The organism is Prochlorococcus marinus, from assembly GCF_001180245.1.
Lineage (GTDB): Bacteria > Cyanobacteriota > Cyanobacteriia > PCC-6307 > Cyanobiaceae > Prochlorococcus_A > Prochlorococcus_A marinus_F.
This window is the reverse complement of the sequence record NZ_CVSV01000075.1, coordinates 1-54,395: the sequence shown is the minus strand read 5'-3', so window position 1 is coordinate 54,395 and position 54,395 is coordinate 1. Positions and strand designations below refer to the sequence as shown.

The window sequence follows — 54,395 nt, the reverse complement described above, 5'->3', positions numbered from 1 at the left end:
AGAGCAAAGGAAATTAAGACCACTATATTCGATATCAATTTTTTTACAAGTATCTTTCCATTCAGGAAAACAATTTGTTGTTGGATATGAAATAATTAAAAAACCTCCAGGTTGTAATTTGCTAAACCAATTTTTTATTATCTCTTCTGGATTGTTTAACCAATGTATGCAAAAGTTAGATGTTAATAAAGAACAGTTATTTATTTCAGAAGGTAAATCATTATTCAAATCCCATAAAATTTTTTTTCTAGATAATTTATTCTCAAAAAGCATTTTCTTGCTGAAATCAATTCTGGATACTTCTTGAGAAGAAATTTTTTCTATTTCATCTGCTAATAGTCCTGGTCCTGATCCTAGATCTATCCATTCACCTTTTTTTTGCGGATTTAATTCTTTGATAAGATGAGCAATCTTTTTTGCAAAAAATTTCTGAATATTTGAATGCTCTAAATACCGATATGCAGCATCATTGAAATTGTTTTGTATTTTCTCATTCCACTTTTTACTATCCATTTCAATCGTTAAGTGTATTAAGTAAGATCTCGTATAAATTTAAATTATTCAAGCAATGACCTTGTTGAGCTAATTTAATTAAAATTGGCTTCCTTTCAAGTGTTTTATTTAAGGAATCTAAAAAGTTATTATTTGATTCGTTGTCAAGAATCAAATCATTTTCTGATTTTATAAAAATAATTTTGCAATCTTTTCTTAAAAATACTGGAAAATCTCTATTGATGTAAAGTTCTTTTAAATCACTTAAAAGAAGAGTTTTATTTAAACTCTCTAGACTTTTATAAAAGATATTTTTAAAACTATTATTTATATGATTTGGCATAAATGATCTGTATATAAATTCTTTCAACATATCCTTAGGTTCATCTTTTATGATTTTTGTTTCCATTCTTTTTAGAGACCTCAAAATAAAGTTTCTCTTATTACTTAAAGGAAGAAAATTATTAAAAGAATTTATAAGAACAATATGAGTTGCTTTTTTTAAAATTTTTTTTGGCATTAAATGAAAACCAAATGAATGGCATAAAGTCATTCTGATTTCTTTTTTAGATTCGCTTTTAATCCATTTAGCTTGATAATTATTTGCCGAAAAATAGCCCCTTTCATTATCTTGCCAATGCCAATTATTATTTAAAAAATCAACTTTATAATCATCCCAGAAATATTTATTTAGTCCCCACCCATGTTGAGTAATAATTTGTTTCATTTAAACTCTTTTAATACTGCGATGAAATTATTTAGCAGATTAAAATCTAAGTTTCTTCGTATTGTTATTCTGATTCTTGATTGCCCCACTGGAACAGTTGGAGGTCTTATCGCGATTGCTAAAAACCCATTTTCTTCGAGATATTTTTGTAGATAAATTGCTTTCTCTTCTTGGCCAACAATAATTGATAAAATGTGAGAATCTCCCTGAACTGGAAAACTAAAATTTCTAATAATTTCATCTTTCCATACATTCGCAGAAGATAACAAATCATTACCCCATTCTTTATTTTCTAAAATTTTTTTTAAACCTTCTAGTGCCCCAGCAGCCAAAGATGGCGCAAGTGCGGTTGTATACCTAAATGCACCACTTGTTTGGATAAGATATTCTCCAATTTCTGAATTGGAAGCTATGAAAGCTCCACCGCTTCCAAATGCTTTTCCAAAAGTTCCAGTAATCATAGTTATATCTGAACGACAATTAAAACTCAAACCCCTGCCTTCAGGACCCAAGATCCCAATTGCATGAGCTTCGTCCACTAATAATTGAACACTATTTTTTTTGCAAATTTCCGTTATTTCTCTGAGCGGAGCAATTGATCCCTCCATGCTATAAAGAGATTCAACAACAACTAAAATGGAATTTTTTGTGGGGTTAGATTTAATAATTTTATCTTCTAAATCTTCTAAATTATTGTGTGAGAATCGAACTAGTTTTGCTTGAGCAGCTTTGACTCCAACCAATAAAGAGTTATGGATCAATTTATCTGCTATTACGATACTATTTCTGTTTGCTAAAGCCTGGATAGCGGCTATATTTGCTTGAAATCCGCTTGGGAAAAGTAATACTTTCTCTTGATCAAGCCACTTGGCAAGTTCTGTTTCTAATAATTTATGTATTGGTCTTGAACCTGTAATAAACCTAGAGCTTCCTGAACCAATGCCTTCTAACAAGCTTATTTCGTAAGAAGCTTTTATTAAATCCTTGTCCCTGCTTAATCCAAAATAATCATTACTGCATAAGTCTATAAGTTTTTTATTTTGCGAATTTACACTTAGAAGTTCGAAGGATTTTTTACCTAAAGAAAATGTTTTTAATTTACGGATTCTATTTTTTGGAATTTTTGATTTTTTCATTTTGGCAAAATAAAATATATTGGATTTAATTAAAAAGATTTAGATTTACTATTAAAGTTTGCAAGGTATTTTTTGTTTATTAATATCTATATAGATCATATATTAAGAAGTTAACTCATCCTCTCTTCAATCACAATTATTGCTTAATTTAGAGGAATATTTCCCCTTTCCGCTAGATGATTTCCAATTAGAAGCAATACGAGCTATTAATAGCGGAAATTCTGTTGTTTTAACAGCACCAACAGGTTCGGGTAAAACATTGATAGGTGAATTTGCTATCTATAGAGGCTTATCTCATGACAGCAGAGTTTTTTATACAACACCTTTAAAGGCCCTATCAAACCAAAAGTTTAGAGATTTTGCTAATCAATATGGTGAGAATAAAGTTGGTCTTTTAACTGGAGATATAAGCATAAATAGAGAAGCAGAAATCTTAGTAATGACGACTGAGATTTTTAGGAACATGCTTTATGGCGAATTTGATGAATTTGATGATCCCTTAGAAAATTTAGAATCTGTAATTCTTGATGAATGTCATTATATGAATGACCCCCAAAGAGGTACAGTTTGGGAAGAAACTATAATCCATTGCCCTACTAGAACTCAAATAATAGCTTTATCAGCAACAATAGCTAATGCAGATCAATTGCAAAATTGGATAGAAAAAGTTCATGGGCCCACAGTACTAATTAATAGTGATAAGAGACCAGTCCCACTTGAATTTATTTTTTGTAGTTTTAAAGGCCTCCATCCACTTTTAAATAATAAGGGTAATGGAATTCATCCAAACTGTAAGATTTGGAGAGCTCCTAAAGGGCAGAAAATAAGAGGAAAAGTGGGCAGGATAATGCAACCAAAGTCTCCCTCAATTGGCTTTGTGATTTCGAAACTAGCTGAACGAAATATGTTGCCAGCTATTTATTTTATTTTTAGTAGAAGAGGATGTGACAAGGCTATTGAGAATATAAAAGATTTAACTTTAGTAAGTTATTCAGAAGCAAGTATGATATCCCAAAAATTAGATGTTTATCTTAAAAATAATCAGGCAGCAATTCAAGATAAATCTCAATGTGAGGCATTAAAACGTGGTATTGCATCTCATCATGCTGGATTATTGCCTGCATGGAAAGAATTGGTTGAGGAATTATTTCAGCAAGGTTTAATAAAAGTTGTTTTTGCAACTGAAACTCTTGCTGCAGGAATAAATATGCCCGCAAGAACAACTGTTATTTCTTCTTTATCAAAAAGGACAGAAGATGGTCATAGATTATTATTTAGCAGTGAATTTTTGCAAATGTCAGGAAGAGCTGGAAGAAGAGGAAAAGATACCCAGGGATATGTTGTTACATTACAAACAAGATTCGAAGGTGCCAAAGAAGCAAGTGCACTGGCTATAAGCAAACCAAATGCTTTAGAAAGTCAATTCACTCCAAGCTATGGAATGGTACTTAATCTTTTACAAAGTTATACTTTAGAGAAGTCTAAAGAATTAATTAAAAGAAGTTTTGGTAGTTTTTTATATTTAGGTGAATCATCAGGTGAGAATATAATTCTTGAAAATTTAGATAAGGATTTAATTGAGTTAAAAAAAATTACATCTAACGTTTCATGGAAAGATTTTGATGCATACGAAAAGTTAAAAAATCGTCTTAAAGAAGAGAGAAGACTCTTAAAAATTTTAGAAAAACAATCAGCAGAAAAATTATCAGAAGAGATAACCAAGGCACTTCCATATATTAAAGATGGAAGCTTAATTTCAATCAAAGCTCCCCAAATTAAAAGAAAAATTGTTCCAGGATTAATTTGCAAGAAAATATATGAATCCAAAAGAATTAAGAGTTTATTGTGTTTGACAATTGATAATTTATTTATTCTTATAAAACCCTCACACATAGTAAGTATCTTTAATGATTTGGATGCAATTGATGTCTTAGGAATTGAAGTGCCAAAGATGTATTTTTCTGGAGAGGTATTTAGGGGAGATGATATGTCGCAGTGTTATGCGGATCGAATTTTAGAAGTTTCTAAAAAAAATGATTTACAAACTCCACAATATGATTTGACAACGGAGGTTTTGTCACAAAAGCAACAAATTAATAATTTAGAAGAAACAGTGACTGATCATCCTGCACACAGATTTGGAGACTCCAAGAAATTAAAGAAATATAGAAAAAGAATTATTGATGTTGAACAAGAAATAAATATTAGAAAAAAACTTCTTGAGGATAAAGAAAATCATAACTGGAGAACTTTTACTGATTTGATTAAAATTTTGAATCATTTTGGTTGTTTAAATGATTTGGAATTGACAGAAGTTGGACAAACAGTTGGTGCAATAAGAAGTGAAAATGAATTATGGATTGGTCTTGTTTTAATTAGTGGTTATTTAGACGATTTAGATCCTCCTGAGTTAGCTGCAATTATTCAAGCTATATGTGTTGAGATAAAGAGGCCTAATCTTTGGTGTAATTTCAAGCCATCTTTAAAGGTAATAGATGTTTTTAATGAATTAGATGGTTTAAGAAAATTAGTCTCTTTTCAACAAAATAAGTTTCATATTGAAACTCCTATCTATTTAGAAACAGAGTTGACTGGAATTATTTCTGAATGGGCAAAAGGAAAAAAATGGAAAGATTTGGTTTTTAATACTTCATTAGACGAAGGTGATGTAGTGAGGATTATTAGAAGATCAATTGATGTCCTTTCTCAAGTGCAATACTGTATTGGTGTTAGTAATAAATTAAAAAGCAAAGCTAAGCTAGCATTAAAAGCTATTAATCGTTTTCCTGTTTCTGAATCTAATGATCTTATAAAAGTCTTTGAAGATATTAATCCTGCAACAAAAAGAATCGACAATAATTTTTAAATTTTTTTAATCAAATCATTGAATTGATATGCATTGCTTCATCAAATTCATCTTCGTTTAAATAACCTAATTTAACTGTTGCCTCTTTTAAATTTAATGATTCTTTGAAGGCAAGATTTGCAATTTCAGCTGCTTTTTCATAGCCAACTTTTGGCACTATGGCTGTAACCAACATTAGTGAATTTTCTAAATTTAACTTCATTCTCTTTTGATTAGGTTCCATCCCATCAACTAATTTTATTCTGAAGTTTTTTATTACATTTTTAAGTAATTTTAAACTTGTGAGAATATTAAATCCAATAAGAGGCTTATATTCATTCATCTGTAAAGTGCCGCTAGAATTTGCCATTGAGACTGCATATTCAAGACCCATTATCTGAGTACAAACCATTGATAAGGCTTCGCATTGAGTTGGATTAACTTTACCCGGCATAATAGAACTGCCAGGTTCATTTTGAGGAATAATTAGTTCATATATTCCTGATCTTGGACCAGAAGATAGAATTTTTATATCATTTGAAATTTTAAATAATGCACCTGCTAATATTTTTATCTGACTCATTACTTGAGCAAGACGATCATGCGAGGCCATGATAGAAAAATTATTTTTTGATTTATAGAAAATTAGATTAGTATCATCGGAAATTAATTTTATAGACTCTTCACAAAATCCTTTTGGACAATTAATCCCAGTACCAACCGCAGTTCCTCCCAGAGGTAAGAAATACAATTCATTCAGACTCATAATAATTGCATTCTCAGCATCTTTAAGTTGCTCTGACCATCCTGATATTTCTTGCCCAAAGGTAAGGGGAACTGCATCTTGAAAATGGGTTCTTCCAATCTTTATAAGGTCTTTCCATTCTTCACTTTTTTTATCAAGGACCCTAGTAAGTTCTCTGATCGTTGGAACTAAATTTTTGATAATTTCATTAACAACAGATATTTGGATAGCAGCAGGAAAAGTGTCATTAGTTGACTGAGATTTATTTACATCATCATTCGGATGAATAGGTTGATGACTACCAAGCTCTGAATTAGTTTTTAAAGCTGCAATATTTGAAATTACCTCATTAACATTCATATTTGTTTGCGTGCCACTACCTGTTTGCCAAACCTTTAAGGGAAACTGTGAATCGTGAAGCCCATCAAGTATTTCCTTACATGCCTCTACAATCAAATCTTTTTTCCTTTTATTTATTAAACCTAAATTGTAATTCGCAATTGAAGCAGCTTTTTTTATGAGGGTTAGTGAATAAATTAACTCAATTGGAATTAATTCTTCTCCAATAGAAAAATTTATTATCGATCTTTGTGTTTGAGCACCCCACAAAGCTTCCATGGGAACCTCTATTGTTCCCATACTATCTTTTTCAATCCTAAAGTTTTTGGTCATTATTCCTCTGAAAACACTGGTTTAACTTAGATAAGGTTTTCAGTAATCTTAGATACCTAACTTCTCCCATATTACACTTAAATTATCAAGATGAATTGAAGGATTAAAACATTCTTCTAAGTCACTTTGATCAATAAAATCCATAATTTCATTATCTCTCTCTATATTTTGTTTGAAATTCCCATTCTGAGTATTCCAGGCCTGATGCGCATTTTTTTGTACTAAGCTATAAGCTTTTTCTCTAGACAAGCCCTTCTTTACAAGCAAAAGTAAAACTTTCTGACTAAAGATTACACCACCATATATATTTAAATTTTTGAGCATATTTTCTGGATAAACTTCTAAATTGCTTACTATATCTTGCATTTCCCTGAGCATAAAATGCAAGCAGATTGATACGTCAGGTAGCATGATACGTTCATTTGAACTATGGCTTATATCTCTTTCATGCCAAAGTGGAACATTTTCAAGTGCTGTTAAGACGTAACTCCTCAAAATTCTTGCTAAACCACTTACTCTTTCACTTCGAATAGGATTTCTTTTATGAGGCATGGCAGAACTTCCTTTTTGCCCTTTTGTAAAGCCCTCTTCAACTTCTAAAACATCAGTTCTTTGTAAATTTCTTATTTCAGTTGCGAATCTATCTAAAGAAGCGCCAACTAGTGCAATAGTTTGCACATATTCTGCATGTCTGTCTCTCGATATAACCTGCGTACTTGCTGTATCAGGTTTTAAGCCGAGCAAATTACAAGTTATTTGTTCTACTTTAGGATTCGTATTAGCGTAAGTTCCCATTGCACCACTTATTTGTCCAATCGCTACAGAATCTTTCAGAGTTAACAATCTTTTTTTGTTCCTTATTATTTCTGCTAACCATCCAGCAAGTTTAAAACCGAAGGAAATTGGCTCCCCATGAATTGCATGAGATCTGCCAATCATTAATGTATTTTTATGCTTCCTTGCTAATAATCTGATCTCATTTTCTAGGTTCTCTATTTCTTCTAATAACAATTCGCAAGAATCTACTAACTGAAGAGATAAGCCAGTATCAAGTACATCACTACTGGTCATACCAACATGTATGTATCTTCCTGAATCTCCTACAAATTCATTAACGCTTGTAAGAAATGCTATGACATCATGTTTAACTTCTTTCTCAATTTCTGTAATTCTAGATTCATCAAACTTTGCATTTGAACGTATCTCTTTCATGGCATTCTCAGGGATTTTTCCGAGGGAAAAATTTGCTTCACATGCAGCTATTTCAACCTTAAGCCAACTCTGGAATTTTGAGCTTTCAGTCCAGATTTTCCCCATTTCGGGTAATGTGTAACGCTCGATCACAATTTTTATTTATTATCAATTTAAACTTTATAACAAAATCGAATTATTGCCCTATACCTTTAAAGATGTACTTGCCATTGAACATATTTGACTGATTATTATTTTCCTATGTAACATTTTCTGGCTAAAAAAGAAAGCTTAAATATAAAAAATGTTTGCATATATTCATTCGTTAATCATGGGTATTTTTTTAGTTCTTACTTAAAATTGAAAGGTATTAAAGAATTTGGATCTTAATCTCATAGAAGTTCATTATTCAGTTTTTTTATTATTTAATATATGGTTAAAAAAAGTAGATTAGATCTTTATCTTCTAAATAAAGGTTTATGTGAAACTCGTCAAAAAGCCCAAGGTTTAATTCTTGCGGGCAAGGTTAGAGATATCAATGGGAAAGTATTGGATAAACCTGGACAACAAGTATTAATTGGATCTGAGTTTTTTATTGATTCCGCGCCTATGTTTGTATCAAGGGGCGGCGAAAAATTATTGGAGGCATTTAAAAAACTTGAAATTAAAGTAAAAGACAAAATATGTATTGACGCAGGAATCTCTACTGGGGGATTTACTGATTGTTTATTGCAACAAGGCGCAAAGTTAGTTTATGGGATAGATGTTGGTTATGGACAAACTGCATGGAAGATTAGAAATAACCCAAAAGTTATACTTTTTGAACGAACTAATATTCGAAATTTAAAACCTGATGATCTTTTATCTAGAAGTAATGAATTACCAAATTTTGTTGTTGCTGATTTATCTTTTATTTCATTAAAGTTAATTTTTAAATCTATTGGTAATTTATTAGAAGGTGATTGTATTGAGGGAATATTTTTAATTAAACCCCAATTTGAGGTAGGTAAAGATAAAGTCAGTAAAGGAGGTGTTGTTCGCAATCCTAAATTCCATACTGAGGCTATAGAGTCTGTTATCTATGCTGCTAGGAATTTCCAATGGAATATAAAGAATTTGATAGCTTCTCCTCTTGTAGGTCCTGCTGGGAATCATGAATATCTGGCTTGGATGACCTTAGGAAGTCAACCAAATAAAAGTATTAATAGTGAATATATACAAAATTTAGTAAAAGAAACTCTTTGAATTAACTTTGAATTAAAGAGCTTCTTCGTCTTTGTCGCCAGTTCTAATTCTTACAACTGAATCAATTGATGTGATGAATATTTTTCCGTCACCTATCTCTCCAGTTTTTGCTGCTTCAGCAATCGCATCTATGACTGAATTAACCTTTTCATCATCTACGACAACTTCTACTTTAAGTTTTTGAAGGAATTCAACAGTAAATTCGGAACCTCTATATCTTTCAACTTGTCCTTTTTGCCTTCCAAAACCTCTAACTTCACTAACTGTCATTCCAACAATGCCGGAATTCACTAATGCAATTTTTACATCCTCCAGCTTAAATGGACGTATGATTGCTTCAATTTTCTTCATGATTAAAGATTGAACATTCCTATTTTAATTGTTTTTTGGGAAAACATCCAACATTGAAATATCAGACAAACATTCAACATTAAGGCCGGCATTCTTGGCGTCTTCAATTAATAGTTGGGAATTTTCTTCGGAAATTATTACTGTACTATTTGACAACGCTTCCCACTGATCATTCTCAAAGTGTGTTTGAAGCCATAACATTCCAATTGCAGTTTTTGGTTGAAGGGATTTATTTAAATTGTTATCGATAGTTATCAAACAAATGTCCATTAATTTTTCATTGAACTAAACACATATAAACCTTTCGGTGGACATTATGAATGTTACAGTTGATACAAAAATAAGATTTAACATCTTTTGGCTTATTCAATTGTAATACTTAGATTTGTTGATACTTTTGCGCATTTTTATCTTTATATATAGTTTTTATATAGGTTTAGTAAAAAAATTCTACTAAAAATGAATACAGCTAAATTAGAAGATTCGACTCAAAGACCTCTATATGGTGAAAGAATTATTGAAGAATCAAAAATAATTTGTTTCGATAATCCAAATAAGAAAAGAATTTATGAAATTTCTATTCAGTTGCCTGAATTTACATGTAAGTGCCCCTTTTCTGGTTATCCAGATTTTGCAAAGCTAAATATTATTTATCAACCTAATTTGAAAGTCTATGAGTTGAAGTCTTTAAAACTTTATATTAATAATTTTAGGGATATAAAAATATCACATGAGGAAGTTGTTAATAGAATTATGGATGATTTAGTGAATGAAGGTTCACCTCACTGGATACATTTAAATGCTGCATTTAACCCCAGAGGTAATGTTTCTATGCAGTTAGATATTTTTAGTGGTCAGAAAAGAAATTAAAAATTTTTTATTTCGTCTGATAATTTAGAAAATTCTTTTTTAAAACCAACTAGATTTTTATTACTAAGGCCTCCAATAGATAACTTTTGTGATTCTTTATTTACCAGAATCCATAATTGGTTAGTTGGTATAAGACTTATTATTGTTCCAAAAATTATTAAGATAAAAGAAAAGTAAATAAATGGTATAGACGGATCATTTTTAATTATTAATCCACTACTGGGGATTATTTTTTTCAGAGATACTTTTGAAGAGTTAACTTCTAAAGGGTTGTCATTGATATAGAGATTATTCCCGGAAAAATTTTCTATATTCGAAATTTTAAGTGGACCATTTTCATTATCTATTGTTAAAAGGAAATTTTTTTTAGTCTCCGATCCTAATTCAACTAAAACTCCCCAAACTTGATTACCGATTTCTGGAATCTCCTTTAATTGTAATTGATAAAGGAGATTATCTATTTCTAAAACAACATTTGATATTGCCCAATCTGCTTGATAAATAGTTAATCCTTTAAACCTGATTGGGTGATTAACTTTGGTTGTTTTTATTTCATTTAAATTTAGGTCTTCAGAAGAAAAATTTAATTTTGAAATAAACTGTTTGGGCACACCATCACTTTCACGTTCTATAGAAAAGTCGATTAATTTTACATTGGCTTTTGAGTTTGTGCTCTCATTAACAAGATCTAAAGTTTCACCAGGCAGTAAATATTGTTCTTTTGATTGACTTGTAAAACTTCCATATGCTGAACCTATAAGTAAGACTATTAATCCGATATGTACAACTAAAGGACCGATTTTTCCAATTAACCCCTTTCTTGCAGAAATATGACTATTAAATTTGTATGTTTTCCATCCTTTTTTTTTAAGTAATAAATCTACTTTTGATATATGTTCTCCATTTTGATTGATTGGATGACTTGTAGTAAGTTGCAGTTTGCTAAATTTTTTTTCGCTCTTATATTCAATCCATTTTAATGAAGCTTTTAATGAAGGAATTTGCCTCCTGAAACTACAAGCTGCCAGAGAAATGCAAAGAAGAATTAATGTAAATAAAAACCAAAAGCTTGTATATATATGATCCAATTGAAGTTTTAAGACTTTTTCTCCATCTAAAAATCCAAAAATGGGAGCTCTATTGAAATTATCAATATAGAATTTATTATTACTACCTTGAGGTATAAAAGTACCTATTCCACTGGTAATAGCAATGAAGATTATCAGCGATATAGCGAATCTTAAACTTGATATTTTTAAAATTAGATTCTTAAAAATAATCATTTAAATCCAATTTGAAAATAAATTTAATAACCCTAGGGAAACTAAAAATATCCCACTTAAAGTTGGAATTATTTGACTAAATTTTCTGAGAGCTAAAAATTGCTTTAAGTTTTCTGCAGTAGCTCCTGCAATGATTAATGGGGTTACTTGGCCTATCCCAAAGAAAAATAAAAAAATAGTAGATATTATCGGGTTTTTAGCTTGCGATACCCAAGCTAAAAGAGTTGCTAAAACTGGAGTAATGCAAGGTGAAGAAGCTAGTCCAAAAGTAGTACCTATGGCAAAAGGCGCTATAAATGGTGGTATTTTATTTTCAACTATTTTTATATCAGGTCCATTAGGAAATTGAAACTTTAGAATTCCTAATAAATTTAAACCCATTATTATTGCTATTAGGGCAACAAATGAAGTGTAATAAGATGGAATTTGCCCATATATTTTACCTAAGAATCCACTTGCAGCCCCCAGTGCAACAAGCGAAAAAACTACACCTCCTGAAAAACTAATAAGTTTAAATTTATTTTTTTCTGTTCCGCCTATATAAGCAATTGTCACTGGAAGTAATGATAATGAACATGGCCCAAGACTTGTTAGAAGTCCTGCGCTGAATACCAAAAATATAGTAAATGGACCAGGACTAATAAGACCATTCTGCATAAGCAGATTACCCTTTTGAGATAATTCTGAAATAACTAAATTAAATGATTCGATAGCTTGAATTTAATCCTTTAAATTCTAACTAATTAAAAGTCTTTCGTGTACTAATCATACCAATGAATCCTGTTGACTCTAATGAACATCTAACTAACATCCCTGCAATAAAAAAAGACGCTATTAATGAATTGCCACCATAACTAATGAAAGGTAGTGGTAACCCTGTAGTAGGCATTGAACCTGTTGCTACAGAAATATGCATTATTGATTGACCTGTCAACAACACACTACATCCGATAGCAACTAATTTTGTATAGTTGTTCCTACACTTAAGACTAATTCTTAGGCTTATATAAGAAAATACTGCTAAAAATCCTAAGAATAAAGTACACCCTAATAAACCAAATTCTTCCGCAAAAATTGCAAAAATAAAATCTGTATACGTGAACGGAAGATACTGTAATTTTTGTATCGACAGTCCAAAACCTTGTCCAAAAAGACCACCTGAACCTATAGCTAATAAACTTTGAACCAATTGAAATCCATTTTCTTGTTGATCTTTCCAAGGATTTATAAATGAAGTAACTCTCAGTTTTTGATATTCGTTATTAAGAATGCTGATACATCCAGTAATTAATCCTATTGAAGCAAATGAGCATAGAGAGCTAAGTTTTACTCCTCCACATAAACCCATTACCCAAAGAAGAATTCCAGTTAATGATGCAGTACTTAAATTAGGCTGTTTAAGTATTAATAAAATTAATAAACCAAAGGTAATAATTGAAATTAATTTTTTATCATTCTTTACTAGATTCCAATGTGCGAAAAGATTAGAAGCTTCTAGAATTAGAAAAGGTTTAATTAATTCAGATGGCTGCAGACGTAAATTGCCAAGCACTAGCCATCTTGAAGATCCATTAACTGTAATTCCATTAAGATTGGTAAGGAAAATCAAAAAAAATAAAATATAAAAAATAATTCTTGAAAACTTTAAAAGATTTTTAATTTTTGTATTAAGTACGAAATAAAATAAACCAATTCCTGGAATTGTCCAAATGATCTGTTTTTTTAAGAAGTAAGCCCAATTTCCCATTTCCCTACTAGCCACATACCAACTTGATGATCCTAGTATGCATATTCCTAATATTGACCAAATTCCAATGATGACAATGAGGATTTTTGCTTCATAAGGCCATATCGCCCAAGGTAAGGGAAATATAGACTCTGTTAAATTGCTGGAATTTTTTTTGTAATTAGAACTAAAGGTTTTTTTTCTTTTAGAAATTCTTTTATATTTTCTTTTTTCTTGACTTATCTCCAATTTTTTAGATGTATATTTACTATTGATACGTTTAATTGAGATTTTGCCAAGTCTTTTATTAAAGTTTTAAAGTGTTAACGCATTTAAAAAGATTACTTTTCATAATTTTTATTTTTGAATAATAAAGAAAAAAATGCCCTACAGATTCATCAAAAATCTTAAGAATTAATTTTTTATAAAAAAAAACTAGCTAAAAGGGACCTCTCCGTGATAGATTCCGTGAGTTTATATACTTACTTAAAACCATTCAGAGGGGTTTCTAAACTATGTTCACATCAGTGGACTCAAATAGAAAAAAACTTGAGCATCCTTCTAATGAGAATGTTCAATTTCCTCAATCCCTGAATAATTCGATCATCAAAGAAAGTAAATCTGGCTTTGCCAATCAAATAGATCATTTGCTTTCCCAAAATGATGAATACACAAAATTGCAATTAACAATTTTTGGAATTACTTTTATTGTTTCTACATTATTAGCATCAATAACTGGAATTTTTCTTGGCTTTACTTTTGGTTTTAGTATTTTTATAGGTGCAATTGCAGGCATTTTTTACCTACGTTTGCTTGCCAAAAGTATAGGAAAACTTGGTAAAGAATCATCAGGTGTATCAAAATTGCAACTATTAGTTCCAGTTTGCCTCTTTATTTTTGCGAGCAAGCTAGGATCTTTGGATATTTTTCCTGCGATGATAGGTTTTTTCATTTATAAGCCTTCACTCATTCTTTATTTTTCACGTTCTTAAGTAAATTTTTTTATTCAAAACAAATGTTTTTTAATTCCTTGCTAACAAATTTTGCAGCATTAGAAGTTGGTCAACATCTTTATTGGCAAATTGGAAATATCAGACTTCATGGGCAGGTATTTTTAACATCTTGGATTTTATTAGGAGCGTTATTAGTTTTTATTTCTTTAGGAACTAAAAAAATGGAAAATGATCCTAAAGGCCTTCAAAACCTGCTTGAGTTCCTCTGGGATTACATAAGAGATCTTGCTAGGACGCAAATAGGTGAAAAAGTATATAGGGATTGGATGCCATTTATAGGTACTTTATTTTTATTCGTCTTTGTTAGTAATTGGGGAGGAGCTTTAATTCCTTGGAGATTGATTAAGTTACCAAGTGGAGAATTAGGAGCACCTACTGCAGATATTAATACAACTATTGCTTTGGCTTTATTGGTTTCACTTTCTTATTTCTATGCAGGTTTAAGCAATAAGGGTTGGAGATACTTCGAATATTATGTGCACCCAACTCCGATTATGCTTCCTTTCAAAATTCTAGAGGACTTTACGAAACCTTTATCACTTTCTTTCAGGCTATTTGGAAATATTTTGGCTGATGAACTTGTTGTTGGTGTTCTAGTCTTTTTAGTTCCGCTAATACTCCCAATACCTGTTATGTTCCTAGGATTATTTACTAGTGCAATTCAGGCATTGATTTTTGCAACTCTAGCGGCCTACTACATTGGAGAAGCTGTTGAAGAACACCATTAGCTGTCTTCCAATACATTCAGACGCTTTTACAAAGGGTCTGTAATCTGGCAAAATATCTAATCGCGTAGGTCTGAAAATATCAGACCCATTCTTAAAACAAAGGATGTCCAAGCGTGTATGACAACAAAGATTATCACAAGTATTAAGCTCTTTATTTCAAAATTATGGATTCGATTACTTCCGCTGCATCAGTTGTAGCTGCTGGTTTAGCAGTTGGTCTAGGTGCTATTGGCCCAGGTCTTGGGCAAGGTAACGCAGCTCAAGGTGCTGTAGAGGGTATTGCCCGTCAGCCAGAAGCTGAAGGTAAAATTAGAGGTACTCTTCTTTTATCTTTCGCTTTCATGGAGTCATTAACAATCTATGGATTAGTTGTGGCTTTGGTACTACTTTTTGCGAATCCTTTTTCCTAAAAGTTAATATTGCTTCTTATCCTTATTAGCAATATTTAAATTTAATTTTTTAACTTCAACTAAAACATATGTTGGCCTTTAATTTTTTTGGTGCTACAGAAGGTGGTTTATTTGATATAAATGCCACTTTGCCACTAATGGCGATACAAGTAGTTGCACTTACTTACATATTAAATTCTCTCTTTTTTAAGCCTGTTGGCAATGTTGTAGAAAAAAGAGAAAAGTTTGTAAGTACTAATATTATTGAGGCCAAAAATAAACTTTCTGAGGTTAAAAAATTAGAAGCTGAATTATTAACTCAGCTTCAAAGTGCTCGTGCAGAAGCCCAAAGAATTGTGAGCGAAGCTGAAAATGAGTCTGACAAGCTTTATAAAGAAGCACTAGAACTTGCTAACAATGAAGCAAATGCTTCAAAAGAAAAAGCAAGACTAGAAATTGAAAGTCAGACGTCTGCTGCTCGTGATCAACTTTCTAAACAGGCTGATGATCTAAGCGAACTTATTGTTAATAGATTGATTCTAGAAAAATGAATTTAACTCTTTTAGCTACAGAAGGTTTTGGATTGAACTTCAATTTATTCGAAACTAATATCCTTAATTGGGCTGTAGTAGTTTTTGGTCTTTATAAATTTTTGCCTGGTTTCTTAGGTAAAATGCTTCAAAAAAGGAGAGAAGGAATCCTTCTTGAATTAAAAGATGCTGAAGATCGACTATTAAATGCAACTCAAGCTTTAGAAAAAGCGAAGAAAGATTTATCTTCAGCAGAAGAAAAAGCTTCTCAAATAAAAGCAGATTCCCTGAAAAGATCTGAATCAATCAGAATGGAAAGTGAGAAAAAAGCTATAGAGGAGATGGCACGAATTAAACAGAGTGCAATCTCTGATGAGAGCTCTGAAGCATCCAGAGCAATTTCTCAACTTCGAAAAGAAGCTGTTGAACTGGCAATTAAGAAAGCCTTAGATTCTCTCCCAAATCGACTTGATAAAACAACACAAGAAAATTTGGTAACGCAATCAATTAATAATATTGAGGTGAACTAATGCCACTTTTAAATTCAGTTACTACACCATACGCAGAGGCATTACTTCAAGTTGTGAATGAAAATTCGCAAACTGAAGAGATGGTTTCTGAGGTCAAACAACTCTTGGAATTAATAAATGATTCCCCTGAATTGGAGAAGGCACTATCCTCTCCCATTTTAGAGACAGATGCTAAGAAGAAAATCATTATTGAAATTTTTTCAAATAAGGTTAATTCTTCCTTACTGAATTTCTTAAAATTATTGGCCGATAGGCAAAGAATTGGAATCCTTACTTCAATTCTTGATAGGTTTTTAGAGATTTACCGAGAAAATAGTAATATTGCTTTGGCAACTGTTACTTCTGCAGTCGAGCTTACTGATGAACAGAAAGGTTTAATTACCAAAAAGATCATCAATATTGCTGGTACAGAAAAATTAGAACTTGTAACTAAAATCGACCCATCTCTTATTGGTGGTTTCGTTGCCAGTGTAGGATCAAAAGTAATTGATGCTTCTCTTGCTTCACAAATAAGAAAACTTGGCTTATCTCTTTCCAAGTAACTTTTAAATCAACCTTAAATTCTTAAATCCATGGTATCTATACGCCCTGATGAAATCAGTTCAATCTTAAAACAACAAATAACTGATTACGACCAATCTGTAAGTGTTAGCAATGTAGGAACTGTTCTGCAAATCGGTGATGGCATTGCAAGAATATATGGCTTAGATCAGGTCATGGCTGGTGAGTTATTAGAATTCGAGGATGGTACCGAAGGTATAGCTTTAAATCTTGAAGATGATAATGTTGGAGCTGTTTTAATGGGAGAGGCACTTGGTGTCCAAGAAGGAAGTAACGTTAAGTCCACAGGTAAAATCGCATCTGTTCCAGTTGGTGAAGCAATGCAGGGGAGAGTTGTTAATCCTCTCGGACAACCAATAGATGGGAAAGGAGAAATTCCAACAAGTGATACTAGATTGATTGAAGAAATGGCTCCTGGAATTATCAAGAGAAGATCAGTGCATGAACCAATGCAAACAGGTATCACATCTATTGATGCAATGATTCCTGTTGGAAGAGGTCAAAGAGAATTAATTATTGGTGATAGACAAACTGGAAAATCTGCGATTGCTATTGACACAATAATCAACCAAAAAGGTCAAGACGTAGTTTGTGTTTACGTAGCTATTGGTCAGAAGTCAGCATCAGTAGCAAACATCGTAGAGGTTTTAAGAGAGAGAGGAGCCCTAGACTATACAGTCGTAGTAAGTGCAGGAGCTTCAGAACCAGCTGCTTTACAGTACTTAGCACCTTATACCGGTGCAGCGATTGCTGAACATTTTATGTATCAGGGTAAAGCAACACTTGTTATTTATGATGATCTAACGAAACAAGCTCAGGCTTATAGACAAATGTCTCTTCTTCTAAAAAGACCACCAGGAAGAGAGGCTTATCCAGGAGATGTTTTCTACTTACACAGTAGATTGTTAGAAAGAGCAGCAAAACTTTCTGATGCTATGGGAGGGGGCTCTATGACAGCTCTTCCAATTATTGAAACTCAGGCAGGGGACGTTTCTGCTTATATCCCAACTAATGTTATTTCAATTACAGATGGACAAATATTCTTGAGTGCAGATTTATTTAACTCAGGATTAAGACCAGCTATTAATGTTGGTATTTCTGTTAGCCGTGTTGGAGGAGCCGCTCAGACAAAAGCAATTAAAAAAATTGCAGGAACTTTAAAATTAGAACTCGCACAGTTTGATGAGCTAGCTGCTTTTTCTCAATTTGCATCTGATCTTGATGAAGCAACACAGCAACAACTTGAACGAGGCAAAAGACTAAGAGAGTTATTAAAGCAACCTCAATTCTCTCCACTTAACCTTGCAGAACAAGTTGCAGTTGTTTATGCAGGAGTTAAAGGTCTTATAGATGAGGTTCCCGTTGAAGATGTTACTAAATTTGCAACTGAACTTAGGGAATACCTAAAGTTAAATAAAGGGGAATTTATAGAAGAGATTCTTAAAGAAAAGAAATTAAATGATGGATTAGAAGCGACGCTAAAAGAGGTGATAAATGAAGTTAAATCATCAATGCTTGCCACAGTTTAAATTTATTTAGGAGATACAATGGCAAATCTTAAAGAGATTAGAGATCGAATCGTTTCCGTTAAAAATACGAGAAAAATAACGGAGGCCATGAGACTTGTTGCAGCTGCAAAAGTTAGGAGAGCTCAAGATCAAGTTCTTAAGAGTAGACCTTTTGCAGATAAACTTGCGCGAGTCTTAGAAAATATTCAATCTAGAGTACAATTTGAGGCTGTCGACTCTCCTTTATTATCCAAGAGAGAAGTAAAGAGTATCTCCTTGGTATGTATAACTGCGGATAGAGGTTTATGCGGTGGTTACAATACAAATATTATAAAAAAGGTAGAAATAAGATACGCAGAATTAGTCAAACAAGGGTATCAGCCAAATTTAATTTTGGTAGGGAAGAAAGCTATTGGATATTTTCAAAATAGAAAGGATAGATATGTAATTAAAAGTACTTTCAAAGAACTAGAACAGGTACCCACAGTCAAGGATTCTGAAGGAGTTACAAATGAGATTTTAGCCGAATTTCTTTCAGAAAATTCTGATAGGGTGGAAATTATATATACGAAATTCATCACTTTAGTTAGCTGTGCCCCTGTCGTTCAAACACTATTGCCACTTGACCCTCAAGGAATCGCTGAGGAAAACGATGAAATTTTTAGATTGACTACAAAAGATAGTAAGTTACTTGTTGAAAAATCAAATATTGAAAAAAGTGATTCAGAGAAGTTGCCATCAGATATTGTTTTTGAACAAAGTCCTGATCAACTATTAGATTCCTTGTTACCTTTATATTTACAGAATCAGGTACTAAGAGCTCTTCAAGAGTCGGCAGCTTCTGAATTAGCTTGTAGGATGACTGCTATGAATAATGCAAGTGATAATGCTAAAGAATTAGCAAGTACTTTGAATCTAACCTATAACAAAGCCAGACAAGCAGCGATTACACAAGAAATATTAGAAGTTGTAGGAGGTTCAGCAGTTTAGCAATAAGATTTAGGATATGCCTGAATACAATATCAAAGTTCAATTTGACCAAAAGACTTTTAGCTTTTTATGTTCTGAGGATCAAGATATTATTTCAGCGGCAAAAATGAATGGAATAGATTTACCAAGTAGTTGTTGTTCAGGAGTTTGTACAGATTGTGCATCCATGATATTGGAGGGATCCGTAGATCAGGAAGATGCTATGGGATTAAATGATGATTTACGGGAAAAGGGCTTTGCACTTTTGTGTGTAGCATACCCCAAGTCAGATTTGAATATTGTTATTGGTAAAGAAGTTGAAGATGATTTGTATAATGATCAATTTGGTAAATATCAAAAATGAAATTAAGTTCAGTTGATTGTTATTTAGATTGGCCAGTTTCAATAAAATTAAAAAATTTAAGGGAATTCATCATTACAAATTTAGAAAAAAAAGGAGATTTAATTCGATGGTCAATTGTTGATATTCAAAATTCTATTGACTCTTTTGGAACAAAAAAACTTAAAATTAAAGCTGTCATAGCTAATTAAAAAATATAAATTGAAATATTTTTAATAATGGAAAATTCACCAACAATATTCATTGTTCCAACTGGTATTGGTTGTGAAGTAGGAGGTTTTGCTGGGGATGCACTTCCTACCGCTAAATTATTAGCATCCGCAAGTGGATGTTTAATTACTCATCCAAATGTTATGAATGGCGGTACTCTTTCTGAAAAAGATAAAAATATTTTTTATGTTGAGGGTTATAGTTTAGACCGACTTGCTAAAGGAGAAATCGCTTTAAAGAGGGTAAAGCAACAGAAAATTGGGATAATTTTTGATTTAGCCATTGAAAAAGAAATATTAGTAAGACATTTACAAGTTGCTGATGCATGCGTTTCTACTTTAGGGATTAATGTTCATTCTTATGTGATTACAAAAAAGCCATTAAACATAGTTATTGATTCTGATTCTTCAAAAATCAGTGGTGGCAAAATTGAAAATCCTGATACTCTAATTGATGCTGGAAAATGTTTAATAGAAAAAGGAGTTACAGCAATAGCAATTGTGGCAAAATTTCCAGATGATCCAGATTCTTTAGAAACAAATATCTATCGAGAGGGTAAAGGGGTTGATCCTATTGCTGGAGTCGAAGCAGTTATAAGTCATTTAATAAGCAAATTTTTAAAAGTTCCCTGTGCTCACGCACCTGCTTTAAATCCAATTGAATTGAATGAAAATTTAGATCCTCGTGCAGCTGCAGAAGAAATAGGATACACTTTTTTACCATCTGTACTGATTGGTTTAAGCAATGCACCTGACATTGTAGAATTACCCGCTAAAAATGAATCAATCTCACTACACCCTGATCAGATTGAATCTATTGTTGTTCCTAATGGAGCACTAGGTGGAGAAGCAGTACTAGCAGGGATTGAAAAAGGTTTAAATATTATCTCTGTAAAAAATCAAAATACATTAAAAGTGACAAATAAGTTTTATGATTATCCCAATCTTTTTGAAGTGGATAATTATTTAGAAGCTGCAGGCATAATTCTTGCTATCAAAAAAGGTATCAATCTTGATTCAGTTAAACGGCCTTTAAAAAAAATCCAACAGTGTTTTTATGGTGATTAATAAGATATTGCTATGGGAACTCTCCAGTCACTTCCTAATGATTGGCTACTCAGTTTTAGGATTGGAGGAGCCTGCTTTCTTTTGAATTCCGCTTTTTTTATGAGTGAGATAATTTTTAAAATTAAATCTTTTTTATAACCATCTTCTTCTAGCTGTAGTAAATCTTTTTTCTCTTCAATAATTCCTTTAAGAATATTATCTAAAATAGAATAAGGCGGGAGAGAATCAGTATCTAATTGATCAGGACCTAATTCGGCACTTGGAGCTTTAGTGCGGATATTTTTTCCAATTATATTTTCATTAGTATCTAACATATATGACTTTCTATGATTTATTGATTCTTCACTATCAAGCCAATTACATAATTTAAAAACATTAGTTTTATATAAATCCCCAATTACCGATAATCCCCCATTCATATCACCATAAAGTGTGCAATATCCTACAGCCAGCTCTGATTTATTTCCTGTTGAAAGTAATAAATGCTTTTCTTGATTTGCTAAAGCCATCAGAAGAGTTCCTCTGATCCTTGATTGAATATTTTGATTTGTTATTTCGGCCATCTCGAAAGATATGGTTTTTATAAAAGATTCTTCAAAAGAATTCATTAGGTTTTCAATTGGGATGCTATTGAAATTTATTTTTAATCTCCTTGCTAAATCTTTTGCATCACTTTTTGAATGGGATGAACTCCATTTGGAGGGCATTGAGACGCAATAAATATTATTGCTGCCAAGAGCAGCTGTCGCAATTGCTGAAACTAGTGCTGAATCAATGCCACCACTTAGTCCGATTAAAGCTGTTTTAAAACCGCATTTTTGAGCATAATCCCTAACCCCAAGGACTAATGCATCAAAAATTGATGATATTTCAGATTGTTCAAATTCCTTTTTCTCGGGGATTGTTTGCTTAATATGCCAACTAGAGAGGTCTTCTGAAAAAGATTTCAATTGCTTAATTTTAGATCCATTCTTATCAAGAATAAAACTATTCCCATCAAAAATTAAATTATCATTTGCACCAATCTGGTTTACATATATAAGCGGTACTTGAAGATATTTAGCAGCAAAACTGGAAACTTTGGATCTTAGCTCTAACTTTTTGAAGGTATATGGGGAGGCCGATAGATTAACTAAGATATCAACTTTTTTTTTCTTTAAATCAGAAATAGGATTTTCTTTATGAATTCCTCTACCTTCTATATTTTTGTTGACCCATAAATCCTCACATATAGTAAAGCCAATTCGCCAAGTTTTATTATGTATTTCTTTTGTTAATATAGAAACTTTTTCCTCTGATCTAAAGTATCTTTTTTCATCAAATACTTCATATGTGGGAAGAATAATTTTTCGAGCAATTATTTTCCACTCACCGCGCTCAAGCAATGCAATAGAATTATAAAGATTTGGGAAAAAAGAATCATTTATTATCTCAGCTATCCCGACTGTGATGCTCAAGTTTCCATATTTTTTATTAATAACTAAAGCTAATTGGTCAAGAATTTGATATTGATTTCTGATTAAATTATTTTTTAGGAGTAAGTCATTTGCTGGATATCCCCATAATGATAATTCTGGAGTAAGAACTAAATCAGCAGAATTTGAGCTAGCTTTCGAAGCAGCATTAAGAATTTTTTTTGCATTACCCTCTAAATCTCCAACAACCGGATTAATTTGAGCAAGTAAAAACTTCATTCAACTAATTTGTGGATTCATATAAATTATTCTTTTTAACAAAATCTATTAAAGACGGCGGTAAATTAGAATAATTAAAATTTAATCTGAACTTAGAACTTGAAATGTTTGGGATTTTTATGGATGAAATCTTAAATTTCACATTATAAGTTTCTAACATCTTAAGAGTATTTGATTCAACAGGATAACCCTCTCTTGAAATTATAAAAAAACTTACCTCTGTAATAATTTTTTCAAAATCTTTCCAGCAGAAAATTTCTTGAATTAAATCACTCCCAATAACGAAATCTAAATTATCAATTTTATAAACTTTTTTACATTTTTTAATCGACTCTACTGCCCATTTGCTAGTGATACTTTGATTAAATAATATTTTATAATCATCTAAATCTTCAATAAGAGTTTTTAATAATTGGCTACGGATTGCGATATCCTCTTTATGCTTTTTTTTCGGATTGTTACTTACATAACAAATGGTATGAGCATATATTTTGGATAATTCTTCTAATATTTTCTCATGTCCAATGGTAGGTGGATCTGCACTTGTACCAAATAATGCAATTCTTTTTTCCATTTAAGTTTCAAGGCAGAATGCTAACAAAATTATTATTAAAATTTCTATTTGAAAAATAAATATTTATATGGTTAAAAATCTCTGAGTCATTAAAATTCATATTTTTGATCATAATAGCAGGCTCTATAAAAGAAGCTTTGCTTCTTATAAATATCTCTTTTGCTGCTAATTTCCCAAGTATTTTTGTTGAATACACAGCGATTGCTGCTTGAATAATTGCTATGGGTCCATAGGGTAATAATGAAAGCCCGTTAGTAAAAGGTGCTGTTAATAGAATTACTTTCTTAATTAGGTTGAAAGAGGTATTGACGCCGACTTGAGTGACTCCCAAACATAAATTATTAATGGATATATTTTTAAATATTTTTCTTGTAGATTCACCTTTCAACTTTAAGCCATAAATCTTACTTAATTCGTTAATCAATGCAGTATCTAGTGCGAAACTACTAGCAACATCAAAAAAAATAAAAGGATTAAGAGCTACTGCGGATGCCTTTATAGTCGAAAATTTACCGATAGTTGATTGAGCCAATTTCTGCCTTCTTTTCAATCTTTGTTCTTTTAATCGCAGAAAAAATTTGTCAGCTAATTGAATAGAATTTAGTGTTAATAGTATCTCACCATATTGATTGATTAATTTTGCTATGTAATTTTTAAGATTGTTTCCATTATTAATAATTATTGGAATATTTAAATCTTTTGGAAGCTTAAACTTTATATTTTCAATTATTTCTCTTAATTCATTTTTATTAAATAGATCGATCTTGTTTAAAATTAAAATAATTTTTTTCCCATCTTTTATAAAAGAGTTGATTTCGTTTAACTCATTTCTATTTAAATCTCCCGAAACTATAAAAAGAATAAGATCTGAATGATTTATGTAAGAGTAAACTTTATCTGTAGATTTATTATTGCAGAAATCAAATCCTGGAGAATCTAGCAACTCTAAACTATTCAGTGTTTGATCTTTTAGATTACAAATTTCCGATTGTATTTCTTTTGTGGTCCCATTAATAATATCTGTTTTGAATATGTCTTTTTTTAATAAAGAATTCAAAACAGAGGATTTTCCTACACCTGATTTACCATATGCGCCAATTCTTATTTTTTTTTCTTTGAGCCTTAAAAGTTGTTGATTAAAAGAAATTATTTCTCTATTAAAAACACTTTTTTCATAATTGGTAAGATCAATAGTCTCCCACCATTTTTTTAAAAGTAAATAATTTTCTTTAATTTTAAATTGTTTCATAATTTATTCTTCCACCAACCAGCTAATACAGATAACACAGCTTCTGCACCAATAATTCCCACGAATCCCCCGAATTCATCTACTACTACTTTCACTCCTTTATGATCCTTGTCAAATTTAGTTAATAATTGATCTGCTTTAATCATTTCGGGAATGTAGTCCACAGGTTCGCAAATTTCTGATAATAATTTTTTATTTTGCCCATTAATTAACTCTTCCAACATTTTTTCACGCTTAACTACCCCTTGTATTTTGTCAACTTTATCTCCCAAAATAACCCACCATGGAGAGCTGTCAGACATTATGAGTTTTGAAATTTCATCAATATTTGAAGACCCATCAAGACAAGGTGCCGATACCCTCGGGGTCATTAAGTCTTTTGCTTTTAAGTCATTTAATTGAAAAACCTTAAATATCATTGCTGCCTCATCAGCCTCTATAAAACCTTTTTGACTTCCAATTTTTGCCATTTGTCTAATTTCTTCTTCATCAGTTGAAATCTCGTTTTCTGTTGTAATAACCGGAAATATCTGTTCAATTAATATTAAGAATGGCCTCATTAAAGTATTTAATATTCGCAAAATAGGGACAGATAATAGTGCTATTTGAATTGAAAATCTTGTGCCAAGAGCTTTTGGTAGTACTTCTCCTACTAAAACAACTAGTATGTAAAAAAATATTGAAAAAAGGGTTAAACCAAAACTGCTATTAATTACCAATGCACCGTATACTCCTAAAATAAGACTGCCAATTATATTAAACCCATTATTTGTAATAGTAATTACTGTTAGCGTCCTTCCAAGATGTTTCCTGAGTTTTAGAAGTTGATTCGCAGAACTTTTTGGTTTTTGTCTAGAGGCAATTTCTAAAATTCTAATTGAATTTACGGCTAAAAAAGCTGCTTCTACTCCCGAACAACATGCTGATCCAATTAAAATAATTATTATTAGTAAAAATAAACCGTAAACACTTGGTTCCATTAAAGTAGATTAGGTACTAAATCTGTTTTAATTCATTCTTCCATTTTTTTTTTAAACACGCCAATACACAATTTATGTTTGAACCTGATCATAAAGTTTTTGAAGAAAGAAGAGAAATATTCCTAAATAAATTAGGTGGGAAAGCTGCTATTATCCCTGGGGCTAATCTTGTAAAGCATCATGCTGATTGTGAATATCCTTTTAGGCAAGATAGTAATTTTTGGTATTTAACAGGTTTCGATGAGCCAGATGCAATCGCTCTTTTCTTATCGCATAAGCCAAAGGGAGAGAGATTTATTATGTTTGTCGCTCCTAAAGATGTTATAAGCGAAGTCTGGCATGGCTTTAGATGGGGTTTAGAAGGCGCTGAAAAAGAGTTTAAGGCTGATAAGGCTCACTCAATAAACGAATTAAGAGATTTACTCCCAAATTACATAAATGGTTCTGATGAACTTGTTTTTTCAATTGGAAAGCATCCAAAAATAGAGAAAATTGTACTAGAGATATTTTCACAACAACTTGAAAATCGCTCAAGATCAGGGATTGGAGCAAATTCTATAAAATCTCCAGAAATTTATTTAAATGAGATGAGATTAATTAAAAGTGAATTTGAGATTAAGAGAATGAGAGAGGCAATACAAATTTCAGCCGAAGCTCATGAACTAGTTAGAGAATCTATCTCATCAAAGAAAAATGAAAGACAAATTCAGGGTCTTCTTGAGGGATTCTTTTTGGAAAAAGGGGCTAGAGGACCAGCTTATAACTCAATTGTTGCATCAGGAGATAATGCCTGTATTTTGCATTACACCTCAAATAACTCACCATTAAAGAAGGAAGATTTATTGTTGGTGGATGCTGGGTGTTCACTAATTGATTATTACAATGGAGATATAACAAGAACTATTCCAATAGGTGGTAAATTTTCTAATGAGCAAAAAGTTATCTATGAAATTGTATTGAGTGCGCAGAAAAATGCAATTAAAAGTGCTGTAAAAGGATCGAATTCTAATGCTGTTCATAATGTTGCGTTAACAATTCTTATAGAAGGATTAAAGGAAATTGGATTATTGTCGGGCAGTACTGAGGAGATAATTGAGAATCAATCTTATAAACATCTTTACATGCATAGAACTGGACATTGGCTTGGCTTAGATGTTCATGATGTTGGAGCATACAGAATGGGTGACTATGAAGTGCCATTACAGAATGGAATGATTCTTACGGTAGAACCTGGGATCTATATAAGTGATAGGATCCCAGTCCCTGAGGGACAACCCCCTATAGATGAGAGATGGAAAGGCATAGGGATAAGAATTGAAGATGATGTCCTGGTCAAAGATACAAACCCAGATGTTTTAAGTATTGCTGCACTTAAAGAAATTTCTGATTTAGAGTTTTGAAATTTGACTTATCTAGTTAATAGATTTATTTTTTATTAAGTTTAAAACTCAAAAATGAACAAGTCTGATTCATATGATTCGAAACTTTCTCAAGCAAGAGGCTTAGCTAGTCAGCTTGGCATGTTCGCAGAAGAAAACGATATCCCCAAAGATCTTTGGGATTCATTGGAAGCCACTATTTATGATTTTTATGAAGTAACTCATGATAGATAAAATCCTGTTTAGAAGTCATCAATTACTAAAATCAAGAAATTTTGAATAAATCAATCAAAATGTGACCATAAACTGATAAATTATTTATTAAACACAAATAAGTGAATGACCTCATCAGATAAGTTAAATCAAAATTCAACAGAAAAAAAGGAAAAAAACAGTGATGCACCAAACGCTAAAAATTCTTCTCCTAATTCAGGAATGATGGGTGCCACAGCTGTATTGGCAGCTGCCACAATTGATGAAGATGGGGTGCCTACTGGTTATACTCCTAAACCCGATGAAGGAAGGTTCATAATTAAAGTATTGTGGTTACCTGATAATGTGGCTCTAGCAGTGGATCAAATAGTAGGTGGAGGCCCAAGCCCTCTTACTGCTTATTATTTTTGGCCAAGAGATGATGCTTGGGAAAAATTAAAAAGTGAACTTGAGAATAAAGGTTGGATTACAGATAACGAGAGAGTAGAGATATTGAATAAGGCTACTGAAGTTATAAATTATTGGCAAGAAGAAGGTAAAACAAAAAAGTTAGAAGAAGCCAAATTAAAGTTCCCCGAAGTAACTTTTTGTGGAACCGCCTAAATATTAGTTCTTTGCAGCTTGAATCTTAGCCTCAGCCTTTGAAACCTCTTTCAAGGCTTTAATTTTCTCTGGATTTTTTTCATTTTCAGAAAATTTGCTAATTACTAATTTTGCTTCTTTAAGATCTTGTTCAGCATTTTGAACATTAATTTCAGAACCAATTTCAGCATTATTTACTAGAACTATAACTTCATCTGATTCAATTTCAGCGAAGCCTCCCATAAGAGCGATTGATTTCCACTGGGAATTCATTCTTAGCCTTAAAACGCCAATATCTATAGCAGTAACTAAAGAGATATGTCCTGGTAGTACACCAATTTGACCAGTAGTACTAGGAAGGATTACTTCTTCAGCTTCGCCTTGATAAACATTTTTATTAGGAGCTAAAACTTTTAGAGAAATTGCCATGAATTTAAAATTATTGAAGGTTAAATATATATATATTTAAATATTTATTTTTCTGATTTTATTTTTTCAGCCTTTGCTTTAACTTCATCAATGTTACCCACTAGGTAAAATGCCTGCTCTGGTAAATCATCCAATTCACCTGACAAAATCATATTGAAACCAGCAATGGTATCTTCTAATTTTACATATTTACCAGACATTCCTGTAAATATTTCTGCTACGAAGAAAGGTTGTGAGAGAAATTTTTCAATTTTTCTAGCCCTGTCTACTGTTAATCTATCTTCTTCAGAAAGCTCATCTAAACCAAGAATTGCAATGATATCTTGAAGTTCTTTGTATCTTTGTAAAGTTGATTGAACAGCTCTGGCTGTTTTGTAATGCTCATCGCCAACAACTGATGGTTGTAGCATAGTGCTCGTTGAGTCTAATGGATCAACTGCTGGATAAATTCCCTTAGCTGCAAGCGCTCTAGCAAGTACGGTAGTTGCATCTAAATGGGCAAAAGTTGTAGCTGGAGCAGGGTCTGTTAGGTCATCAGCAGGCACGTAAACAGCTTGAATAGATGTTATTGACCCTTCTAATGTAGATGTAATTCTTTCTTGTAATTCACCAACATCAGTACCCAGAGTAGGTTGGTATCCAACAGCTGAGGGCATTCTTCCAAGTAATGCAGATACTTCAGAACCAGCTTGAACGAATCTAAAAATGTTATCAACAAAGAGTAGGACGTCTTGCTTATTCACATCTCTAAAATGTTCGGCCATTGTAAGTGCTGATAAGCCTACTCTCATTCTTGCACCAGGTGGCTCATTCATCTGCCCAAAACATAAGGCAACTTTTGATTGAGTTAGGTCATCTGCATTGATAACTCCAGATTCTTTAAATTCTTCATATAAGTCGTTCCCTTCTCTAGTTCTTTCTCCTACACCACCAAAAACGGAAACTCCACCATGCTCCTTTGCGATGTTATTAATTAATTCTTGAATAAGAACTGTTTTCCCAACACCAGCACCTCCAAATAATCCAACTTTTCCTCCTTGTCTGTAAGGAGCCAAAAGGTCGATAACTTTAATACCAGTTTCAAAAACTTTTGGCTTAGTTTCTAGGTCAGTTAACTTTGGCGCAGCTCTATGAATTGGAGCAGTATCTTTAGTATTTACTGGACCTTGTTCATCTACTGGTTCTCCTAAAACATTAAATATTCTTCCTAAAGTTGCTTCTCCTACAGGTACAGATATTGGTGCTCCTGTGTCGGTTGCCTCCATACCTCTTACAAGGCCGTCTGTGCCACTCATTGCCACCGCTCTAACTCTATGGTCACCTAGGAGCTGTTGGACTTCTGCAGTGAGCGCTATGTCTTGTCCAGCTGGATTTTTAGCTTCAATTCTTAAAGCATTTAATATCTTGGGCAATTTGCCGGCTGGGAATTCCACATCTAGAACTGGACCAATTACCTGACGTACTACGCCTTTTGTTTGTGAAGAAGTTGATGGAGTTGCTACCATTTTTTATTGATTGGTGATGAATAGCTGATTTAAACAGCTCATAATCCGAAAATACTACCACCTCATGGGTAGATTCGTTAAATGGGTTCGGCCACCCGCACAGTTTAAGTATGGTTTAATTGCCGCTTTGCAGATTATGTTGTTGATGATACGGATGGAGAATTTCTCTTTCCATTTTTATGACGCAAAGCGTCTCAATCATGATCCTCCATTAATCTATGGCAGCTGTTTCACTTACAGTCTCTACAGTAAAACCACTGGGAGATAGAATATTTATTAAAGTTTCCGCATCTGAGGAAAAAACTGCTGGGGGCATTCTTTTGCCTGATTCAGCTAAAGAAAAACCACAGGTTGGAGAAGTTGCTCAGGTAGGCCCTGGCAAACTTAATGACGATGGTTCTCGACAAACTCCAGAAGTGAGTATTGGCGATAAAGTTTTGTACAGCAAATATGCTGGCACAGACATTAAATTGGGAGGAGATGAGTATGTCTTGCTCTCAGAAAAGGATATTTTAGCTGTAGTAAGCTAAAATATTTGTTTCAAAAATTATTAAAACTTATTACTAAATCACTGCCTAAACATGGCTAAAAGAATTATTTACAATGAGCAAGCTCGTAGAGCGCTCGAGAGAGGAATTGATATCCTTGCTGAGTCTGTAGCTGTAACGCTTGGACCAAAAGGAAGAAATGTTGTACTAGAGAAAAAATTTGGTGCTCCACAAATCATTAATGATGGTGTCACAATCGCTAAAGAGATCGAATTAGAGGACCACATCGAAAATACAGGGGTTGCTTTAATCAGACAAGCTGCATCAAAAACTAATGATGCAGCTGGGGATGGTACTACAACAGCCACTGTTTTAGCTCATGCAATGGTTAAAGCAGGGTTGAGAAACGTTGCTGCAGGAGCTAATGCAATTACCTTGAAAAAAGGAATTGATAAAGCGACTGATTTTCTAGTTGGTAAAATTCAAGAGAATTCCAAGCCTATTAGCGATAGCAATGCCATAGCCCAATGTGGAACTATTGCTGCTGGAAACGACGAAGAAGTTGGTCAAATGATTGCCAATGCTATGGATAAAGTTGGTAAAGAAGGTGTTATCTCCTTAGAAGAAGGAAAATCAATGACTACTGAATTAGAAGTTACTGAGGGTATGCGCTTTGATAAAGGCTATATTTCACCTTACTTCGCGACAGACACAGAGAGAATGGAGGCTGTTTTAGATGAACCTTATATCCTTCTGACTGATAAAAAAATTGCTTTAGTGCAGGATTTAGTCCCCGTTTTGGAACAAATAGCTAAAACTGGTAAACCACTAGTCATTATTGCAGAAGATATTGAAAAAGAGGCCTTAGCGACTCTCGTCGTTAATCGATTACGAGGCGTGTTAAACGTTGCTGCAGTAAAAGCTCCTGGATTTGGCGATAGAAGAAAAGCAATGCTTGAAGATATGGCCGTTTTAACTAATGGACAACTTATTACTGAAGATGCAGGCTTGAAATTAGAGAGTGCTACCATAGATATGCTCGGTACTGGTAGAAGAATAACTATCAATAAAGAGACTACAACTATTGTGGCTGAAGGTAATGAGCAAGCAGTTAAAGCTAGATGTGATCAAATTAAGAAGCAAATGGATGAAACAGATTCTTCATATGATAAAGAAAAGCTTCAAGAACGTCTGGCTAAACTAGCTGGAGGTGTAGCAGTGATTAAGGTTGGAGCTGCTACTGAAACTGAGATGAAGGATAAAAAGCTTCGTCTTGAGGATGCTATTAATGCAACAAAAGCAGCTGTTGAAGAAGGAATTGTACCTGGAGGAGGAACAACTCTCGCTCATTTATCTCCTATTCTAAAAGAATGGGCTGATAAAAATTTAGAAGGAGAGGAATTAATTGGAGCTAATATTGTTGAAGCTTCACTTACTGCTCCTCTTATGAGAATTGCTGAGAATGCAGGTTCTAATGGAGCTGTGATTGCTGAAAATGTAAAAACCAAACCATTTAATGATGGATTTAATGCTGCTACTGGAGAATATGTAGATATGTCCTCTGCTGGCATAGTTGACCCTGCAAAAGTTACACGTTCAGGTTTACAAAATGCAGCTTCAATAGCAGGAATGGTTCTAACCACCGAATGCATAGTTGCAGATCTACCTGAGAAAAAAGATTCAGCTGCTCCAGCAGGCGCTCCCGGAATGGGCGGTGACTTCGATTACTAACTAACAATAGTTTTTAGTAAATTTTTAAAAGGGATCATTAAAAATGGTCCCTTTTTTTATTGAACTTTTACGAAATCCAACCAGCGCTAAGAATAATTGCTAGAGACAAAAATATCACTAAAAAAGTCCAAGTTATTTTGTTTAGAGAGGCTTCTGCACTACTTGCGCTGTTGAACATAGAGCTTCCACTGGCGGCTATTCCTCCCATTCCATCACCTTTAGGACTATGAAGTAAAACTAAGAGAATGAGAAGAACTCCAGAAAATACCCAAATCCAACTAATAATTTGAATCATTGCTTAAAAAACTTTTATTGACTTTAAACGTGTTGAACCACCTTATTATAACCCTTCAATTCAATTTCTTGAATAAGCGATTTACCTGTCATTTCTCTTGGTATTGGTAGATTTAATAATTGCAATAAAGTGGGAGCAATATCTGCTAAGCCCGCGTTTTCTCTTAAATTAATTTCATTTCCCATATTTGGTATTTTTCTTTTTTCACCTTCAATCAAAATTAATGGAACTTTATTTATTGTGTGTGCTGTCCATGGTTCTCCTTCAGATCCTTTCATTACCTCTGCGTTACCATGATCGGCTGTAATAACTATGCTCCCGCCCATTTCTCCAGTAGCATTAACTATTTGACCTACACATTTATCTACTTTTTCTATAGCTTTAATTGTTGCATCCATATTGCCTGTATGACCAACCATATCAGGATTGGCAAAATTGATCACAACAAAAGCATAATTCCCGCTTTTAATTGCTTTAGAGCAACTAATAGTTAATTCTTCCGCAGACATTTCGGGTTCCATATCATAAGTTGCGACTCTTGGAGATGGAATCAGATGTCTCTCTTCTCCAGGTAAAGGTATTTCAACTCCTCCATTGAAAAAATATGTTACGTGAGGATATTTTTCAGTTTCCGCCGTTCTGTATTGTTTAAGTCCGTTTTCGGAAACTATTTGGCCTATAAAATTGTTGAGTGATTCAGGAGGAAATGCAACTTTAACGGGAAAGTTCGGATCATATTGAGTAAAAGTAACAAAATCTAGATTTGGATATTTTTTCCTTTCAAAGTCTGTGAATTCACTGACAGAAAGGGATTTGACTATTTGTCTTGCTCTATCTGGACGAAAGTTAAAGCAAATCAAACTATCCCCATCTTTAAGATAGTTTTCAGACATTCGTATGGGCTCTATAAATTCATCGGTTATTTTTTTTGCATAACTTTTTTCTATGTAATCATTAGGAGAAATATTTGTTATTTGAATATCAGGATCAGTCAAATTAGAATATGCTTTTTCTGTTCTCTCCCATAAAAGATTTCTATCCATCATCCAGTATCTTCCGCATATGGAAGCTATTTCGCCTACGTTGAATTTTTTTATACATGATTCTATTTGATTTAGATATTTCAAGGCACTTTTTGCAGGTGTGTCTCTTCCATCAGTAATAATATGGATTGCAACTTTTTTAAGTTTATTATCAGATGCCCATTTTATTAAACCTAATAAGTGATCGATATGACTATGAACTCCTCCATCAGAACATAATCCCATGATATGCAAAGTAGAATTATTTTTCTTTAATGAATCAGCCATCTCTTTTAACTCATTTACCAAGCCTAATTGATTATTTTTTACAATATTTGAAATCCTTACAAGTTCTTGTTGTATTATTCTTCCCGAACCAATGGTAAGGTGCCCTACTTCTGAATTGCCCATTTGACCATCTGGGAGGCCTACATCAGATCCACTAGCACTTATAAGGGTATGGGGGTAAGCATGCCATAATGAATCCATGATTGGCGTACTGGCATTTTTTATAGCATTATCTGATATTTCTTTTCGATATCCCCATCCATCTAGTATTGCAAGAACTACAGGGCTCTGAGGAACACTTAATCTTTTTATATTTTTGCTGCTAATCTTTGACATATTTAGATCAAATTCATAGTTAACTGATCTAACATTAAATTTAGCTGCAAACGTTACCCTTTAACAATTTATATTTAATATAGTTAGCTTTTGCTAATTTATGAAAATATTAGATTAATTTTATTTCTTGATAAATCATGTCCAAGAAGACAAAAAAGATCGTAATACTTACTGAAGTTGAGCTTAGAAAAACTATTTCGCGTTTAGCTTGCGAAATTATCGAAAAAGTAAAAAAACTAGATAACCTTCTATTGGTTGGCATCCCGACTAGAGGAATAGAGCTGACCGAAGTGCTAGAAAAGGAATTATTCTCTAAAACAGGTTTAAGAGTTAGAAAAGGAACAATTGATCCAACTTTTTATAGAGATGACCAAAATAGAGTTGGAACTCGCCTAATACAAGCAGCAGATATTCCAACTCCTATTGAGAAACAAGAAATTCTTTTAATAGATGATGTAATTTACACAGGTAGAACAATTAGAGCTGCAATGGATGCTTTGTACTCATGGGGCAGACCTCAAAGAGTGATGTTATTAGTAATGGTAGATAGAGGTCATAGAGAATTACCTATTCAACCAGATTTTTGTGGTAAAAAGGTGCCAACCAGTAAAATTGAAAGTATTAGTTTACGTTTAAATAATGTTGATAATGAAGAAGGAGTTTTTCTTGAATAGCTATTTTTCAGAAGATATTCCCTAAATTATATTCTCCAAAAAATTCATCATTAACATCGAAACACTTTACTGATAAATCAGCATTTTTCGTAATTTTAAAAAAAAGTTTTAAGGTGTCTTCTCCAAGATTAGATTTATTTTTTAAAACTATCTCAAGTGGTTTTTTGTCCCATTTTATAATTTCTTCTTCATCTTGAATCTCTGATAACTTTGGCAATCCATTTTCATAAATAACATCATATGCTCTTTCTTTTTGTGTCTCTCCAATTATTATTTCGAATATTTTTTGATTCTTTTTACTAGCTTGTAGGATCAGTTTAAAGGGTGTTTCAGTTGGCCAGGTTTGACCTTTGCAAAAAATAGGATGCCAAAAGTGTTTTTGCTCTCTTTTATTAAATAATCTTATAGATAATCCTTTGTTTAATATGTCTTTAATTTTTACCCCTGGGGTCATTGCTAAAGCTCCCAAAGCTATTGATTCAATAGGTGGTGGCGACTTTATTTGAATTTTTGGAATTTTTTTTGTTATCCATTCCTTAATCAATGGTATTTGAGTTCCTCCACCAACCAAAACAATTGCATTTAAGTCTTCAACTGTGCAAAATTTACCTCTTGCTTGATTTAATAAATCTTTTAGTAAAGAGTTAAGGTGTTTAAGAAGATTATTGGAAATGAGTATTTTCTCAAATATCTCTTTACTTAGGTAAAAGTCATTTTCTTTATTTTGTTCAGTAAATAATTTAATTGGATATTTATTTTCATATTTGATTACAGATGAGCTTAATTTACATTTTATTTTTTCTGCCTTTGAAAGATTATTAATATTATTATTACCTGGAATAAAGTAATCAACTATCCATTGATCAATATCTTTCCCACCAATTTTTGAGCCTGTTTTCCCAATTATCTCAGCACATCTTATTTTTTGTTTTGAAATTGAGCTTACATCATTACCTTTAAATTTTAATAGTTCAGCTATTGGACCAGATTTTCCTTCTCCCCCTTCTATTTTGACTATATTCATATCGACTGTACTTCCTCCAATATCTAATGTCATAATTTTTGAGCCAAATGGTACATTTATTCCTAAACTTGCCGCAGTAGGCTCATCAACAAGAGCTATTTCATCTACAGATATATCCTCGCAAAGGTTAACTAACCATTCTCTGTACCCCTTGTATGTATCTATTGGAGCAGTTAAAACAAGTCTTTTGATCTCATACTTGTGCGGAATGTTTGCCCACAAAATTTGAAAAAATTTTTCGCCACATTCATTAGGGTTTAAGATATTTTTTTGGTTATTTTTTTCAATAGAATTTCCAATTAATCTTTTAAAGTTCGAATGAAAAAATAAATCAGAATTTGAGTTATCCCTCATCTCAAGAGCACTAATGCCAATTTTTGCAATCTTTGAAGGTTCCTCGAACCAAACTACTGAAGGAATAACTCCTGGAGAAGATGTAATATTAGGTATTTCAACTAAAACAGAATTTATATCTTTTTGATCTTGAAAAGCTACAACAGTATTAGTGTTCCCTAAATCAATAGCAAGTGTTCCAGATAAACTTTCTTCCATATGAAATTATTTAAATCAATTAAGTTCTTTTTGTAATTTATGGTTTGAAACGGTCGAATAAACTGTAAAATACATTTTATAGTAAAAATTTTTTTTAATGAACATATCTAATAACCCAGGAATAGATTCTAATGATCTTGCAAAGAGAGGTGAGAGCTTGATAAGAAAATCAACTAATAGATATTTAACTACAGTGAAAATTGCTTTCAGAGCTAAACAGAGACGTTTTGATGATTTTGATGGCTTATTAGAGGAGTCAAGTATTAAACCCGTCCAAAGGTCAATTATTGAACTAAGCGATGAACAAGATCAACCAGATTTACTTCCAGGCTAATTTTGGTAAAAGACCAAAAAGGATGGAGATTACTTAAAGATTTTAAAAAAGGCAAATATTGCTTTTTAATTGGTGTTGACAATTGGTCAATCGAGTTACAAAAAAATGAATTCTATTCACTCTACCTTCTACTCTTAAGAATTAATGAACAATTATTAGTTATCAATGATCAACTAATGGATGAAGAATCAATTACTTTAGAATTAGAAAAACTTCCTTGGTATATTCAGTTAGAGGGGAAAAGGAATGAATGGAGTTTAAGGTTCGTTTTTGAAAGCCAAGATCAAACTAGATCCTTCGAAATGTATTGGCCGATACCAATAGCACAAAATTTATTTTATGAAATAAAAAACATGTGGGAATCAATGGATTAAAAGATAAATAAAATTGGAAATTTTAGAAAATATTTCCCCCTCCTAAAAAAAATTATTCACAACTTTTCCACAGTATTTTTTTAAAAAATATCTGATGATCTAAAGCATGTGGAAAACTCCTGATTTTATATAAATCTTTATATTCAAGTAAGATTTTATTTTCCAAAATTAATTTCCATGACTTCCTTGATCATGACTAAATTCTCATTATTCTATAACCTGAGACTATCTCTTAATAATGCTTGTTGACGATTTATTAATTTTGGAGAAAACTACATCTTGTAGATTCAAATTTCAAAAAAGTTTTTTCAATATGCAAAAGTTAAATTACGACGAAAATTCAAAAGTATTAAATCATAAAGATGAAGTAATAAGTTTTAAATGTGAACTTCAAGAAAATCTTCAAAAGGCTATGAAAGAATTCGTTGAGGAGCATCCTAACTGGGATCAATACAGAATACTACAAGCTGCTATTGCAGGATTTTTGATGCAAAAAGGATTTCAAAATAGGGATTTAACGAGACTCTATATTGGCAATATGTTTTCAATGAATTTTGAGGATTAAAAATTTTTATATTTTTTCTAGTAGTATTTTTGCAATGTCATTTCTGACAGGTAATATAGATAATCTATTTCCTTTTTTTACGACTAATAACTCATCCTCATTAAATAAAATCTTTAATTCAGGTAAACTTAAAATCTTATTTGATTTAGAAATGTATTTAACTTTTACACAATCCCATCTCGGATTACCAGGTTTCGATTTTGGATCAAAATATTTTGAATCTTGATCAAATTGAGTTGGATCAACAATATTTAGATCTATTATCTCCATAAGCCCGACAATACCTGGGGGTTTACAATTCGAATGATAGAAAAAAACTTTATCTCCTTTATTCATTTTTCTCATAAAATTTCGAGCCTGATAATTTCTTATTCCATCCCATAAAGTTACACCGTCATTTTTTAAAGTATCTATGCTGTAAGCTTCAGGCTCACTTTTCATTAGCCAGTAATTAATTTCAGTCATAGTCTATAATTTGCGGGAAATAGTGCTGCTGGTATGGTGCTGGTATGGCATTTTGTTAACTTTTTCGAAAGTAAGCTAAATCCAAAGCGTTTTGTTTAGTTTATCGAACAATATTAGTCGAAGAAAGTTTGGGAAAAATATAGAAACAGATCGCTCAAAGTAAACTTTTTTTTGTAATTAATAAACCTACTATTTGTAATGCTTTTTGGGAAATGAGAGAGTCTTCTATACCAGCAGATTTGCAAGTCTATACCAGTTCAGTATGTAAAACCCAGTCATAGACTAAGTTGAATGCTCTCTCTGTAGAACTACGTACTTAATGCTTAAGCTGCTTCTGGAGCCAAAAATTTTCTTCAGACATAAGAAGGGATCTCGGCGATTTTTAAGGTTTGAAGGACGTGTTATACAAACTTTTTAAGTATAAATTTATTATCCATAAAGTCTCTATTTAGGGAAATGGTGGGTGGTATAGGGGACATACGATCGTTCTAAAGCTTTAAATATGAACTAATAAATTTCTGCTGAAATTTTATGGATATAACTTTTCAATAGCTTCTTTCTGCTCTTGTTTTTTTATCTCATCTGAATCTAAAACAGGGCAGGTATTTTGATTTAGTGAAGAAAGGAAAGTCCTCGTTCTGAATAGTTTGAACAGTGGCGGGATTAGTAAGCGTTTCATATCATCCAACAAGTTCAATTGAATAGACAGTATCATTACAATTATTTTTTTTATCCCATTCCTTTGCAAAAGGCGATTCCATTTCTGCTCCTAATTTTTCTAAGTCAGTACAGTTCATTAATAAATGAGATTTGTGGTCATTGACTTTTACGAACTCATAGTCAGTCACAAAATCTTTGCACATTTCTTCAAGAAATAATGTTGTTACATCATTTTTAAATTCTTCAAATGTGCAGCTAAAAGTAGAAATGATAAGTGTGTTCATAAAAAAAACACTAATTGCCTTTTATTTTAGATCGACTGTCAATCAATTAATAATTAACTAATTTTCTCTTTCCATCTCTAGTTTCTACTCTATTTATTCTTAACCCAATAAAAAGAGCCCATATAAGTGCAAAGATAATTGGTAAGAAAATGATCGCAAGTTTCATCATTTTTTTAATCCTGTTATTTGCAAAAATAATAACTTTTAAATCAATAAAAAAATATAGGTACTTTATCTAAAAAAGTAGGGTTAGATAGAGTGTCAATCAAGATTAATGATGTAAATAAATTAGCTTTTAAAATATTTCCAAAGATATTTAATATTAAACTTCATTGAGTAATTAATTAATTTTGAAACACTTTATTTCTTTTATCCCTTTTCTTTTTATGTCAATTCTTTCATTAGGTTGTTCTAATAAACCTATTGAAAAAGAAATGAAAATGCAAACGCTATTTGACACAAAGAAACAGGCTGAAAAAGAAGCTTATAAGTTTGGGTGTGAAGGAGCTCATCAAATGGGAGATAAATGGATGCCGTGCAGTATGCATAAACATAACCATTAGAAAGGAGCGAATTGCTCCCTAATTTAGATTTACTGTTAATAAGGTTGATTTATTCTTCAGGATTCAAAGTAGGTACACCTTCTGCGGAAGCTACAGCAACCCACATTATGGCTGAAGAATCCCCACTATTAGCCATTGTATGAGCAGGAGTATTTGCTGAGAGAACAAATGAATCCCCTTCCTTAAATGTTTTACTAATACCTGTCTTTTCAGCAAGCGTTAATTCACCACTTTCAATATGGCCCAGTAAAGGTACAGGATGAGAGTGCATTGGTATCGTTGCTCCATTTTCAACTTCAACTCTAATCAAACGCATTTCAGCTTTTCCTTTTGGATATTTAAAGTTATCTCCATCAATGTTTTCTGAAGAGGTGAAGATTTCTTGTACATCAACAGGAGATTCTGCAGCCATAGAAATGCTTGGATTAATAAGCATTAATGCAAAAGCTAATGCGATGAAAAAATTCTTGATCATGAATTTGAATTTCTATAAAATTATTTAGACTTATAGTATTTATTTTTTAAATATCTGTCAGTACTTGATTTAACTTTTTATGTTTTTGTATAAATCGTTTATACGGAGCTTGCGCCCCTTATCTTAAATAGAATGTTAGTGTAAATTTTTTCTTATTTTTTATATAAATTAAATCTTAAATTATGCAGAGAAACTTATATTGAACTCGTTTTTATATAAGTTATGTAAATCAAAAAAAGTAGTCTTTTTTACCAATTAAATATATCTGTTGTTGAATAAATATATTTGTCCTTGAAAAGCCACTAAAAAATACTTTTTCTTGAAATAAAGATTGACAAGACATTCATAAAAAAAAACTTTTATAAAACATTAACTCTTTTTATGAATATGTTCTTAACCAACAAGACTCGTTTAAAAATCAAGGATATTGTAAAAAGGATTTCACTAGATGAACCTGTTGCATTGGAAGAAAGAATTTATGTAGAAAAGTTTGCAAAACATAATTCAACTATTTGGACATGGCTTAAGAAAGCTAATAGCTTGAGGAGATATGGCAAGCAAAAATCAGATGGAATAAATGGACTTATCCAGAGTCTTGGCCTTGATGGTTTAGAAACTGAAAATCATTTCGATCCCAAAAATGATGACCTTGCTGATTGGTTTAGTGGATCTCCTGATTGGGTGAGGAGGAGCTAATTGCTCTTCGTTTAAAATAAATTCAAATTAATAATGAAAAAAGGGAACTTCCTCAACTTGCCTTGGAGCATAATCACAAATTCCGAATTGCATACATTCCATTTGAGCATCAGTTAGTTTTCTCTCAATTGATAACGTATCTAACAAGCCACCAAATGCATATTGAATTTTATTTTTAATTAGATTTCCGTAAGTCATAATTAACCCCCTCTTTTAGAAGTTATTTAGTATTAGTTATATAAAGGAATCAAGAGTTTTAATACCTAAAATATAAACTATAAATTAATCTTTTTTTAAATATTTCACTAAATTCATAATCAGTATTTTTGCTCTAGGAAATTTGAATCATCACCTTTAAATTAGATCCACTGATTGGAGGTTTCACTTCATGAGTACTTACAAAACGAAATACTTTAAAAACACAAAAAAGATCAATAACACTCTTTGGTTGGATAAATTAATTAATCAACTTGAAAAAAAATCAAAGGGAGTTTGATCATGAATACATTTAGAAATAAACAATTCAAAAATGAATTAGATCCCAAGTATGCCTTCTATGATTGTCTTCGTAGTTGCGAAATTAAGAGTAATTCTGAAAAGTCTCTAGAAGAATGCGTCGAAAATTGTGAACCTAGACTCTACACAGAGAATCTCGATGGCTAAAAATAAGAATTTAAACTCTATTCAATACCTATTCTGGCGTTATAGAATTTTGATACAAATTTAAGGAGGTTATCTTATGACCAACCTCGCAATTGAGCTACTAATAATAATTATAGTTTTAGTTAATTTTGAGCGATTCTTACTGGTAAAATTTATTCACAATCAGTAAAAGAAATTCAACGTAAGAGATTATTTTGTAGTGAATCTATAAGTAACCCATATTGTGTTTTTTGATAAATGACTTCCAAACGAATAGATCTCAAACTAGAGATCTATTATTAAAATTTAAAGTCCACCAAAACTAAAAATAAGGTGTATATGGTACTTCTGTTTTTAATGAATCTCCGTAGTAACTTTCAGCTGACTTTACCAAGATCCAATAAATGAAATTTAGAAATGATTTTTCCATAGGAACATCTATATCCTTTCCTAATTAAAATCAGAATTTCAAATAAAAACATCGTAGGAAATACTTAACTGAAGAGATTTAGATTTTCTTAGTTAATTTGTGTTGGTTAGGTTTGTATGAAATGCTACTAAAGCCTGTCTTATCAGTCGATTTGGTAATAATGCTTATTGATTCCTGTAATTTCTGAAGATATATTAAATAAGCTATAAAAATAAGAAATTTATGAGTACTCAAAAAAGTCAAAGCCATAAAAGACAAGAGCAAAATAATACAGAATGGTTAGATGAATTAATCAATAAAATTGAAAATATGAAAAATAAAATATCTAATACTTTTTAACTTATTACTTCTTCTATTATTTATTCCGTTATTAAATATTTTAAATACTTTTGTAATTAAGCGAGCTGGCTTATTAATAGAGTTATGTATTTTATTTTTTTAAATAGTTATTTAACAATGTTTAAATGAGAATCTTTTAAAGCAAGTTTATGGTTCATTTTTGTTTTTATTGACAATATTGAAATAAGTGTAAAAAGAATTTTAAATTTGTGACTACCGAATCATCTAAAAATCAAGACTTTATAAGGAAGCATCCCAGCGAAGGAATGGATGCTTTAGAAAAAGAATCAAAATTACCTCTTAAAGGATGGGAAAAGGAGGTTGCCCGAGCAAAGGAATATGGTTTAGAAGGAGCAAAAAGTATTGTCGATAGAAATATATCTACATTTTCAAGAGGAGAATTACCCCATTTTGCAGGTATCAATACTTTCATGAAAGCTACATATGTTGAAAATGTAAAAGAAGTGGGAAATTATGATGTTGCGATAGTTGGTGTTCCTCATGATTCTGGAACTACTTATAGACCTGGGACAAGATTCGGACCTCAAGGAATAAGAAAAATTTCTGCTCTCTATACTCCTTACAATTACGAAATGGGAGTTGATCTGAGAGAGCAGATATCTATTTGTGATGTAGGAGATATTTTTACAATTCCAGCTAATAATGAAAAAAGTTTTGATCAAATTTCAAAGGGTGTTGCTCATATTTTTGCTAGTGGAGCATTTCCAATTATTTTAGGTGGAGATCATTCAATAGGTTTTCCCACAGTTAGAGGAGTTTGTCGCCACTTAGGAGATAAAAAAGTAGGGATCATTCACTTTGATAGACATGTAGATACTCAAGAGACAGATTTAGATGAAAGAATGCATACCTGTCCATGGTTTCATGCAACAAATATGAAAAATGCACCTGCAAAAAATCTTGTTCAATTAGGAATTGGAGGTTGGCAAGTACCAAGAGAAGGCGTAAAAATTTGCAGGGAACGAAGTACAAATGTTTTAACAGTTACTGATATCTGCGAAATGGGATTAAAAGAGGCCGCTGATTTTGCGATTGAAAAAGCTACGGATGGAACTGACTGTGTTTATATTTCTTTTGATATTGATTGTATTGATGCTGGATTTGTCCCTGGAACTGGTTGGCCTGAACCTGGGGGGTTATTACCTCGAGAGGCATTAAAACTTTTGGAGTACATTATCAGAAAAGTTAATGTATGTGGAATTGAGCTTGTTGAGGTTTCGCCTCCATATGATGTAAGCGATATGACAGCTCTTTTAGCTACTAGAGTTATTTGTGATTCAATTGCACACCTTGTAGTAAGTGGTCAGCTCCCAAGAAAATCTAAACCAGAATGGATTTCAGATAAATGCAATATGTCAGTTGATCAAAAATGGAGATAGATTTTCGTGCATGAAGTAGATATGACAAAATGCCTTATTCTTTCCATGGAAGAGTGGGCAGAGAAAAAAAATAAAAAAAAAATAGTTGTTGAAAAGATTAATCTTAAGATTGGCGAATTTACTTGCGTAGAACCAATCTCATTAATTAATACTTTTAATGCTGCAGTCTTGGGTTCTTGGTTAGATTCCTCTGAGATTACAATTGAGACAATACCTTTTGAAGGGAAATGCTCTAAATGCAATAGATTATTTTTTCCAAAGAAAGAGAATGGATATAAATCTCCATGTTGCAATTTTAATTTAGAGGAAATTATTAGTGGGAGGGAATTAAAAATCGCATCTATTGATTTTAAAGAAAAGTAGAAATTTAGTATCTAGAATAAAAACGTATTTTTAAAAATAAATGCATTTACCAATTTCAGACAAAATTGAATTAAATATTCTTCATCAAAATAGTCATCAAGCTGAGAAAAATAAAGTTAAGTTTAATAATTATAATTTGCTTTGCTTGAACATAATGAGTAGTCCTGGTGCAGGAAAAACTAAATTACTTGAAATAACTTTAGAAGATCTTTCAAAAAAATTTCAGAGTGCTGTTTTAGAGGGTGATATGACCACTAATCTTGATGCGGCAAGATTAGAAAAATTAAATATTCCAGTAGTACCAATTACAACTGGAAGAGCATGCCATCTCGATGCAAATATGGTTAGTGGAGGTTTGAAATTACTAGAAAAAAAAATAAATCCTGATTTACTAGATATTTTGTTAGTGGAAAATGTAGGAAATTTAGTTTGTCCTGCAGAATTTGAGATTGGAGAACATTTTAAAGTTGCACTCTTAAGTATTACCGAAGGTGAGGATAAACCTTTAAAATATCCAATAATGTTTAGAGAAGCAGATTTAATTTTGATAACTAAAGTTGATTTGTTACCCCATTTGAATTTTGATATTAAAGAATTAAAATCGAACATAGCCTCAACTAATCCTAAGGCGGATGTGATAGAAATTTCTTCGATAACTAAGTCTGGATTCGATTTATGGCAAGATTGGATTAGTAAAAAGATACTGAAATTTAAAAATAATTTTATTGATTAAGTAAGATTAATCTCTTAAAAGTATCAGTCATTACAACTTTAGATTTACTTTTTCTTAAGTATTGATAGTACGTAATATTTTTTTTTAAATGTTTAAAAAATTGAGAGTCTTTTTTACCTCTTTGCTGGCTCTAATATTAGCGATTTCATTAAGTACACTTTCAAGTCCTGCAGCTCCAAAAGGTGAACCAATCACTTTGGGATACAGTAACTGGGCAGGATGGTGGCCCTGGGCGATAGCTGTTGATCAAAAAATGTTTGAAAAAAATGGAGTTAATGTTCAGATGAAATGGTTTGATGGATATGTTCAATCCATGGAAACTTTTGCTGCTGGTAAAATTGATGGAAATTCGCAAACTCTTAATGATACTATTTCTTTCTTGCCAGGAGAGAATGGAGGGGAAGTAGTTGTTTTAGTTAATGATAATTCTGCAGGGAATGATCAAATAATTGCAGATAAATCAATTAAAAGTGTTGCTGATTTAAAAGGTAAAACAGTAGCAGTAGAAGAAGGTGTTGTGGATGATTTTTTACTTGTTTTAGCTCTGAATGATGTTGGATTAACCCGAGATGATGTAATTATTAAAGGTCTTCCAACTGATCAGGCTGCAACTGCATTTGCAGCAGGAAAAGTTGATGCAGTTGGTGCATTCCCTCCATTTACAGGAACTGCAATGAAGAGGCCTGGAGCAAGAGTTATTGCTAGTTCAAAAGATTATCCCGGTGCAATCCCTGATTTATTAGCTGTAAGCGGAGATTTGATTTCTGAAAGACCAGATGATGTTCAAAAAATTGTTAAAACATGGTGGGATGTAAGAGAATTCATGGAAAAAAATCCAAGAAAATCTGAAAAGATCATGGCAAAGCGAGCTGGGATTCCAACACGCGAATACAAACAATATAAAGGTGGAACTAGGTTCTTTTCTTTGGAAGAAAATTTAGAAGCTTTTAGTGATGGGTTCGGTATGAAATATATGCCTTATGCAGCGAAACAAATGGCAGACTTTATGGTCAAGGTAGGATTTATTCCTGAGAAACCAGATATGAGTAAATTATTTGACTCTTCGTTCGTTAAAAACATAAGTTAATTAATACAAAATTAAAATGGTTAGTTCGAAATTAATCAAGAGGGATAAACATTTTTTATCCCTCTTTTCATTTGGTAGTGAACCGAAAAAATTAAATAAAATATTTCTTCAAATAGCCTCACTTTTGCTTCCCCTTTTAATTTGGACATTAGTTTGTCAATTAAAACTTGTAAGTGAAATGTTTTTACCATCTCCGTTAGCGGTCTTTTATTCTCTTTTGGATATGGCTGAAAGTGGAATTTTATTTGAAGATATTTTTGCAAGTACTGGTAGGGTATTCGCTGGTTTTATAATCGCAACAATTTTTTCAATTCCTTTAGGAATTTTAATGGGTTCATTCCCTTCTTTTTGTGCTTTATGTGAACCATTAATTGCAATGCTTAGGTATATGCCTGCCGCCGCTTTTTCTCCTTTGCTTATTATTTATTTAGGAATTGAAGAGGCTCCAAAAATCGCATTAATTTTCATTGGTACCGTTTACTTTAATGTTTTGATGGTTATGGATTCAGTAAAATTTGTACCTAAAGAACTCATTGAAACAACGCTTACTTTAGGTGGTAATACAAAAGATTTATTGATCAGAGTAATAGCCAGATATTCATTGCCAAGTATTATTGATACTTTAAGAATTAATATTGCGACTTCATGGAATTTAGTAATTGTAGCAGAGTTAATTGCAGCAGAAGTTGGATTAGGTAAAAGGATTCAACTGGCTCAAAGATTTTTTCGCACAGATCAAATATTTGCAGAATTAATAGTTCTTGGATTAATAGGATTTGCTTTGGATATGAGTTTTAGATTGCTACTTAGACGTACATGTAAATGGGCTGTTTAAATGAAATTAGATGTTAATAATATTTCAAAATATTTTGGGGAAGGTTCTAATAGAAAAAAGGCAATTGAGGATATAAGTTTTTCAATAAGTTCTGGCGAATTTAAAACTCTTGTTGGAAGCTCTGGATCAGGTAAAAGTACTATATTGAGGATTATTGCTGGGCTTGAGAGTACATCTAAAGGGAACGTAAAAGTAGATGGAAAAATAGTTAGTGGACCGGGATTGGATAGAGGGATGGTTTTTCAGAAATATAGTCTTTTCCCTTGGCTCACTGCGTCTGAGAATATTGCATTTGGAATGAATTTAAATTCTTACAAGTTTAAAGAAATAAAATATAGGACATCTCATTTATTAGAAGTAGTAGGTCTTCAGGATTCTGGAAATAAGTATCCAAAAGAATTATCTGGAGGAATGCAACAAAGGATTGCAATTGCGAGAGCTCTAGCGACTAACCCTAAAATTCTACTTTTAGATGAACCTTTTGGAGCATTGGACTTACAGATAAGAGAATCTATGCAAAAATTTCTCTATGAATTATGGAAAAAAACTTCATTGACAGTTTTACTTATAACCCATGATATTGAAGAAGCATTAGCTCTCTCTCAGCAAATATGTATTTTGGCACCTAATCCTGGAAGAATCATAAAAGAAGTTAAGGTAGATCTTCAAAAAGGAGATTTAGATAAATTGAAACTTGATTCGGATTTTTCAAAATTACGATATGAATTATCTGATTTTTTAAGAAGCCTCCAAAAAATTTAAATAATGTCAACTAGTTTTTTGCCTACTTGGCTTTATAACGATCAAAAAATATTTGATCTTGAATTAGATAAATATTCAAAAAATTATTGGCACCCATTGATTTTTATGGGAGAAATTAAACCTGGCGAAATATTAGAAAAAAAATTTTTTAATCAATCATTATTGATCTCTTGTTCAGAAAAAAATTTAATAACTGTTTTTAAAAATAGATGCCCTCACCGCGGGTCAAGATTATGTTTGCCAAAAACAAAATTAAATCCTTCTAAAAGTATTTTTTGTCCTTACCATGGTTGGACTTTTGATAGCTTTGGAAAACTTAAAACCTTGCCTTTAAAGTATGATTTTGATACGAAAAGAGAAACAGGTAATTATTTTTTAGAAAAAGTTAACTCTTTAATAAATGGACCTTTAATTTGGATTAATTTCAGCAAAAAACCAATATCTATATATGATCAAATAGAGCTTGTTGGGAGAAAATGTAATGATGAATGGGTTATGAATTACAGTATTTTTTCTGAATTTTCTGATACCTTAAATTGCAATTGGAAAATTGCCCATGACAATACACTGGATGATTATCATGTGGCAATAGCTCATAAAGATACCTTACATAAAGAACAAGGTCCAATTAAAAACTACAGGTATTTCTTCAGTGAATTTTGTAATGTACTTGTTACCCCTCTAAGTAGTAAAGGAAATCTATATACCTTTGGATTACTCCCATGGACCCATCTAATAATCTGGCCTGGTAAGGGGATCATTTTAATAAATTATCTTCCTAAAAATATTAATCAGTGTATTCTTGAAATTAAATTAGCTTCTGCTTCTTTATGTGAAAATGATTTAGAAAATTGGAAAAAAAGTATATTGGAATTTCTTGGGGAAGATAAAGTTATTGTCGAATCAGTTCATAAGTCTTATCTGGAAAACTTTAAACTTGGTCCGCCTAATAGACTTGAAAAAAGAATTATACACTGGCAAAAAATTTATAAAGAGTTTCTATATACATCGGGTATTTCTTTCTAAGATAATTTCTATTTATTGCACTGATATTATTAATTTAATTAAATTTTTAATTTGGTAGGTATTTAACTTTATGTTTAATAGGCCTTATTGATAATGTAGTTGATTAAAACAGTTGATTATGAAAAATTTTATTCTAATAATTGTCTCTTTATCTTTCATATCTTCTTGCAGTAATGACAAAGAGTTTTTTCTCACTGAGGAGAACGCTTTATTAAGTTGCGGAGGTAAATCTCGTATCATCGAAAATGATAAAGAAGAGATAATAAAAACTGAAGTGAAGGATTTAAGAGATGGAATTGGTAAATACGTTAAATTTACAGTTGTTGAGACTGATAAAAAAGGAGGAAAATATAGGATTATTAATTGTTTCCCAAGTGAAGAGCCACAAGATTCAATAATAAAAGTTGTTAAAACAAATTATAAATTAAGTAACTAACTTTTTTTTAAAATAACTAGTTTGCTTTTAATCTGAGATTTTTGATGATTTGATAATTTCCCATGCTTCTGATGCAGTGTCTGCATATTTGAAAAGATTTAAATGTTTATCTTCAATCAATCCAAGATCAGCTAGATAATCAAAGTTAATTACCTTATTCCAATACTGCTTACCAAAAAGTATGATTGGGATTTTAGTTTTCATTCCTGTTTGACAAAGTGTCAATAGTTCAAATAATTCATCTAGTGTTCCAAAACCTCCAGGAAAAAATACGGCAGCTACTGATCGCATAACAAAATGGATCTTTCTTAATGCAAAATAATTAAATTTAAAGCAAAGACCGGGAGTTATAAAAGCATTTGGTATTTGTTCATTAGGGAGACTGATATTTAACCCTATAGACTTACAATTTGCTTCAAATGCACCTCTATTAGCAGCTTCCATAATTCCAGGCCCACCACCTGTAACAATCACATGAGAATTACAGTTTTTATTTTGATTATTAATTGAAGCAAGTTTTGAAAACTCCCTTGCAGATTGATAGTAATTACTCATTAGAAGCAAATTTTTTAATCTATTTAAATTTCGTTTTAGAAGTATCGATTTATGATTTTTTTTAATTAATTCTTTTATATTTTCAATTCTCTTTTTTGTATTTGATTCTTCTGTAATGCTTGCGCCTCCAAAAATAATTATGGTTGAAAGAATTTTATTTTCTTCAAGTATTAAATCTGGTTTAGTAATTTCAAGAAGCATTCTAACTCCACGCATTTCATTTCGGCTTAGTAGGCCAATATCTTCGTGAGCCAATTTATAAGTATCAGAATTAATAATTAAATTCAGGTTTTTTAAATTATTACTAGGGGATATATGTTTTTTCATTTTAAACAAGAGTTTTAATTTTTCTTTCTAGAGGATTAAAATTGACTCTTATGAGTTTGTTATTTTCGTAAATCCAATAAACAGGTGGACTATTTCTTGCCTTAATTAAATTAATTTTGTCTAATTTTTGAGGGATAAATTCTTTAGAAGGATTAAAAAATTTATCTCTCTTGGGTTGGTTTAAAACAATACTACCTTCTTTCCCTGAGATAGATCTATGATAAGTTCCGATAGGAATTTCTAATGCTCCCATAGATCTATTTAAATAAATCACGTGATGTGGTTCATCCCACAAAGGATTTATTAAAACAAATTTCCTTTCTCCGGTGATAACTAAGTTGTAGTCAGTTTGATGATAGTGAACGTAATATTGCTCATCTTCTAAATCATCTGGAGGAGATATAGCTTCCCCAGAATGTATCACAACATCAGAACCATTAGAAGTATCTATGCCTGCATCGAAGAATATTACTTTTGGGGTTTCTCTAAAAACATTTATTGGGAAGAATCTTAATTCCATAGTGCTAACTCCCTTTTAGAAAATTTATAAATACTAATAAAAATTTTATTTTCTTTTGAAAAACAGCTATTTTATTATTTTTAATTGCAACAAACCAAGCAATCTTCTTGATTTGGATAATCTATACATTCTTTATTCAAAGTTTCTTTTAAGAAAACTACTTTCTTAACATAATCAAGATCTTTTAATTCTTTGTTTGGAACCGTGAACTGAGTTTGTAGTTTCATTTTCTATTCTCCAAATTAATACTGTTTTTTGAATCCATTCCAAGTTTGAGAAAACCTTAATCCCAAATAAGAAATTAAAATTGCCCAAAATAAAATTTCTATACCTAAATTAGTCATTTGCTTGGCCTCCTTTCTAACTGATTATTCTTTAGTATGGGTATTAAGTAAAAATCAAGCGTAAGAATACCTAAAAGTTAAAGTTTCAATCACAAAAAATCTTGCAATGGTTGTTACTCGGATGTTCTGCACATTCGATATTCCAATAAGCTTCCATTTCTTTTAGCTTATTGTCATATGAAAGATTTTTTTTATCCAAATTAATTTCTTGGATAGTAAATGTGTCATTTAGTGCCATAAGACTTAACCTTTACTACAACTATGTCTTAATTCATTTGAATAGTAAATTTCAAGTTTTATATGTGCGGTAAGAGGAACAAAATTGTACGGATTAAGGATCAAAAAAAATTCTCAAATTATAAATGATTGCAAGGAAAATATCTTCAAAGAATTTATTCTAACTTAAAAAAAATTGGTTTAAATTTTCCTAGAGATTATATTCTCTTAATATTTTCTCATGTCTGCCAGTATCTATCATTCATCTAATCTATCTGCATATTCTCTTAAAATCTCAGCCATCTTTTGAGGTGGAATTTCTTGTTGATATTCTCTACATAAATCAAAAAATTTATCTAAGAAATCTTTCATTGAAGATGACATAAAAATTAGCGTTTAATTTTAAAAGTAAAGTATGCAAATCCACCAAGCAATAAAAGACTCACAACCCCATAAGTAATCGCTATACCGTACAAGTAAGTCATTTATTTATAAAGACATAAGCAGAATATAAATAAACTAAGAAAAATCCAATAGCTATTGAACTTCCATAAATAAGAAAGTTCCAAAATCTATATAATTTAGGTTTTTTAAATTTATTTTCTTCTTTAGTAATCATCTATTTTCTTTTTCTTTTTCTTTTTCTTTTTTGGCAGCATTACCTTTTGCTCTTAATACCAAAGTTATCGTAAGGGCAGCGCTTAATATCACAGCATCAATTAATAGGTGCGGGGAAATATTCATCAGCTAAAAAAAGAGATAAGAAGAGTCATTATCTTTTCATAAATAAATCTATTAATCATTAAAAAAGAGGGGTTTGTCCCTCTAAGTTTAGATCGACTGTCAATCACAGTCTATTTTAGCTTTTTAGCTTCTCTAAAAAGCAGTATTTATTTAGCCAGAGCAAGAGAAGGCACCTGCAAGAATATTTTTAAAAATTGGTGCTTGACCCAAGGCATATAAAAAGAAAGTTGATGACGCGAGAGTAATAGCTATTTTAGCAGCCCTGTTAACTTTCAAATTTGAGACTTTTGCAAATGCAGAGTTCATTTGTTCCTTAATTTTTTGCCTTTATAATAGCTGAAAAAATTTAATGTTTAGCATCAATATTTACCAAAGAATAATTTTATTGCTCCTTTTTCTTAGATTGCATTTTTATTAGCTCAAATTCTTTTTTAGAAACTATTCTGATTTTGTATGCTGGATATCTTGTCTTCCACCATTTATTGATCAAAATAGCTACTCCTTCTAAATTTTGGGTAATAATATTGACCCATAGAGTTTTAGTTTCAACTTCTTTGTAGAATTCCCAACTTGTAGGTGAAGCCATTAAAAATCGCAAATGAAAAAATTCAATAAATTATGGGAAATGGTCCATAAGCTAAAACTTTTGTTTTTTGAATAAGAGGATTTAGTTAAGGATATAAAGTTTTCATTAAGTGGTAATAAAAAACTTTTAACAAAAGATTTGCATTATTTTACCCTTCTAGGAAATTATTACTTTAATTTTATAACGAGTTTCAATTACAAAATATCTCCGCAAAGAAGGGGCCAAAAATCGACCCCTCTTGGTGAAACTCTTCCAAAGAAACACCATTAAAATCTTACTCTGAAAGTTGCAAAGTTAAACAAATTAATAAAATCAAGATTAACAATTTATGCGGCCTTTTTAAAAGGGTTCATATTCCTTAGAAAGTTATTACTTTTGCTGGTACTTATTTTTCTAAATCTTTGATTTATATCCAGGATATACTTTCTAGCTTTCTTATCACTTTCAATTTTCTTTTTTCGAAGACGTAAAGCCTTTAAATCTTCTATGGACATGAGGCCATCATCTTCATTGAAATTTGAATAATCAAATTGCATCAGTTTAAGAAATTAAGTTTCTTCTTTAAGTGCAAGATTAACAACCTTATTTTTATTTGCAATAGAGATAATTAACCAACTTAATTCAAATTAGTTTTTCAATTTTCAAAAAGCTATGAATTTAAGAATTAAAAACTTTTTAAAGTCAAGAAAAACTTTTGATTGAATTAGAAGGAACTTCTAGAGATACAAATGATTCTCCATAATGAGATTCGGCTGATCTTATCAGTAACCAGTAAAAGAAATTTAATAAAGCTTTCTCCACGAGGATTTAGTAACTAATTTAAATAAACTAATCATTTTTGTAATAGCAATATACAAAATAAATTTATTGCGCAATCAAGATATTTACCTTATAAAACATAGTTGTATATTAATTAAGATAAATTCGCACTCTCAGGATTTAGGTGGCGGACTAAATCTTCGTGGAGTATTGGACTTTAGCCCGCTCTGTTTTTGCTCTGTTTTTTTAGCAAAAGAAAAATAGCACTGCAAGGTAACTAGATCTCCCATTATTATATTTAATTTTGAATAAGCCTTTATTGGTTAATTGATCAAGAGTATCTGAGCAAATGTCAGTGTTGTTTATTGTATAATAATGTTACAAACATTAGTTATATCAATGGATTCAGTATTTTTGCTCATTGATATATTTATTCTAAGAATAATATTATTATTGATGCCAAAGAAGGTTTAATTGTGAAAAAAATAACTAAATTTTTTAAACTACTTAAGAGAAGAATTGATATTTATAAAGCAGAGGCTGAATTAAAATTTATATTGGAAAATAAATAATGGGATTCCCACACTGCCCTATTTGCGTAGTTTTAGCATTTGTTTCAGTTTTGATGGGAGTTACTCGTAGTTATATGTTCTATATTCTTTTTAGACTGTTTGTGAGAGCAGAATCTAACTTTAAATTGAAGTTTAGTTTCTATTAATTGTTGACATCTAAGTATAAATACTTTATAAATAGATTGTAGTGAATACTACAAAATCGTCCGATCTACCATCTGATAGACCGCAGTACGACTCAAGCCATAGGACGGGGACTTGAGCAAGTTCAGGAGCTGCATCATGGTAAACATGTATTTCAATGGAAAGTCATTCGTATATTGTAGAAAACAAGAAGAAAAGATAATAAAGCTCACTTACAGAGGATCTATTTACTTGAAATAAGATTTCTAATTTCTTTTTTTAAAGTTTGGACATTCGTTAAAGTTTTGAACTCAGTATTTATTAATACGTTATAAGAAAAACTTATTGTGAAGATATTATTTACCTATTTAAAAATTCATACATTCGTATATTTAGTAACGAGAAATTAATTGTAAAATAACTAATTTGTAATCAGATTTTTACAAGGTTATGCAGCCTATTTCTGAAGAACTTTACAGAAAAATAGTTGAGAGTTCTAAAAAATGAGTAAGTTACTAATCGCTTTATTAGCTTTAGATATAGGGGTTAGTCTGTCTAAAGTTTTTATTTTTACCTGAGAATCAAATTACTTAATAAAAAAAGAAATTGTTTTCTAAAAAAGAAATAGTAACGGGGTATTTCTTTTTGATTTATTTATTTTATAAAATAAAAAATTAAACCAATAAATGAACTACCTAAAAGAAGTAGCACCATTAAAAAAGATATTAACTTTGCTAATCCCATAAAGATAAATCAGAATTTCCTGTAGATCTTTGCATCCAGTGAATTTTCCAAACATCATTTACTTTTTTAAAAATTGACGTAACTGTTGGTAAGTCATCATTAGCTGTCCCTTTATAAGTAAATTTTGAACCTAGTGTAAAAATGCACATTACTATATTTTCGCTTAAAAATTCGAACCGGTGAATTTTAGTTATTGCTGCCTTTTCTTGAACTACGAAGACAATCATAGAAGGCATACTTGGGATCTAATTCATTTTTGAATTGTTTATTTC

69 protein-coding genes (1 of these 69 running past the window's edge) are annotated in these 54,395 nt (G+C 31.5%); 34 read left to right on the top strand and 35 right to left on the bottom strand.

The window, feature by feature from the left end:
- The 3 genes in view from AMO19_RS02935 to AMO19_RS02925 are tightly spaced (at most 1 nt apart) and all read right to left on the bottom strand, a layout consistent with a single transcriptional unit that may run on beyond the window.
- Nucleotides 1–513, bottom strand: the 5' portion of a protein-coding gene (locus AMO19_RS02935; RefSeq protein WP_075507274.1) for a methyltransferase domain-containing protein. It extends 246 nt beyond the left edge of the window; 513 of the gene's 759 nt are visible here — the first part of the coding sequence; its start codon is at nucleotides 511–513; the stop codon falls past the left edge of the window.
- Between the two features lies 1 nt (nucleotide 514).
- Nucleotides 515–1,219 carry a hypothetical protein gene (locus tag AMO19_RS02930; protein WP_075507273.1) on the bottom strand — a complete coding sequence of 235 codons (705 nt, stop codon included), beginning with the start codon at nucleotides 1,217–1,219 and terminating at the stop codon, nucleotides 515–517.
- A complete protein-coding gene (locus AMO19_RS02925; protein ID WP_075507272.1) occupies nucleotides 1,216–2,355 on the bottom strand; it encodes an aminotransferase class I/II-fold pyridoxal phosphate-dependent enzyme in 1,140 nt (379 codons plus the stop codon). The genes AMO19_RS02930 and AMO19_RS02925 overlap by 4 nt, the downstream gene beginning before the upstream one ends.
- 139 nt (nucleotides 2,356–2,494) lie before the next feature.
- On the opposite strand from AMO19_RS02925, the gene AMO19_RS02920 reads away from it, so the two are divergent.
- Complete coding sequence (locus tag AMO19_RS02920; protein WP_075507271.1) at nucleotides 2,495–5,221, top strand: DEAD/DEAH box helicase; 2,727 nt, start codon at nucleotides 2,495–2,497, stop codon at nucleotides 5,219–5,221.
- 10 nt (nucleotides 5,222–5,231) lie between these two features.
- Here AMO19_RS02920 and AMO19_RS02915 read toward each other — a convergent pair whose 3' ends face one another.
- Together AMO19_RS02915 and purB are read right to left on the bottom strand one after the other, a co-directional pair.
- Entirely contained in the window at nucleotides 5,232–6,617 is a 1,386-nt protein-coding gene (locus AMO19_RS02915) for a class II fumarate hydratase (protein WP_075507270.1), read from the bottom strand.
- 48 nt (nucleotides 6,618–6,665) lie between these two features.
- On the bottom strand, nucleotides 6,666–7,961 hold the full coding sequence (gene purB, locus AMO19_RS02910) for an adenylosuccinate lyase (RefSeq protein WP_075507269.1): 1,296 nt from the start codon (nucleotides 7,959–7,961) through the stop codon (nucleotides 6,666–6,668).
- Nucleotides 7,962–8,240: 279 nt separating this feature from the next.
- Here purB and AMO19_RS02905 point away from each other — a divergent pair, with 279 nt between their 5' ends.
- A complete protein-coding gene (locus AMO19_RS02905) occupies nucleotides 8,241–9,053 on the top strand; it encodes a TlyA family RNA methyltransferase (protein ID WP_075507268.1) in 813 nt (270 codons plus the stop codon).
- A 12-nt stretch (nucleotides 9,054–9,065) separates the two neighbouring features.
- Here AMO19_RS02905 and AMO19_RS02900 read toward each other — a convergent pair whose 3' ends face one another.
- Nucleotides 9,066–9,404 carry a P-II family nitrogen regulator gene (locus AMO19_RS02900; protein ID WP_075507267.1) on the bottom strand — a complete coding sequence of 113 codons (339 nt, stop codon included), beginning with the start codon at nucleotides 9,402–9,404 and terminating at the stop codon, nucleotides 9,066–9,068.
- Between the two features lie 24 nt (nucleotides 9,405–9,428).
- On the bottom strand, nucleotides 9,429–9,674 hold the full coding sequence (locus tag AMO19_RS02895) for a hypothetical protein (RefSeq protein ID WP_025923532.1): 246 nt from the start codon (nucleotides 9,672–9,674) through the stop codon (nucleotides 9,429–9,431).
- 189 nt (nucleotides 9,675–9,863) lie between these two features.
- Between AMO19_RS02895 and queF the strand changes: the two genes are divergently transcribed.
- Nucleotides 9,864–10,274, top strand: coding sequence for a preQ(1) synthase (gene queF / locus AMO19_RS02890; RefSeq protein ID WP_025882341.1), 411 nt, complete (start codon nucleotides 9,864–9,866; stop codon nucleotides 10,272–10,274).
- Here queF and AMO19_RS02885 read toward each other — a convergent pair.
- The 3 genes from AMO19_RS02885 to AMO19_RS02875 form a co-directional block, all read right to left on the bottom strand.
- Nucleotides 10,271–11,557 carry a cytochrome c biogenesis protein ResB gene (locus AMO19_RS02885; protein WP_075507266.1) on the bottom strand — a complete coding sequence of 429 codons (1,287 nt, stop codon included), beginning with the start codon at nucleotides 11,555–11,557 and terminating at the stop codon, nucleotides 10,271–10,273. The two genes, queF and AMO19_RS02885, sit on opposite strands and share 4 nt — an antisense overlap.
- Nucleotides 11,558–12,214 (bottom strand): cytochrome c biogenesis protein CcdA, encoded by a 657-nt coding sequence (locus AMO19_RS02880; RefSeq protein WP_075507265.1) that lies wholly within the window; start codon nucleotides 12,212–12,214, stop codon nucleotides 11,558–11,560.
- A gap of 82 nt (nucleotides 12,215–12,296) precedes the next feature.
- Nucleotides 12,297–13,532: an FtsW/RodA/SpoVE family cell cycle protein gene (locus AMO19_RS02875; RefSeq protein WP_075507264.1), complete on the bottom strand. Its 1,236-nt coding sequence runs from the start codon at nucleotides 13,530–13,532 to the stop codon at nucleotides 12,297–12,299.
- A gap of 266 nt (nucleotides 13,533–13,798) precedes the next feature.
- Between AMO19_RS02875 and AMO19_RS02870 the strand changes: the two genes are divergently transcribed.
- The 11 genes from AMO19_RS02870 to AMO19_RS02820 all read left to right on the top strand — a co-directional run bounded on the left by AMO19_RS02870 (nucleotide 13,799) and on the right by AMO19_RS02820 (nucleotide 21,149).
- Nucleotides 13,799–14,275 (top strand): hypothetical protein, encoded by a 477-nt coding sequence (locus AMO19_RS02870; protein WP_075507263.1) that lies wholly within the window; start codon nucleotides 13,799–13,801, stop codon nucleotides 14,273–14,275.
- Between the two features lie 23 nt (nucleotides 14,276–14,298).
- Nucleotides 14,299–15,024 carry a F0F1 ATP synthase subunit A gene (gene atpB, locus AMO19_RS02865; protein WP_011863567.1) on the top strand — a complete coding sequence of 242 codons (726 nt, stop codon included), beginning with the start codon at nucleotides 14,299–14,301 and terminating at the stop codon, nucleotides 15,022–15,024.
- A 164-nt stretch (nucleotides 15,025–15,188) separates the two neighbouring features.
- Nucleotides 15,189–15,434, top strand: a complete 246-nt coding sequence (gene atpE, locus AMO19_RS02860; RefSeq protein ID WP_002805169.1) for an ATP synthase F0 subunit C — start codon at nucleotides 15,189–15,191, stop codon at nucleotides 15,432–15,434.
- 68 nt (nucleotides 15,435–15,502) lie between these two features.
- Nucleotides 15,503–15,964 (top strand): F0F1 ATP synthase subunit B', encoded by a 462-nt coding sequence (locus AMO19_RS02855; RefSeq protein WP_075507262.1) that lies wholly within the window; start codon nucleotides 15,503–15,505, stop codon nucleotides 15,962–15,964.
- Entirely contained in the window at nucleotides 15,961–16,473 is a 513-nt protein-coding gene (locus tag AMO19_RS02850) for a F0F1 ATP synthase subunit B (protein ID WP_025882323.1), read from the top strand. Before AMO19_RS02855 ends, AMO19_RS02850 begins: the two co-directional genes overlap by 4 nt.
- Nucleotides 16,473–17,015, top strand: coding sequence for an ATP synthase F1 subunit delta (gene atpH, locus AMO19_RS02845; protein WP_025930851.1), 543 nt, complete (start codon nucleotides 16,473–16,475; stop codon nucleotides 17,013–17,015). The genes AMO19_RS02850 and atpH overlap by 1 nt, the downstream gene beginning before the upstream one ends.
- 30 nt (nucleotides 17,016–17,045) lie before the next feature.
- Nucleotides 17,046–18,563 carry a F0F1 ATP synthase subunit alpha gene (gene atpA / locus AMO19_RS02840; protein ID WP_075507261.1) on the top strand — a complete coding sequence of 506 codons (1,518 nt, stop codon included), beginning with the start codon at nucleotides 17,046–17,048 and terminating at the stop codon, nucleotides 18,561–18,563.
- 18 nt (nucleotides 18,564–18,581) lie between these two features.
- Nucleotides 18,582–19,532, top strand: a complete 951-nt coding sequence (locus AMO19_RS02835) for a F0F1 ATP synthase subunit gamma (protein ID WP_025946391.1) — start codon at nucleotides 18,582–18,584, stop codon at nucleotides 19,530–19,532.
- Nucleotides 19,533–19,548: 16 nt separating this feature from the next.
- Nucleotides 19,549–19,875: a 2Fe-2S iron-sulfur cluster-binding protein gene (locus AMO19_RS02830; RefSeq protein ID WP_075507260.1), complete on the top strand. Its 327-nt coding sequence runs from the start codon at nucleotides 19,549–19,551 to the stop codon at nucleotides 19,873–19,875.
- On the top strand, nucleotides 19,872–20,063 hold the full coding sequence (locus tag AMO19_RS02825) for a hypothetical protein (RefSeq protein ID WP_075507259.1): 192 nt from the start codon (nucleotides 19,872–19,874) through the stop codon (nucleotides 20,061–20,063). Before AMO19_RS02830 ends, AMO19_RS02825 begins: the two co-directional genes overlap by 4 nt.
- A gap of 27 nt (nucleotides 20,064–20,090) precedes the next feature.
- A complete protein-coding gene (locus tag AMO19_RS02820; RefSeq protein WP_075507258.1) occupies nucleotides 20,091–21,149 on the top strand; it encodes a DUF3326 domain-containing protein in 1,059 nt (352 codons plus the stop codon).
- On the opposite strand, the gene AMO19_RS02815 is transcribed toward AMO19_RS02820, so the two are convergent.
- Genes AMO19_RS02815 through AMO19_RS02800 form a run of 4 tightly spaced genes read right to left on the bottom strand, consistent with a single transcriptional unit; the run spans nucleotide 21,146 to nucleotide 25,646 of the window.
- The gene (locus AMO19_RS02815) at nucleotides 21,146–22,843 is read right to left on the bottom strand and encodes an NAD+ synthase (protein WP_075507257.1); all 1,698 of its coding nucleotides are present in this window, start codon (nucleotides 22,841–22,843) and stop codon (nucleotides 21,146–21,148) included. The genes AMO19_RS02820 and AMO19_RS02815 overlap by 4 nt on opposite strands.
- A gap of 4 nt (nucleotides 22,844–22,847) precedes the next feature.
- Nucleotides 22,848–23,417: a nicotinate-nucleotide adenylyltransferase gene (locus AMO19_RS02810; RefSeq protein ID WP_075507256.1), complete on the bottom strand. Its 570-nt coding sequence runs from the start codon at nucleotides 23,415–23,417 to the stop codon at nucleotides 22,848–22,850.
- 7 nt (nucleotides 23,418–23,424) lie between these two features.
- On the bottom strand, nucleotides 23,425–24,666 hold the full coding sequence (locus tag AMO19_RS02805; RefSeq protein ID WP_075507255.1) for a GTP-binding protein: 1,242 nt from the start codon (nucleotides 24,664–24,666) through the stop codon (nucleotides 23,425–23,427).
- Nucleotides 24,663–25,646: a CNNM domain-containing protein gene (locus AMO19_RS02800; RefSeq protein WP_075507254.1), complete on the bottom strand. Its 984-nt coding sequence runs from the start codon at nucleotides 25,644–25,646 to the stop codon at nucleotides 24,663–24,665. Before AMO19_RS02800 ends, AMO19_RS02805 begins: the two co-directional genes overlap by 4 nt.
- 74 nt (nucleotides 25,647–25,720) lie before the next feature.
- On the opposite strand from AMO19_RS02800, the gene AMO19_RS02795 reads away from it, so the two are divergent.
- From AMO19_RS02795 to AMO19_RS02790, 3 genes are all read left to right on the top strand, one after another.
- On the top strand, nucleotides 25,721–27,046 hold the full coding sequence (locus AMO19_RS02795) for an aminopeptidase P N-terminal domain-containing protein (protein ID WP_075507253.1): 1,326 nt from the start codon (nucleotides 25,721–25,723) through the stop codon (nucleotides 27,044–27,046).
- Between the two features lie 54 nt (nucleotides 27,047–27,100).
- Nucleotides 27,101–27,259: a hypothetical protein gene (locus AMO19_RS08475; RefSeq protein WP_179850491.1), complete on the top strand. Its 159-nt coding sequence runs from the start codon at nucleotides 27,101–27,103 to the stop codon at nucleotides 27,257–27,259.
- A 105-nt stretch (nucleotides 27,260–27,364) separates the two neighbouring features.
- Complete coding sequence (locus AMO19_RS02790; protein WP_075507252.1) at nucleotides 27,365–27,841, top strand: 30S ribosomal protein PSRP-3; 477 nt, start codon at nucleotides 27,365–27,367, stop codon at nucleotides 27,839–27,841.
- 3 nt (nucleotides 27,842–27,844) lie between these two features.
- Here the strand turns inward: AMO19_RS02790 and atpC are convergent, their stop codons facing one another.
- Both atpC and atpD read right to left on the bottom strand, forming a co-directional pair.
- Nucleotides 27,845–28,249, bottom strand: coding sequence for an ATP synthase F1 subunit epsilon (gene atpC / locus AMO19_RS02785; RefSeq protein WP_075507251.1), 405 nt, complete (start codon nucleotides 28,247–28,249; stop codon nucleotides 27,845–27,847).
- Between the two features lie 44 nt (nucleotides 28,250–28,293).
- Entirely contained in the window at nucleotides 28,294–29,754 is a 1,461-nt protein-coding gene (atpD, locus tag AMO19_RS02780) for a F0F1 ATP synthase subunit beta (protein WP_075507250.1), read from the bottom strand.
- Nucleotides 29,755–29,972: 218 nt separating this feature from the next.
- On the opposite strand from atpD, the gene groES reads away from it, so the two are divergent.
- Together groES and groL are read left to right on the top strand one after the other, a co-directional pair.
- A complete protein-coding gene (gene groES / locus AMO19_RS02775) occupies nucleotides 29,973–30,284 on the top strand; it encodes a co-chaperone GroES (protein WP_002806275.1) in 312 nt (103 codons plus the stop codon).
- A 51-nt stretch (nucleotides 30,285–30,335) separates the two neighbouring features.
- Nucleotides 30,336–31,973, top strand: a complete 1,638-nt coding sequence (gene groL, locus AMO19_RS02770; protein ID WP_025938646.1) for a chaperonin GroEL — start codon at nucleotides 30,336–30,338, stop codon at nucleotides 31,971–31,973.
- A gap of 67 nt (nucleotides 31,974–32,040) precedes the next feature.
- Here groL and secG read toward each other — a convergent pair whose 3' ends face one another.
- Both secG and gpmI read right to left on the bottom strand, forming a co-directional pair.
- Entirely contained in the window at nucleotides 32,041–32,268 is a 228-nt protein-coding gene (gene secG, locus AMO19_RS02765; RefSeq protein WP_011863548.1) for a preprotein translocase subunit SecG, read from the bottom strand.
- Between the two features lie 23 nt (nucleotides 32,269–32,291).
- The gene (gene gpmI, locus AMO19_RS02760) at nucleotides 32,292–33,914 is read right to left on the bottom strand and encodes a 2,3-bisphosphoglycerate-independent phosphoglycerate mutase (protein ID WP_075507249.1); all 1,623 of its coding nucleotides are present in this window, start codon (nucleotides 33,912–33,914) and stop codon (nucleotides 32,292–32,294) included.
- A gap of 137 nt (nucleotides 33,915–34,051) precedes the next feature.
- Between gpmI and pyrR the strand changes: the two genes are divergently transcribed.
- Nucleotides 34,052–34,588, top strand: coding sequence for a bifunctional pyr operon transcriptional regulator/uracil phosphoribosyltransferase PyrR (gene pyrR / locus AMO19_RS02755; protein WP_075507248.1), 537 nt, complete (start codon nucleotides 34,052–34,054; stop codon nucleotides 34,586–34,588).
- A 7-nt stretch (nucleotides 34,589–34,595) separates the two neighbouring features.
- Here the strand turns inward: pyrR and AMO19_RS02750 are convergent, their stop codons facing one another.
- On the bottom strand, nucleotides 34,596–36,164 hold the full coding sequence (locus tag AMO19_RS02750) for an Hsp70 family protein (RefSeq protein WP_075507247.1): 1,569 nt from the start codon (nucleotides 36,162–36,164) through the stop codon (nucleotides 34,596–34,598).
- Between the two features lie 97 nt (nucleotides 36,165–36,261).
- Here AMO19_RS02750 and AMO19_RS02745 point away from each other — a divergent pair, with 97 nt between their 5' ends.
- The 3 genes from AMO19_RS02745 (at nucleotide 36,262) to AMO19_RS02735 (ending at nucleotide 37,437) form a co-directional block, all read left to right on the top strand.
- Nucleotides 36,262–36,498 (top strand): DNA-directed RNA polymerase subunit omega, encoded by a 237-nt coding sequence (locus AMO19_RS02745; protein WP_075507246.1) that lies wholly within the window; start codon nucleotides 36,262–36,264, stop codon nucleotides 36,496–36,498.
- Nucleotides 36,499–36,500: 2 nt separating this feature from the next.
- A complete protein-coding gene (locus AMO19_RS02740) occupies nucleotides 36,501–36,872 on the top strand; it encodes a DUF1818 family protein (RefSeq protein WP_075507245.1) in 372 nt (123 codons plus the stop codon).
- 313 nt (nucleotides 36,873–37,185) lie between these two features.
- Nucleotides 37,186–37,437, top strand: coding sequence for a DUF2811 domain-containing protein (locus tag AMO19_RS02735; protein WP_075507319.1), 252 nt, complete (start codon nucleotides 37,186–37,188; stop codon nucleotides 37,435–37,437).
- A gap of 6 nt (nucleotides 37,438–37,443) precedes the next feature.
- Here AMO19_RS02735 and AMO19_RS02730 read toward each other — a convergent pair whose 3' ends face one another.
- From AMO19_RS02730 to AMO19_RS08735, 4 genes are all read right to left on the bottom strand, one after another.
- Nucleotides 37,444–37,902 (bottom strand): EVE domain-containing protein, encoded by a 459-nt coding sequence (locus tag AMO19_RS02730; RefSeq protein WP_075507244.1) that lies wholly within the window; start codon nucleotides 37,900–37,902, stop codon nucleotides 37,444–37,446.
- 529 nt (nucleotides 37,903–38,431) lie between these two features.
- A complete protein-coding gene (locus AMO19_RS08470) occupies nucleotides 38,432–38,581 on the bottom strand; it encodes a hypothetical protein (protein WP_179850490.1) in 150 nt (49 codons plus the stop codon).
- Nucleotide 38,582: 1 nt separating this feature from the next.
- Nucleotides 38,583–38,846: a hypothetical protein gene (locus AMO19_RS02725; RefSeq protein WP_075507243.1), complete on the bottom strand. Its 264-nt coding sequence runs from the start codon at nucleotides 38,844–38,846 to the stop codon at nucleotides 38,583–38,585.
- Nucleotides 38,847–38,892: 46 nt separating this feature from the next.
- Complete coding sequence (locus AMO19_RS08735; protein WP_257008941.1) at nucleotides 38,893–39,015, bottom strand: hypothetical protein; 123 nt, start codon at nucleotides 39,013–39,015, stop codon at nucleotides 38,893–38,895.
- A gap of 217 nt (nucleotides 39,016–39,232) precedes the next feature.
- Here AMO19_RS08735 and AMO19_RS02720 point away from each other — a divergent pair, with 217 nt between their 5' ends.
- A complete protein-coding gene (locus AMO19_RS02720) occupies nucleotides 39,233–39,409 on the top strand; it encodes a DUF3721 domain-containing protein (RefSeq protein ID WP_075507242.1) in 177 nt (58 codons plus the stop codon).
- A gap of 49 nt (nucleotides 39,410–39,458) precedes the next feature.
- On the opposite strand, the gene AMO19_RS02715 is transcribed toward AMO19_RS02720, so the two are convergent.
- The gene (locus AMO19_RS02715) at nucleotides 39,459–39,884 is read right to left on the bottom strand and encodes a cupin domain-containing protein (protein ID WP_075507241.1); all 426 of its coding nucleotides are present in this window, start codon (nucleotides 39,882–39,884) and stop codon (nucleotides 39,459–39,461) included.
- A gap of 387 nt (nucleotides 39,885–40,271) precedes the next feature.
- On the opposite strand from AMO19_RS02715, the gene AMO19_RS02710 reads away from it, so the two are divergent.
- Nucleotides 40,272–40,580, top strand: coding sequence for a hypothetical protein (locus AMO19_RS02710; protein WP_075507240.1), 309 nt, complete (start codon nucleotides 40,272–40,274; stop codon nucleotides 40,578–40,580).
- 27 nt (nucleotides 40,581–40,607) lie between these two features.
- Here the strand turns inward: AMO19_RS02710 and AMO19_RS08465 are convergent, their stop codons facing one another.
- A complete protein-coding gene (locus AMO19_RS08465; protein ID WP_179850489.1) occupies nucleotides 40,608–40,778 on the bottom strand; it encodes a hypothetical protein in 171 nt (56 codons plus the stop codon).
- Between the two features lie 300 nt (nucleotides 40,779–41,078).
- Here AMO19_RS08465 and AMO19_RS08460 point away from each other — a divergent pair, with 300 nt between their 5' ends.
- The 9 genes from AMO19_RS08460 (at nucleotide 41,079) to AMO19_RS02670 (ending at nucleotide 48,633) form a co-directional block, all read left to right on the top strand.
- Entirely contained in the window at nucleotides 41,079–41,243 is a 165-nt protein-coding gene (locus AMO19_RS08460) for a hypothetical protein (RefSeq protein WP_179850488.1), read from the top strand.
- A gap of 1,014 nt (nucleotides 41,244–42,257) precedes the next feature.
- Nucleotides 42,258–43,391 (top strand): agmatinase, encoded by a 1,134-nt coding sequence (gene speB / locus AMO19_RS02705; RefSeq protein ID WP_082302699.1) that lies wholly within the window; start codon nucleotides 42,258–42,260, stop codon nucleotides 43,389–43,391.
- A gap of 21 nt (nucleotides 43,392–43,412) precedes the next feature.
- The gene (locus AMO19_RS02700) at nucleotides 43,413–43,754 is read left to right on the top strand and encodes a hydrogenase maturation nickel metallochaperone HypA/HybF (RefSeq protein WP_257008940.1); all 342 of its coding nucleotides are present in this window, start codon (nucleotides 43,413–43,415) and stop codon (nucleotides 43,752–43,754) included.
- A gap of 40 nt (nucleotides 43,755–43,794) precedes the next feature.
- Entirely contained in the window at nucleotides 43,795–44,487 is a 693-nt protein-coding gene (gene hypB, locus AMO19_RS02695; RefSeq protein ID WP_075507237.1) for a hydrogenase nickel incorporation protein HypB, read from the top strand.
- An 88-nt stretch (nucleotides 44,488–44,575) separates the two neighbouring features.
- The gene (locus AMO19_RS02690) at nucleotides 44,576–45,574 is read left to right on the top strand and encodes an ABC transporter substrate-binding protein (protein WP_075507236.1); all 999 of its coding nucleotides are present in this window, start codon (nucleotides 44,576–44,578) and stop codon (nucleotides 45,572–45,574) included.
- 16 nt (nucleotides 45,575–45,590) lie between these two features.
- On the top strand, nucleotides 45,591–46,409 hold the full coding sequence (locus AMO19_RS02685) for an ABC transporter permease (RefSeq protein ID WP_075507235.1): 819 nt from the start codon (nucleotides 45,591–45,593) through the stop codon (nucleotides 46,407–46,409).
- A complete protein-coding gene (locus AMO19_RS02680; protein ID WP_075507234.1) occupies nucleotides 46,410–47,171 on the top strand; it encodes an ABC transporter ATP-binding protein in 762 nt (253 codons plus the stop codon).
- A gap of 3 nt (nucleotides 47,172–47,174) precedes the next feature.
- Nucleotides 47,175–48,197, top strand: a complete 1,023-nt coding sequence (locus tag AMO19_RS02675) for an aromatic ring-hydroxylating oxygenase subunit alpha (protein ID WP_075507233.1) — start codon at nucleotides 47,175–47,177, stop codon at nucleotides 48,195–48,197.
- Between the two features lie 118 nt (nucleotides 48,198–48,315).
- Entirely contained in the window at nucleotides 48,316–48,633 is a 318-nt protein-coding gene (locus AMO19_RS02670) for a hypothetical protein (protein ID WP_075507232.1), read from the top strand.
- A 27-nt stretch (nucleotides 48,634–48,660) separates the two neighbouring features.
- Here AMO19_RS02670 and AMO19_RS02665 read toward each other — a convergent pair whose 3' ends face one another.
- From AMO19_RS02665 to AMO19_RS02645, 10 genes are all read right to left on the bottom strand, one after another.
- A complete protein-coding gene (locus AMO19_RS02665) occupies nucleotides 48,661–49,515 on the bottom strand; it encodes an LOG family protein (protein WP_075507231.1) in 855 nt (284 codons plus the stop codon).
- Nucleotide 49,516: 1 nt separating this feature from the next.
- Nucleotides 49,517–50,035: a hemagglutinin gene (locus AMO19_RS02660; protein ID WP_075507230.1), complete on the bottom strand. Its 519-nt coding sequence runs from the start codon at nucleotides 50,033–50,035 to the stop codon at nucleotides 49,517–49,519.
- Nucleotides 50,036–50,115: 80 nt separating this feature from the next.
- Nucleotides 50,116–50,262: a hypothetical protein gene (locus AMO19_RS08455; RefSeq protein ID WP_179850487.1), complete on the bottom strand. Its 147-nt coding sequence runs from the start codon at nucleotides 50,260–50,262 to the stop codon at nucleotides 50,116–50,118.
- Between the two features lie 202 nt (nucleotides 50,263–50,464).
- Nucleotides 50,465–50,617, bottom strand: a complete 153-nt coding sequence (locus AMO19_RS08450) for a hypothetical protein (RefSeq protein ID WP_179850486.1) — start codon at nucleotides 50,615–50,617, stop codon at nucleotides 50,465–50,467.
- A 236-nt stretch (nucleotides 50,618–50,853) separates the two neighbouring features.
- Nucleotides 50,854–50,979: a hypothetical protein gene (locus AMO19_RS08730; RefSeq protein WP_257008938.1), complete on the bottom strand. Its 126-nt coding sequence runs from the start codon at nucleotides 50,977–50,979 to the stop codon at nucleotides 50,854–50,856.
- Nucleotides 50,980–51,210: 231 nt separating this feature from the next.
- Entirely contained in the window at nucleotides 51,211–51,339 is a 129-nt protein-coding gene (locus AMO19_RS08725; protein ID WP_257008937.1) for a hypothetical protein, read from the bottom strand.
- A 150-nt stretch (nucleotides 51,340–51,489) separates the two neighbouring features.
- The gene (locus AMO19_RS08445) at nucleotides 51,490–51,645 is read right to left on the bottom strand and encodes a hypothetical protein (protein WP_179850485.1); all 156 of its coding nucleotides are present in this window, start codon (nucleotides 51,643–51,645) and stop codon (nucleotides 51,490–51,492) included.
- Between the two features lie 76 nt (nucleotides 51,646–51,721).
- A complete protein-coding gene (locus AMO19_RS02655) occupies nucleotides 51,722–51,925 on the bottom strand; it encodes a hypothetical protein (protein WP_075507229.1) in 204 nt (67 codons plus the stop codon).
- Nucleotides 51,926–52,251: 326 nt separating this feature from the next.
- Complete coding sequence (locus AMO19_RS02650) at nucleotides 52,252–52,461, bottom strand: hypothetical protein (protein WP_075507228.1); 210 nt, start codon at nucleotides 52,459–52,461, stop codon at nucleotides 52,252–52,254.
- A 1,652-nt stretch (nucleotides 52,462–54,113) separates the two neighbouring features.
- Nucleotides 54,114–54,359 (bottom strand): DUF3804 family protein, encoded by a 246-nt coding sequence (locus AMO19_RS02645; RefSeq protein WP_146255923.1) that lies wholly within the window; start codon nucleotides 54,357–54,359, stop codon nucleotides 54,114–54,116.
- Nucleotides 54,360–54,395 lie beyond the last annotated feature (36 nt).

Excerpts from the sequence above, each read along its gene's own strand:
- atpE (WP_002805169.1), top strand. The coding sequence starts at position 15,189 with ATGGATTCGATTACTTCCGCTGCATCAGTTGTAGCTGCTGGTTTAGCA.
- AMO19_RS02745 (WP_075507246.1), top strand. The coding sequence starts at position 36,262 with ATGAACATATCTAATAACCCAGGAATAGATTCTAATGATCTTGCAAAG.
- AMO19_RS02820 (WP_075507258.1), top strand. The coding sequence starts at position 20,091 with ATGGAAAATTCACCAACAATATTCATTGTTCCAACTGGTATTGGTTGT.
- AMO19_RS02805 (WP_075507255.1), bottom strand. The coding sequence starts at position 24,666 with ATGAAACAATTTAAAATTAAAGAAAATTATTTACTTTTAAAAAAATGG.
- AMO19_RS02930 (WP_075507273.1), bottom strand. The coding sequence starts at position 1,219 with ATGAAACAAATTATTACTCAACATGGGTGGGGACTAAATAAATATTTC.
- AMO19_RS02720 (WP_075507242.1), top strand. The coding sequence starts at position 39,233 with ATGTCAATTCTTTCATTAGGTTGTTCTAATAAACCTATTGAAAAAGAA.
- AMO19_RS02660 (WP_075507230.1), bottom strand. The coding sequence starts at position 50,035 with ATGGAATTAAGATTCTTCCCAATAAATGTTTTTAGAGAAACCCCAAAA.
- atpA (WP_075507261.1), top strand. The coding sequence starts at position 17,046 with ATGGTATCTATACGCCCTGATGAAATCAGTTCAATCTTAAAACAACAA.
- AMO19_RS02675 (WP_075507233.1), top strand. The coding sequence starts at position 47,175 with ATGTCAACTAGTTTTTTGCCTACTTGGCTTTATAACGATCAAAAAATA.
- atpD (WP_075507250.1), bottom strand. The coding sequence starts at position 29,754 with ATGGTAGCAACTCCATCAACTTCTTCACAAACAAAAGGCGTAGTACGT.
- AMO19_RS02730 (WP_075507244.1), bottom strand. The coding sequence starts at position 37,902 with ATGACTGAAATTAATTACTGGCTAATGAAAAGTGAGCCTGAAGCTTAC.
- groL (WP_025938646.1), top strand. The coding sequence starts at position 30,336 with ATGGCTAAAAGAATTATTTACAATGAGCAAGCTCGTAGAGCGCTCGAG.
- AMO19_RS02650 (WP_075507228.1), bottom strand. The coding sequence starts at position 52,461 with ATGCAATTTGATTATTCAAATTTCAATGAAGATGATGGCCTCATGTCC.
- AMO19_RS02795 (WP_075507253.1), top strand. The coding sequence starts at position 25,721 with ATGTTTGAACCTGATCATAAAGTTTTTGAAGAAAGAAGAGAAATATTC.
- AMO19_RS02710 (WP_075507240.1), top strand. The coding sequence starts at position 40,272 with ATGTTCTTAACCAACAAGACTCGTTTAAAAATCAAGGATATTGTAAAA.
- speB (WP_082302699.1), top strand. The coding sequence starts at position 42,258 with ATGGATGCTTTAGAAAAAGAATCAAAATTACCTCTTAAAGGATGGGAA.
- AMO19_RS02645 (WP_146255923.1), bottom strand. The coding sequence starts at position 54,359 with ATGCCTTCTATGATTGTCTTCGTAGTTCAAGAAAAGGCAGCAATAACT.
- AMO19_RS02715 (WP_075507241.1), bottom strand. The coding sequence starts at position 39,884 with ATGATCAAGAATTTTTTCATCGCATTAGCTTTTGCATTAATGCTTATT.
- AMO19_RS08730 (WP_257008938.1), bottom strand. The coding sequence starts at position 50,979 with ATGTCATCTTCAATGAAAGATTTCTTAGATAAATTTTTTGATTTATGT.
- AMO19_RS02670 (WP_075507232.1), top strand. The coding sequence starts at position 48,316 with ATGAAAAATTTTATTCTAATAATTGTCTCTTTATCTTTCATATCTTCT.
- AMO19_RS08470 (WP_179850490.1), bottom strand. The coding sequence starts at position 38,581 with ATGAAACGCTTACTAATCCCGCCACTGTTCAAACTATTCAGAACGAGG.
- AMO19_RS02810 (WP_075507256.1), bottom strand. The coding sequence starts at position 23,417 with ATGGAAAAAAGAATTGCATTATTTGGTACAAGTGCAGATCCACCTACC.
- AMO19_RS02655 (WP_075507229.1), bottom strand. The coding sequence starts at position 51,925 with ATGGCTTCACCTACAAGTTGGGAATTCTACAAAGAAGTTGAAACTAAA.
- AMO19_RS08735 (WP_257008941.1), bottom strand. The coding sequence starts at position 39,015 with ATGATGAAACTTGCGATCATTTTCTTACCAATTATCTTTGCACTTATA.
- AMO19_RS02685 (WP_075507235.1), top strand. The coding sequence starts at position 45,591 with ATGGTTAGTTCGAAATTAATCAAGAGGGATAAACATTTTTTATCCCTC.
- AMO19_RS02870 (WP_075507263.1), top strand. The coding sequence starts at position 13,799 with ATGTTCACATCAGTGGACTCAAATAGAAAAAAACTTGAGCATCCTTCT.
- AMO19_RS02700 (WP_257008940.1), top strand. The coding sequence starts at position 43,413 with ATGACAAAATGCCTTATTCTTTCCATGGAAGAGTGGGCAGAGAAAAAA.
- pyrR (WP_075507248.1), top strand. The coding sequence starts at position 34,052 with ATGTCCAAGAAGACAAAAAAGATCGTAATACTTACTGAAGTTGAGCTT.
- AMO19_RS02735 (WP_075507319.1), top strand. The coding sequence starts at position 37,186 with ATGCAAAAGTTAAATTACGACGAAAATTCAAAAGTATTAAATCATAAA.
- hypB (WP_075507237.1), top strand. The coding sequence starts at position 43,795 with ATGCATTTACCAATTTCAGACAAAATTGAATTAAATATTCTTCATCAA.
- atpH (WP_025930851.1), top strand. The coding sequence starts at position 16,473 with ATGCCACTTTTAAATTCAGTTACTACACCATACGCAGAGGCATTACTT.
- AMO19_RS02725 (WP_075507243.1), bottom strand. The coding sequence starts at position 38,846 with ATGAACACACTTATCATTTCTACTTTTAGCTGCACATTTGAAGAATTT.
- AMO19_RS08455 (WP_179850487.1), bottom strand. The coding sequence starts at position 50,262 with ATGAAACTACAAACTCAGTTCACGGTTCCAAACAAAGAATTAAAAGAT.
- AMO19_RS02855 (WP_075507262.1), top strand. The coding sequence starts at position 15,503 with ATGTTGGCCTTTAATTTTTTTGGTGCTACAGAAGGTGGTTTATTTGAT.
- AMO19_RS02835 (WP_025946391.1), top strand. The coding sequence starts at position 18,582 with ATGGCAAATCTTAAAGAGATTAGAGATCGAATCGTTTCCGTTAAAAAT.
- AMO19_RS02905 (WP_075507268.1), top strand. The coding sequence starts at position 8,241 with ATGGTTAAAAAAAGTAGATTAGATCTTTATCTTCTAAATAAAGGTTTA.
- AMO19_RS08445 (WP_179850485.1), bottom strand. The coding sequence starts at position 51,645 with ATGAACTCTGCATTTGCAAAAGTCTCAAATTTGAAAGTTAACAGGGCT.
- AMO19_RS02830 (WP_075507260.1), top strand. The coding sequence starts at position 19,549 with ATGCCTGAATACAATATCAAAGTTCAATTTGACCAAAAGACTTTTAGC.
- AMO19_RS02690 (WP_075507236.1), top strand. The coding sequence starts at position 44,576 with ATGTTTAAAAAATTGAGAGTCTTTTTTACCTCTTTGCTGGCTCTAATA.
- AMO19_RS02900 (WP_075507267.1), bottom strand. The coding sequence starts at position 9,404 with ATGAAGAAAATTGAAGCAATCATACGTCCATTTAAGCTGGAGGATGTA.
- atpB (WP_011863567.1), top strand. The coding sequence starts at position 14,299 with ATGTTTTTTAATTCCTTGCTAACAAATTTTGCAGCATTAGAAGTTGGT.
- AMO19_RS08450 (WP_179850486.1), bottom strand. The coding sequence starts at position 50,617 with ATGGCACTAAATGACACATTTACTATCCAAGAAATTAATTTGGATAAA.
- AMO19_RS02790 (WP_075507252.1), top strand. The coding sequence starts at position 27,365 with ATGACCTCATCAGATAAGTTAAATCAAAATTCAACAGAAAAAAAGGAA.
- AMO19_RS02800 (WP_075507254.1), bottom strand. The coding sequence starts at position 25,646 with ATGGAACCAAGTGTTTACGGTTTATTTTTACTAATAATAATTATTTTA.
- AMO19_RS08460 (WP_179850488.1), top strand. The coding sequence starts at position 41,079 with ATGAATACATTTAGAAATAAACAATTCAAAAATGAATTAGATCCCAAG.
- AMO19_RS02885 (WP_075507266.1), bottom strand. The coding sequence starts at position 11,557 with ATGATTATTTTTAAGAATCTAATTTTAAAAATATCAAGTTTAAGATTC.
- AMO19_RS02680 (WP_075507234.1), top strand. The coding sequence starts at position 46,410 with ATGAAATTAGATGTTAATAATATTTCAAAATATTTTGGGGAAGGTTCT.
- AMO19_RS08725 (WP_257008937.1), bottom strand. The coding sequence starts at position 51,339 with ATGAATATTTCCCCGCACCTATTAATTGATGCTGTGATATTAAGCGCT.
- AMO19_RS02815 (WP_075507257.1), bottom strand. The coding sequence starts at position 22,843 with ATGAAGTTTTTACTTGCTCAAATTAATCCGGTTGTTGGAGATTTAGAG.
- secG (WP_011863548.1), bottom strand. The coding sequence starts at position 32,268 with ATGATTCAAATTATTAGTTGGATTTGGGTATTTTCTGGAGTTCTTCTC.
- AMO19_RS02850 (WP_025882323.1), top strand. The coding sequence starts at position 15,961 with ATGAATTTAACTCTTTTAGCTACAGAAGGTTTTGGATTGAACTTCAAT.
- AMO19_RS08475 (WP_179850491.1), top strand. The coding sequence starts at position 27,101 with ATGAACAAGTCTGATTCATATGATTCGAAACTTTCTCAAGCAAGAGGC.
- groES (WP_002806275.1), top strand. The coding sequence starts at position 29,973 with ATGGCAGCTGTTTCACTTACAGTCTCTACAGTAAAACCACTGGGAGAT.
- AMO19_RS02895 (WP_025923532.1), bottom strand. The coding sequence starts at position 9,674 with ATGGACATTTGTTTGATAACTATCGATAACAATTTAAATAAATCCCTT.
- AMO19_RS02915 (WP_075507270.1), bottom strand. The coding sequence starts at position 6,617 with ATGACCAAAAACTTTAGGATTGAAAAAGATAGTATGGGAACAATAGAG.
- gpmI (WP_075507249.1), bottom strand. The coding sequence starts at position 33,914 with ATGTCAAAGATTAGCAGCAAAAATATAAAAAGATTAAGTGTTCCTCAG.
- queF (WP_025882341.1), top strand. The coding sequence starts at position 9,864 with ATGAATACAGCTAAATTAGAAGATTCGACTCAAAGACCTCTATATGGT.
- AMO19_RS02750 (WP_075507247.1), bottom strand. The coding sequence starts at position 36,164 with ATGGAAGAAAGTTTATCTGGAACACTTGCTATTGATTTAGGGAACACT.
- AMO19_RS02880 (WP_075507265.1), bottom strand. The coding sequence starts at position 12,214 with ATGCAGAATGGTCTTATTAGTCCTGGTCCATTTACTATATTTTTGGTA.
- AMO19_RS08465 (WP_179850489.1), bottom strand. The coding sequence starts at position 40,778 with ATGACTTACGGAAATCTAATTAAAAATAAAATTCAATATGCATTTGGT.
- AMO19_RS02825 (WP_075507259.1), top strand. The coding sequence starts at position 19,872 with ATGAAATTAAGTTCAGTTGATTGTTATTTAGATTGGCCAGTTTCAATA.
- AMO19_RS02665 (WP_075507231.1), bottom strand. The coding sequence starts at position 49,515 with ATGAAAAAACATATATCCCCTAGTAATAATTTAAAAAACCTGAATTTA.
- atpC (WP_075507251.1), bottom strand. The coding sequence starts at position 28,249 with ATGGCAATTTCTCTAAAAGTTTTAGCTCCTAATAAAAATGTTTATCAA.
- AMO19_RS02925 (WP_075507272.1), bottom strand. The coding sequence starts at position 2,355 with ATGAAAAAATCAAAAATTCCAAAAAATAGAATCCGTAAATTAAAAACA.